This is a genomic window from Pseudomonas sp. PF05, assembly GCF_056521845.1.
Genome location: NZ_JBWLPW010000001.1, coordinates 633,584 through 691,254, shown reverse-complemented (window position 1 = coordinate 691,254; position 57,671 = coordinate 633,584). Strand labels below are relative to the sequence as shown.

The following is a 57,671-nucleotide window of genomic DNA, read 5'->3' as shown; positions in this document are numbered from 1 at the left end:
TAGAAATCATATCAACCTGAACTCCAAATCCTTTTTCAATCATCAATTCAACAATTGACTCTCCGTCAACGAGAATAATGGGGACCGCCCCACGCTTAATAGATGCAGACACAGCGCCTGATGAAAATGATGCTGTGGTGAAAAATAATCCTTGCTCAAAGTCTCCTTGAGCGGCCCCACGAAACCTATCTATTTCTGGACGTTGTATGTTGCCCTTAGTCCAACGCTTACACTGGAATGCAACATTTAAATTCGCCAATCCGACTTTCAACTTCCCGTGACCATCAATACCGCCATCACTGGATACTTTTGTGACGGCGGTATCATGAAACCCGTAGATATCCATTAACCTTTTCGCAAACAATTCAAACCCTGATGGCGACATCGACTTTAGATCATTCAGAATCTTCTTCTTAAATTCAACGATATATTTTTCATGCAAAAGCTGTAGCTCGCGCAGGCTCGCAGCGTGAGAGTCTGTATTGTTTTCGATCTTTGTTTGTTTCGGAAGCTGCTCCCTTGGTAAGCCAGGTAATCGTTCGGCCACTGGAATGTAACGATTCCCGTCAACGAGCACAAAATATTTGGTGGCAGAAGAACTAGGAAATACTATCCCTTCGCAGTGACGTCGAATTTGGCTACGAACAACATGACGGGGATTGTCGGCATGAAATGTATATAGGTCGGCGTGAACTATTGCATAATAAGCCTCATCAGCAGTCATAGGTGAGCCTTTCTTCATCATCACAAGACGAATAGCCTCTGTTATAGTCACTTATAACCCTCCAAAACTTCTCGCCATGTCCCTACACAAGATCCGCAGCCCATAGGGAAATCAACTAATTAGTCATCAAAAGACGCGCCAACCAAAAGCGATCGATAAATGTATGATAAATAACTGTAGCCTAAGTCCTCGCTCCTGAATGCGATATCTTTATTTTCTAGTTTGAAGTGAAACACTGGATAGCTTGACTCAAAAGCAACTTCTTCTAATTCGACCCAAAAACTTTCTGAAACAGCAATAATGTTTCCAACAAAATTAGAAGCAATTACGTCCTTGCTTCGAGCGGGGACAATGGCTTTATTGCGCCCCCCTGAGCCATCTGAAAACTCTACGGAATAAAACTTGGCTTTGGGAGGCTGTATGGCCTTATAAATAAGGCCGGATGTTTTAGAGACCGCATCTAACTCAGAGAAAAAACTATCTTTTATTCCAGACCTACTCAAAATTTTGATGTATTCACTTTCATCTATCACATCCCCGTACTCAGCCACTCCCGCCTTTACCGCTTTATTATACGCATCTCTCAACGCTCGCATTAGTGCAATAAGACCAACTGTTTTGTTTAAAGCGGAAGATTTATTCTCAACCCGCCAGCTTTCCGGCCATACTTTGGATGCTGCGGAGAAATAATTATACACATTGGCCGCTATAACCGAGTCATCTCCGTCTGCAAAATTTTTGCGGAAAGGTAGCCGGACAAAATCTGCATCTTCCATATCCGGAAGCTTCTTATCTTTCATTCCAAAGAATTTCTTCTTCCGCCCTAGCAAAATATCACGATCTAAACTAGGCTTCTTGGAAATTAGCTTTACCAAATTCTCGACAAATGCCGCCTGAGTAATTAGCTCGGTACTAACCCCAGGTGTTTTTAGCCCAAGTCTTTTTATACGCTGATAAAAAGGAGAACCCTTCTGCCCATTAAGCAAAGATGCTATCTGATGCGCTGACTTGGTAGGACTTCTTGCGAGAGCTAATGATTCAAGATCATATACTAAGCTACGATTTACTTTCGTCTGATTTTGGTTAACCATAGTAAAAACTTGAGCTTGCGTATGAAGATCAGCCTCTACAAAAATAGTAACTAACAGTTCGAAATCTTTCCTTTCACCGCTCGGCGAGCTATAACAAAAATCTGTTCCTTCGAACCCAGCTAGACGATGTTGTCCATCTAGAATTTTTGCTACGTTCCCCTTCTGATCATCATGATACTTGATGGATAATACATTCCCCTCTAAAGTCACATATTTTTCGCCAATAGCCACAATGATGGAGTTTGGAAAAGTCGCATCCACAGCAGTAATGTATTCTCCGATTTGTTTAACTCGAAAAGGACTTAATTCTCGCTGAATCCCAAGATAGGTATCCAAGCCTTCACCATCTTGCTCGTCCTCCAAACGTCTCACATCTGAGTACGATATGTCGTAGAGGTCCCGTGCTTTGAATACACTGCAATAAAAATCGCCTATTGGCTGAGAAACACGAATGCAACTCCCTTTGATCACATTCATTTCCCAGACTCCTTATTGATTAGATCGTTAAATCCGGCAAACAACTTCTGTTCTTGATCGCTTTGCACCTTACTAGGATCAATAAATGCTCTATAGCTAGGCCATATACTTGAGTACCACAGGAGGAGAGTTGCGATAACAATTGTATAGCCAAAGAAGGCTACACCATCTTCATGTACACTCATTTTGATCGGAATCAAAGTCTCTAACCGAACTGATACAAAAAGAAAAGCACCTGCTATTAGCGCATATAAAAATAGTAAGAACCGAATATCTTGCAGCATAGCTGGGCCGCTCTCTTTATATCGAATCAATATGTAAGGAGTCAAAAAAGCTGACGTATAAATAAACACCTCGCCGCTGCTGAAGTTTTTGGAAAGTGCGGATCCGAATTCAATCTCTGTCCACGTTGATGAAAGAGAGGAGCCGCACAATATTGGAAACAAAGAAAACAGAAGCGTAAAAAACAATTCTCTCGAAACCTTTGCAAACTGAACTAATATCTCCACAACCCCATCCTCAAATGAACAATCACGGCGTACAGGCTACAAGCTTGCAATCCTGCCAATACACACTTATAAAAATTTAAATTGCCTCGCCAGCACTTGGCTAGGCCTCTGCATGTACAGGCTTTGCACCTTAATAATCCGCATATTATCACTGTGCGCACAACTTTCTTAACCCGCCCGCATAAACAACAGGCACATTCCACGCATACTGCATCAACCTGGAAAACATGTTCTCTTCCGAGCCCTTTTTCGTGCTCCAGCTTCTAAGAAAATCTCGGTGCCCAAAAAATAGAAGATGAAGCTTCGCTCTTGAGCACGCAACATTTAACCGTTTACGGTCAAGGATAAAGTTAAGATTCCCCTGAGTACGTACGCTGGAATAACAAACGATGTCCGCCTCACTTCCCTGAAACGCATCCACTGTATCAACAGCTATCGATAATTGACCAAGCTTCCCTTCCACCCATCCAATCTTGCGCAAGCTCGCACGCACACATTCTTTCTGCGCTCCATACGGCGTAATGACAGCCACCGAAATAGGCTTCGTTGTACGCTCTGCAAGATTAGCCAAAAAATGAGTTATCTCCTTAGCCTCTTCCCGATTTTCCTTGCTTTGCGAACCTTTCGGCTGAGATTGACGCCCTTTCACGTCGACCCAGTAAATCGATTTTTCGAGCACGTATCGCTCCTCGAAATACGCGTCATCTCGGCCATTGTGAAGCACACGTTTACCTTCACGCATGTAGAAGAGTTCTGCCACCAAATCCCCGATCGCCGGCGCCATTCGATACTGCAAACTCAAAGTCTCGCGGCACTGTGGCGGAAGGCGCTCAAACATCAATTCAAAAAAGCTGGTATCCAAGAAATTTTCACGTAGGAACCCAAGTTCTTCTGCGGCTTCATCCTCTCGGAGCAACGGAGCGATGCTTGGTGGAAGCTGGTAGTGATCGCCTACAAGAATCACCTTGTTTGATCGCAAGATTGGAATGAGGATTTCCGGGATGGTGGCCCTGCCAGCCTCATCAATGATTGCTACGTCGAACTGGAGTTGATCTATACCTCCCTTGTTCGTAGCCAAGCCTACACAGGTGGCACCGACCAGGTTGCGGTCGGCCAAGAGCGTAATAAAAAATTCGTCCTGGCTGGCGCGCGACTGTGAGGCTTGCTTGATCGAGGAAAGCCACATGTGGCACAACGCGGCTTCATTATCCGGTAGGCTGACGGCGCCGGCGATTGCGAGATCTTCGAGATCTGTAAGGTATTCACTGAATTGGCTGTCGAACCCTAGCGGTTTGATGACGCTACTCATCTTCTCAGGATTACCTATCCGAATAGTGCGAATCGCGTGGTCGAAGCCATCGGCATGCTCGGCTAGAAACTTCTCCAGGGCGTTGTCCACCGCAGAGTTTTGTTGCGACACCACTAGAATTCGGAGATCAGAGCGCTGACGGTAAAGCTGATACAAAATCTCAACAATAGCCGTTGTCTTACCAGCGCCAGGTGGTCCCTGAATTAACGCGACATTTCGCTCACTCAGCGCTAACTCCACCACTCGTTTCTGACTCTCATCCAGAGGCCCGGACCACGTTATGTCCCTACTCCGCTCTACCGGTTCGGCGAGATAGTGCTCTGGCGCAAGCAGGATGCTCTTGAGCGCCGGGTTAACCAGTTGATCGTTGAAAAAGTCTTCTAACGCTTGCGCCTGACGCTTGAGTGCAGCACTGGGTACAGTGACAACCAAACGCAGCATTGCATTTGGCTCTTCTGGCAACGAGAAAGCGCTCTCGATGCTAATACTGCTCTTAGTGCAAATGTACAAAGGACGCCGGCGGCGATCGCGGGAGACAACAGGCACAAACTCACAACGGTCCGCATCCCATAGCAAGAGTCGGACACAGTGGTCAGGATTAAGGAAGTTTTTATCTGACAGCACCTCGCGAAGCTTCTCGACTAGGCCTTCGAAAGCCTCGTGATCTGACGGCGGGAGACTGTCTCGTTGGAGTACAAGCACATCGTCTTCTTGAACAAGGAGCATGCTTGCTGAAAAATCCAGTACAGAAACTTCTTCCTGGCTGCGTTGATACGCGATGACCTGCTCCCAGCGCTGATAGAAACGACTGTGAGCCAAGCGCTCAGGTGAGTCTTTCATATCCATTGCAGTTTGAGAGCAGAAGCGAAGGAACTCTTCTACACCGCTTCGCCATCCAACCTGCGACATCGCCGCCAGCTTCTGATTAAGAAGCGTGAACCGAAATGGGGTATCGAGACCAATCTGCAGAGTCCCCGCCTGAGCAACCTGATGGACTTCGAGCAAGCTAAAACTGGTCGTCGGCGCGCACTCCACCCTCACTGAGGCTTTGCCCAGAGAAATCACTCCCGTCGCACCAGAGTAGCCGAGCAGTGTCCAAGGCTCGTCCTCTTCGAAAAACTGTTGGTCGGTCACACCCTCTAGATACTTCTCATCTACGGTCAAATAAAGCTGCTGATAGGACTGAACTCCACGAGCGCGATAGTTAAACTCGCTGACCTCTATATTGGTGCGTCCTTGCTCAAATGGATTACGTAGCAAACACAGATCGTACTGCGTCGGATGCACCAAGATCTTTTGGCCAGAGAGCAGTCGTACGCCAGGATGCTTAAGCTGGCTGACAGGAAGCGTGGCGCGCATCAGTCCATCAAACAACGTCCCAATCATCGATTGCTTCTGCTTTCGTTCAACAATGAAGGGTACGGGTTCACCGGTAATGATGTGGTTATAGTAGAGCGCGCCTCGGGCGACACAGCCATAGAAGGATCCATTGTCCCACTTGGTTGCAGACTTGATCAGTATGGGTATCTCATCGTTGAACGGCAGTGCTAACGCCTTTTGAGACACGTCGTCAGTACCGAACGAGATTCGATGCCCGAAGCGTGGGAGTGGCCTGCTAATTTCTTCCATCGCCACCAATACGAGCTTTCCTGGGTAAAGCCATTCCAGAGGAAGAAGCTTGTCTGCCGGGTCAAGCGCTAGCAGCAGCGCGTAATGTTCACCCACAAGCAAGGTGTCGACTTCATTCTCAGCGAATGTCAGATAGCGCTCGTACTCTTTCATGCGTACTACAGCATCTTCGACACGTGCGTACTCTCGACGAAGTGCTGACTTACGGTAGGGGCTGGAGGTCTTATCAGAAATTTCCCGGGCAACCATCTGCTCGAGCTTATTCAGCTCCTCTGGAATTCCAACTATCGCCTCGCGGTTTTCCCGGATAACTCTACGTAAAAGTTGAACGTGCTCAAGAACCATCTCCCGGTATTCTTCCCACGCCCTTTGCTCTTGACGTGCCTGAGCGGCAGCTGCCCGGCGTCGAATCTCGTCCGTACGGGCGTGCTCCTGCGCATGTTTTCGCTCTTCTTCCTCAGTCATGCTGTTAGCTAGCCAACTGAAGACTTTAGCAACCGCAAAAATCGCAACGCCAATACCGACAACGAGTGGAGCTGCCATAAACTTATTCCTGTCCGCCACCTAGCAACATGGCAGCGTTCTCTGCCGTGATTTTTCCAGACTCGAGCTGCTTGAGTACCCGGTCCTCTCTATCAGCCTTAGTCTCGAGCGTGGTCATTGCTACGTCGTACTGCTGATCGGCCTCTCGGCTCTGGTTTGAAAGCTCTTGCATTCTTGCCCAATGATCGCGCTTGTGTTGATCATCTTCGAGCTCGGCTTCTTTCAGCTGCTGCTCCCCAAGTAGAATTTGTCTCTGCCCTTCAATCACGGTCCGTTTGGTGACTTCTTCTTCTTTCTTGTAATCAACAAACGACTTGAATGCATCAATCGATGTGTTGGCCATCTGCATCGCTTGATTCACATTGAATCCACCTCCACCTTTTTTAGGAGCGGATTTGCCCGGAGTGGGCTTGGGGGGCGTAGGTTTGCGAGGTGCTTTCATGCGTTCTCTCCGATTGGGGTGAGCAGTAGTGCCAACGTCGCGTCAATGCACTGATCAAGGCATACCTGTAGGCCGATCAACTGCTGGAAATTACCTAGGTCCTGTCGTTCCTTTTGAAGCAGCACATGCACTCGTTTCAAGGTATCGAGTTGCTGGCGAACTTTCTTGAGGGTCAACAATTTTTGTTGATTGGAATGCTTCAACACCTGAGCAATTTGTTCCTTACGCCCAGAACGTTCGCGCTGCAGCTGTTGGAGTTGTTTTTCCCCAATACGCAGGTCTTGTGCGAGCGTTGCCTCGAGTGTTTTGTTGAATTCCCTCAGCTGTGCTGTGACCTCACGAGCCGCGCAGAAACGCAGGTAGCTGGCTGTCGCTTCGAGGACGGCGATTGCAGCGTCAACCCACACGGCAGTGGGATTCAGCTTCCCCAGTCCTCTTGCGCCTTGCGTGAGCAAAATGGTTCCGTAACGGCGAACCTGGGCGTCATCCACCATTTGCTCAGCCATATTGGCGAACACATCAACGACCTTCATTGATCATCCTCAATTGGATACACGCCATCTAAGTCCAGGCTTTCTTGAATCATTGCCCAGTTGAAGCCTAGATGCTGCCAACGTTCCTCTAGGGCATGGTGACGATTGAAAACCGATGAGACGTTTTCCTCAGCCAGCGCCAACTCTTGGAAGAGATGCTCAATGACTTGATCTTTGGTCGCTCGCTCGACGACTGGCCACACCCAGGAAGCTTTAGGATCATCAGTAAGCTCAAGCTCTCCTACTGACTCATCATCGTGTTCAACAAACGTGGTGAACCTGCAATGGTTAGCGGGGAGCAAACTGCTCAGATGTCCGGGCGCGCCTTCGGGCATATTGAATCGAGTCGAAAGGCAAAGGACTGGGCTAGCAAACGTGAAATCGTTGGGTCTCGCATGACGCAAAGAGTCAGTTTTGAGCTTTACTTCAATAGCACGGACGTCGTGTGATATTTCCGCTGCAACCCATACGGACAGAGCCCAATCTGACCTGACAAATTTCTGGTCTCGAAAACATTCGTTGAAACTCTCGAAAGCCACTGGCAGATACTGCTCTGGAACATCCCAGATTCGGTTTTTCTGCCGTTCACAATCCTCCCCCCAGTCACTACTCGGCCATAAACGTGGCTTACCTTCCCCACGATGCCATGGCCGAATCACAAACTCAGTTTCGTCATTAAGCTCTGACGTCTGCAGCGTGTGTACTCCGCAAAACGAGTGGCGTCTGTAGTCTCCGTCGAGCCAGAGGTATTTTGTTTGCGCATGCAGCAACCGCTTAGCCTTGAGAAGAGGCTTGGCGCGAGCGGTCAGATTGAAATTCTCCACCAACCCAAGCCCTTCAAGTCGGCGAATAATAGGATGCAGTTGCTGGGGATTGAGGGCTGTCCGTTCTAAAACCCACTCGATACCCCTGTCAGGCATCACATCGAGCGCTTCTAAAATCAAATGCGAAAAACCACCCAACTGGTCAAGTAGGCGGTGCTTGAGTGTTAGCTCATAAAGCCGAACTGGGACATGCACACGTAGACTGCCTTCAATGGCGCACGTGTATTGGCTATGGATCGTCAACCGTCGTACCTGACTATGCTCATGAGAACAATGACATTTTGACATCATGGTAACGCCGGTTGGCGTTCTTTGCAGCCCCAACAGCGATCAAATTTGCGCTATCAGCCAGATTAGCTGCAGATCACTACAGTTCTCGAATACGATCGAGTCGAGGGAGGCACCTCGCTGGATCGGGCGAAGTCGAGAAGCCATCTCCGCGTTCAGCCCGCCACGAAGAACCGCGTTGATCAGTAGGTGATCCCGCTTCTGCTATCTTGAAAGACTTCTTTCTCATGATATTTAAGGTAAGGCACAAGCTCCTTCGGGACAAAACGAAGCGGTATAGGCAGTCCTAAAGCCTCCCTGTGTTTTCCATCAAGACGTTTCGAAATGTGCATTTGGCCCAAGCTATCGAATGTAATTAGCCCTTTATCAAACAAAGCGTCTAAATTCGCAGACAATAGAAGGCCGTTGTGGCGGTCAAGGCGTTGTTTAGCAGTAGAGTCGATCCAAGGCTTCACATGTGAAGCACGAAGAATTTCCCTGCATGCCAACCCCGTTACCGAGCAAGCGCCGCCCCAAATCTGCATCAGGTCCTCACGAAACTTACCCTGTCCGCGTCGGGCATTAACTCGAGTAAGCACCTCTGTGATGGGCTCACTTCCCTCGGTGATGTCCTCGGCAGGCAATGGCTCGGAAGGAGCACATTGAATAGCGTCAATCAGGCGATCCCATTTTTCATGTCGCTGGGCTGCAGGTATGGCGTCCAGAATTCGTCCTACCGTCGGAAGATCCAGATCGGTGTAGGTACTGTACATTCCAAGCAATCTCTCCTTTCCCGTGATTATCCTTGGGTCCAGAGTAATTGGCTTTTCAAACCACCAGAAATAATCCTCTGGGCAGATCCAGTTTGGAATCCAGTGCAGGTCCTTCTCCCAAGCCTTCAGGAATTTCTTTTGGTTACCAGCGAACCGCTTTCGGACATTTTCAACATTCCAGGCGTCCTCCCAAAAGTCGCCCAGCGATAACTCGCGAACAATTTCTTCGCGCTGAGCAAGATGGTGGTCATCGAACAGACCGACTGCATTCCCTGCGATGCCCACTAGCTGTTGAATGCTGTCATGCGACGTAGTCAAAAACACGAATGTCTGCCCCGCGTTTTGGTCAATTGGTGCCGCGCCCACCCCCTCTGTATGAAACACTCGAAAACGATTCTTTCCACGCGAAAGGACCATTTTTGAAGAGTTATTCCACTCCTCATGGCCGTATCCGTTTGCTGCAGGGAAGCCACTTGTTCCAAGGACCCCGGAGGGCGCAAGGTACTGGTTTGTGTTCCAAAAGATAGGTTTCTGAATGAACAGCGCCATCTTCTTGCTCGTCCTTGTTCAATTGGTATCAATGGATCGTTTAGGTTTATCTTAAGGCGTTTTGCAGCACATCCTCAGGCGTACCGGGAACACACCTCACGAACTTCAGCATTAAGGACGAAAATGTCTACGTAATCTCACGCATCCCTGACTGCTGTGTCGTCGTCCTTAAGTCCTAGCAGACCGTTTCCGCGAGCGTGTTTCATTTTGGATTGAACTCGTACACGACGCTTCCCTTCCCAACCGCCCGAAACGTTCCAGCACCTTTACTCGAGAAAGGATTGGCAAGGAGTGTAGGAGTCATCCGAGCGGGGTCTCCAACATTGGCGAGATATAGGATTCGGTACTTATGCTCGCTATCGCCACGATAGCGTTGTGCCGCAAAGATTTCGGTAGGACCCAGCTCGAATCTCAATGGATTTCCAGAACTCGCCTTAACCTCGTAGTAGTAAGTACGGCTCTTGGTCGCGACAATGAAGTCATAGCCCAAACTGTCCGAACCGCCGCTCGTGTTTAATACTGCATCGCGATAGCGGGATACCCATATGCTTTCGTCAACTGACTCTAGCTTGTGTCGGCGGCGAAGCCATTCGCGGGCCCATAGCTCTCCCATTAAACCTACCGCGAGCTTCTGCTCATCAGACATGCTCGTCTCGGAAAGCTTGGGCATACTTCCATTCCCACCACCGCCGGAAGTCCCGCTTGTCTTATAAAAGTCTATCGTTTGTAGCGTAGCCTCTTTCGATGAAACATGATTTAACGCGGGTGCTTGGGCTGCCGCCGCAACAACTGCAGCGGCGATGTCGATGTACCCCGCCGTGATCGCGGACATGGATACACCGTCAAACTCTACCTGCATGCGCCGACGTTGCTGTTCCAACCGAATATTCTTTGCCCGCTCCTCATTGCTAACCATGCTCTCCGCGGATAACCCCCAATACGTCAAATCCTTGCTTGCGGCTTTTCCAACAGGCCAGATACCAGCTTGGGACAACCACTGCACGATTTCACCATCATCCAATAAACGGAAGTCCAGCCAGCCACAATCACGCGCATGGGCGGTGCAGGTATCACGCGCCGCTTCTGGGGTACTCCATGTCTGGCGTACCAAGAGGGTTCCAGTGATTCCGCCAGCGCGAACCCAGGCCGACAGTATCGGTGCGTAATGAGTCAAAAAATTACGAAGTTTTGCGCCGTTGGACGCTCGACATTCAGTCAGAGTTAGGTCCATTGACGAATCCGAAGCGCTAGCAGGCATCGCTCCATCAATCCAGCTATCGATTTGGGTATCCATCACTGCTGCGGGTAATTCGTCATACGTTGTGAACCAAGTTGGCTGTGGAGCGATAGCAAGTACCCCTTCCCTAGCGGCAATGTATGCATCCAACCTCAGCTTCTTGTCGAATAAACCAAAGCTACGCTCTCGCAAGCGTTCGATTATGTTTGTCTGCTGTAGGCGCAAATGGCGCATCCAGGCCTCTCGATGCATATGCTCATTGCTGGCGAGCTCGTATTGGTCGCCAAGAACAGCAATGGCCTCATTGAGTTGGGCGATCGGAAGTAAGAACTCCACCTTGAGGTCGGACAAATCGGCCAGATGAATCATCCGAGCCTCAAGGTTCGCAAGCGGTATGCCAACCTCGAATGCCAACGCTTCAAATACCGCACGCAGATCTTCATCCTGAGGTTCGCTCTGTGTCGAAAGCTCTTGGAGGCGTGCCGTGGTTTGCGGTGACGCTTTACAGGCTGAAAGCGGTATCGCGAGATGGAGCATTCCAATCAAATCACCACTTACGAGAAGCCGTGTTTGCCGGATTGCTTCCGGTTCCACCCCCAGAGCAGATGCCAAAATCGTATCATCGGGAGTTTCTTCGCCCCCATTCCGCATTGTGGAAGCAAGGCGCAACAAAGCAGCATCAAGACCATTTGCCAAATCTCGCGCCCCCAGAGCAACAGCCAACTGGGCTGATGCTCCTGCAACATGCTCTAGTGTCAAAGGTTCCTGCTCTGCTTGGATTATCAGTACGGGACCAGCCGCACGATTGAGAACAAGTGAACCACGCAGTGACAAAGGCATGGGTACCCATTTGTTGCCGTGGGCGATTTGAATTTTTTGCCCGCTAACCACCTCCAACGACAATGCCGCACGTCGAATTAGCCCAAGTGTTCTTTGGGTTGACTGCATGAATACACTGCTTTTGTGTTCTGCAACACACACAAGGAACTCGACAAACCATGACCCTATGACATCGCTCAGAAGACGACTTGGCGTACGGTCATCAAATGTGATGCCGTCGACGTAGACCTCAGCTGGCTCGTCAGAGATGAGTCGAAACCTTTGCGGAACACGGTTGTTCACCCAACCCCACACAGCTGCGGTGTCTCCCGGCACGAAGTCGAAAATAGGTTCTCCGACCTCCTCCAACAACTGCTTCTTTACCCCATCACGCTCATCATCGAAGTATGGCTCGATATCTTCTTCGATCGTCCTGGTGAGCACTCGAATTTCATTACCTATACGTACTGGCACAGAAGTGCCAGCCTCAGGTGTACCTTTCTTACGTGCGTGGATCCATAGGCGTCTAAACCACTCCTGAAACCGCCGCACGTCCCGAATATCGGAGATTCCCCCAGAAGCTGATTCGATGAGTGCGAGCAACGCACGCCCAGCATGCAACTCATTATTGAACAATCCAAACTTCGCTTCGCGTTGAAGCCATTCGAGCGATTGGGAGTCAATCGCTACCGCCACTTGGTGGGCCACGAACTCTACGAAGCGCGGGGGGCGCTCCTCTTCGCTGTTGAAATACCATGCATCTGAGGGTTTAACGAACCGTAACTTACCTCCCGGGTGAATCACCGGTAACCACTGAGCACCGGTTAGAAAGGCGATTAGGGGAGTTGATAGCCGGTGTACCTCTCCATTGCCGATCTCCGTCCGTACGGCGCGGAATGTACGGTGTTCGTCACTAAACGATCGCATAGCCAGCGCAACCTGTACTGCAAAGTCTCTCCTGACATCTGGCGGAAAGGACTCGCATTCACCCTGACCGGGAATACGCCAAGGCCGCATTTCTGCCCGGTAGTTGCGTGTAAAATACATTTGGGAACAGTCTTGCGTAATTTGCGCTTTCCAGTGGGAGCGCAACGTTTCGGTGATTCCTGGCAAATCGCGTGTGACGATTAATGGCAAAAGTGCGGGAAAGCCAATAGGATTGGCGGTGATGCTTTCACCGCCAATGGGGCGCAGGCAATCAACCACGCCACTGGCATTGAGAAAGCGAACCCATTCGGATTGGGTTCCATAACGAATTGGCCACGCAACGAATTCCGGCACCAAGCGAGCCAAAGAAACCTTCATATCGTCAGAGTCATCGGCAGTGATCCGTAGCAACGCTTGCAACTTGCTGCCATTCGGAACCTCCCAACCGGCGCCAAACATAGCTGTCTTTGCATCAACCCAGTCGTTGGCGGTCGGTACAAAGAAATCAGCCGAGCGCGTCTCCTTGTCGGAAAGCGACCGACCACTGCTCCATAATCTAAAGGCCCATTCGAGGGCCTGTTCTCGTGTACGGTCAGGAACGGATGAGCGAGTCACTCCGGCAAGGGTGCGAAGTACGTCTCGGGTGTCGTACTCGCGGGCCAGCTTACCGGCAATGAGGAAGGAACGGCTAGGTCGATGGCCGCCATCGTCCTTCAACCAGGGTATATCTCGGCTCAACAAGGCGAATCCCTTACGCAGCGTTGCGGGAAGTTGATCCAAAGGTAAAGCTCGCTTGCTAGCTTCATCGTCGACGTCTGCGTCGACAGACAGTACTGGCGCGAAATAGACATCCGCCGCCCGCCGGCTGCGGCCGGAGTTAGTGTTCGCAGGTAACTCACTGCTGATTAAGTCGCCACTGACGCTCAGCAGAAACTTTTTGCCGGAAAGATACGAAGCATGGTCCGCCATCACGGTAGACACTTCATCATAAAAATCAGCCCACCGCTCCGGGGCGGCGATCTGCTCATGCATTTTTACGGCGATTGCCTCAATCCAGCCCGAGATCACTTTGGCGGGAGGTTTAAAGTCAGACTGTCTAAGTCGTATATACAATCGATCCAATGCTGCTCTCTGCGACAGCGTGAGCGAATCGACTAATACCTTTCCGCCCCCAATCTCGCAAATTGCCTTAGTGGATAAACAGGCATTGCCGGGAGCTATCCATGAATACGTTTCCTTGGGCGATGCCCAAGAAATCGTTTCATCATTTCCACGTACAGGGAGAAACTCCCGATTCAAGATGCCTTGGCCGTCGTCGCCCATGCCGAGCTTCAACGCGGGTTGATACGCCTCGTCCCAACATAGAAGGCTGACGACCGCACTCGGCGCCTGCGCCCACCCACTCTTGACCATAAAGTCGATCAGTTGGCAGCTTAACCAGGCGGCCGTGCGCATAAAGAATTCGTTGAGGCCAATCGATACGTCGACAGTTCTTCGGTCCATCTTCGTGTAGAAGTTGGCATTGATGTAGCCGCAGAACGGTGCTTTGCCTTCCGCACCAAGCGGTAGGAAGCAATACAGCCTTCCCATCTCCAAGGGGGCACCTAGCGGGACCGCGATGCTGATCCTCGCGATACCGTCCCAATCCCTCCAACTTTCCGGTATCTCTTCCCTCTCAAGGCTTGCGTGCAACGCCTGCCTGAACAGCTGGTCATCGATGTCCCAATGAGCCGCGACAAACCTCGCATTGCCGAGGCAGAGCTTGGCCACAGTGATTGGCGAGTCCACCTTCAAGCCCTTGGGTATTACAGGCCAGGTCTCCTCTACCGACCGTTCCAGCACGAAAGGCTCGTTCATTCCAGAATCGATAGAAATACGTCCAACCCGATCCAAAAATAACTGAAGCGGTGTGGACAAGCTCATCAGTACGTCAATTTGCGCCCTTACGGATTGCAGCGCTTCTAGCGATTTCAAAGGTAAGCGGACAACGGTGGCAAAGCCTGCCTCGGCAAATCGTGTGACCTTGTCATCGGGCTCAGTGAGTACTGGTATATGCCAACAAGGTAGGTTGCTGGCCATCTCTTGAGAGGCATCGGCCGAGTGCACGTCCTTGTGTGCACGCAGATCATCAATGGTCGCAAACCGGAAGCACAATCCGTCGAAGGTGGCTCCTCCCCCTTCGCCACGAACCGAATAGATTTCGGGCCAACTGCACACCTGAAGCACACTTCGAAATCCCAGTCCCTTATTTCCGATACCGGCATTGACGGGTTTGCTACTCAGCGCAATGTTGGTGATAGCTTGCAAGTTTTTACCAGTAAAACCAGCACCACGATTAGCAACATACAGACAACCATGGCCCTCGGTAATGTCTAGAACTACGGTAATTTCACCATCTGTACGCGTTGGATCGTGAGCATCATGAGCATTCTGGATAAGTTCTACGAGAAAACGGTTGCCGTAGTCATCGGAGACGAACTGCGACATATTCCGTACGCTCTGATAGAGGCTGGGATCGTTGCGAGCAGCGAGGTAATTCGAGATACGTTGATTCATCAGCTTCGCGATTGATTCCGCAGGGCCGAGTTCTTGGTCTACTAACGGCATTTCAATACTTCCCGACATTCAACGTATACCTCCTTGTTATGGCACCGCTCACAGGTTTGTTGGGCCCAGCGTCTGTACCAGTCGTTCGCCAGTTTAGTAGCCCTAGCAGATTTTTAGGTCTTTATTTCAGCCAGTACAGAATCCTCAATTAACGTGATGTTTGGACCTGTACGCAAAGGGCAGCATATGAGATTCAGCAATCGGAATCTGGCGGCGTCAGTTGGCCTATTCCGAACATCTTGAATTGAGAGTTTGATATGTCGGCCCCCAAACAAGTTGTGGCGACATCACCATCTGGGCCGAGGGAAATGGCATTACCTAGCTGTCGTTCTGGATCTCTACCCACGCCGAATTGTGGGTAGGGCACTATCAAACAGCCGGGTGCGGATCTAGTCATCAAGGCGTTGGACATGGCTTGCGAGCAACGTTCTAGGCCTTAAGGGCTGCTGTTTGACTCAAATCAGGGCTGGCAATACGGCAGGCTGCCGCGCGCTCAGACTGAGAAAACTTAACATTATCTCCGGAATTAGTTGACCACTACACCCCATTTTTTTTGAGGTCCATTAGCCACCTTTGGCGTGATGCCATTCTGCTTTTTCCGGGCAACTCTCCACTCCCTCTCATTTGGGGGCTGACCCGAAAAAACAGGCAGCCCGACCCTTGTGTCGGTTTTTTATTGTGCGCTATCAACGCCCTATACGAGATCAACACAATTTCTAGGTCAGGTTTATACGTGTCGAGTCTGCATTATCCACCTCAACTATCCGCTCGACCGGATAGTGCTTTCCTGTAGCAAATATGAAGCGTGATTAGCTCAAAACGCAATGTTCAAGCGCTCGAAAAAGGCGGAAATTCCATTGAGAGCCAGTCGTTTTGTAGGGGTAAAAACGACAAAAAATAAAAAAAGGGTCGCGAGATAAAATCTCGCAACCCTTTGAATTATATGGTCGGGACGGAGTGATTCGAACACTCGACCCCTAGCACCCCATACGTGGGATAGCTGAATTCCATGTTTATCCGCCAGCCGTACCTGCCGAACGCATAAAAAACCCGGCACGAGGCCGGGTGATTACCTGCCCCTCCGAAACGCAGCCCCCAAATGAGAGGGATGGAGAGCTGGCAAGAGAGTGCGGGAACGGGATACTGCCAAATGGTGCCTTCCTGCGCAATAGATTCCTCTAGCCGACCAGCTCCGAAACATCAGGCGACTTGTGTAGTCCCGCTAGATAGCCCCAAAGAAGCTGCGACATCCGTTATCACCGCACGAAACAGCTCCTCACCTTGGGCCCAGGGCACTGCAAACGATTCGTGCTGTCACGTCGAAATTCTCCAAAGTGAGCACATCGATTGGCGAACGCCCCTTCAGTCGCTCATGAGGCTCACAGACCGTCCGATAAAGCCTCCACCCATCGACATCCGGAAACCGCGCTAACGCAGCAAGTACCAACTTGTGCCGCAGTGGATCAAGCTGCCAATCTGGAATGCGCTGACCACGATTCCCCAGGCTCAGGGACAGCAGACGGCGAGCCTTGATATCACGGTTGATCTGATCTCGGGATTTGCCGGCCAATTTAGCGAAAACCAGTAACGGCAAATTACTAGCGGCCTCATAAATGGCAAGCATCTCGGCACGTTCTCGCTGGATGTCAGACACGTGAGATTGATGCGGCTTTTCAGTCGGGACCGGGTGAGGTACGACAGGCGACTGGTGCAACATAATAAGAGCTGGTTCGTCACTAACCGAAGCCTTGGGCACCGAGACGGTTGCCTTTGGAAAGGCTTCGTTATACTGAATGGGATTCGTGTTCACGTTTTCCAGCGACGGCAGCGAAGCGGCCCCCTCCAATCGGATGGTGAGCGGAGAGCTTGCCGCTTTCAGCTGGCCCTGCCCCCATAGATCCAGACGATTCGCCCAGTCCTGCATCATTGTCCGGCGCTGCTCGACATACTCCGCGTGATTGTAGGCCGCACTCACCTTGTCCGGATCAGCATGAGAAAGCTGAGCATCCACCCAAACCTTCGGATACCCGATCTCATTCAGCGCCGTCGAGATCGTCGCCCTCATGCCATGACCGGTGAGTTGATCGGCATACCCCATCCGACGTAACGCGCCATTCAGCGTATTCTCACTGATACGCTTGCTCAGGTCGCTTCGATGCGCAAACAAGTAGCGTTGCGCAGGGACCACCTGGTCCAGCAAGTGACGCACGATCTCCAGCGCCTGAACCGACAGCGGGACAATGTAGGGCGGTACATTTTGAATTTGCTTACCCGGCTTTCGCATCGCCAACTGGAGCTGTTTCACCACCTCCGCCGGTATGACCCACAAGCGCTTCTCCAGATCGAACTGGTCTGGTGTCGCCAGCCGCAATTCGCCCGTGCGGACACCGGTCAGCAACAACAACCGAAGGCCAAGCCGAGTTTGGTTGGCGCCACCGTAATTTCGAAGAGCAGCCATCAATGCCGGGAGCTCATCCATTCGGAGAAACGGATTGTGCGCTACAGGAGGTTTGGGAAGTGCGACCACATCAAGGTCTGAAGCCGGATTGTGTTCCAGCCCCTCGATCTTCACCAGCGCATAGCGGAACAATTGGTTGAACCAGGTCCGGCATTTTTCGGCGGTCGTTAAGGCTTTGCGCTGCTCGATCCTGCTCAGTAAATCCAGCAGATCGTGACGATTGATGTCGTAGATAGACCTCCCACCCAGTACGGGTAAGACGTCTTTGTTGAAGATTCGCAAGATCTGCGAGAGCGTGCTCTGGCGCCCTTCCTTCAGGCTTAGCCTGCGGAACTCCACCCACTGATTGAACACAGCATCGAAGGTGTGTTCCTTCGCAGCATGAACAGCAAGTCGCTGTTGTTTACGATGCTCGTAGGGGTTGATGCCTTGGGCAACTAAGGCGCGCGCCTCGTCACGTCGAGTGCGTGCTTCTTTGAGGGGGATTTGAGGGTAACAACCCAAGGACATGCGCTTCTGCTTGCCCGCCCAGTAATAACGGAAGAGCCAGACTTTTCCGCCTCTGGCCGTCACATTGAGCGTGAGACCATCACTGTCGCCGAGGGTGTAGTCATTACCGGTGATTCGGGCATGCCGAACTGTCATTTCTGAGAGTGCCATCGCGAGCTCCTGAACAGAGTCAGGGCCAGATGCTCATCTCGCTACACAATCTGCTCCAGCATTAAACCGATTCGGTGCTCGTCAGAATCCTGGACTCAATTCTGGACTTAAACGCACCGGATAGTGCTGGATTTCAGTGGTTCCCGCTGGAACGAAAAAAGGGCCTAAAGGCCCTGATTTCAATCACTTACAGAATTCAGTGGAACTCTGTAGCGCAATATTTGGAGCGGGAAACGAGACTCGAACTCGCGACCCCGACCTTGGCAAGGTCGTGCTCTACCAACTGAGCTATTCCCGCGTCTTGGTGTGGCGCATTCTATAGATTCAGATTACGCCGTCAACCCTTTGATTCAAAAAAGTTTTATTTCGGGTCTACATCTGTCCGCAGATGCGGCCAGGCGGCGCGCAGGTATTGGACCATCGACCACAGCGTCAGGCCGGCGGAAACCAACAGCAGTGCGTAACCCAACAGCACCCAGAAGCTGAAATCCGAAGGGTTCGCCAGCAGGATCACCAGCGCCAGCATCTGCGCGGCGGTTTTCCATTTGCCGAGGTTCGACACGGCGACTTGGGCGCGGGCGCCCAGCTCGGCCATCCATTCACGGAGCGCCGAGACGACGATTTCGCGGCCGATGATCACCGCCGCCGGCAAGGTCAGCCAGAGGTTGCCGTGTTCCTGTACCAGCAGCACCAAGGCCACCGCGACCATCAGCTTGTCGGCCACCGGATCGAGGAAGGCACCGAACGGCGTGCTCTGCTCCAGGCGTCGGGCCAGGTAACCGTCCAGCCAGTCCGTCGCGGCGGCGAAGGCGAAGACCGAGGCGGAGGCCATGTAGCTCCAGTGGTACGGCAAATAGAACAACAAAATAAAGATCGGGATGAGCAGGACGCGTAGGACGGTAATCAGATTTGGGATATTCATCGGCACAACTGGCTGCGAGGTTGACGGGCATTCTACTCGCTGTGCAGGTTTGCATAAATCGACTCAGCGAGCTTTTTACTGATACCGGGTGCTTTGGCTATCTCCTCGATGCTGGCACGAGACAGTTCCTGCAATCCACCAAAATGTTTCAACAAGTCGCGACGGCGCGTCGGGCCGACGCCTGCCACACCTTCCAGTGTAGACGTCCGGCGCGTCTTGCCACGGCGGGCACGGTGCCCGGTGATGGCAAAGCGGTGGGCTTCGTCGCGAATCTGCTGGATCAGGTGCAACGCCGGCGAATCGCCCTTGAGGGTGAACTCATGGGCGGCGTCATTCAGGTACAAGGTCTCGAAACCGGCCTTGCGCGTCGCGCCCTTGGCCACCCCCAACAGTATCAGGTCGGGCACCATCAGCTCATTGAGCACATCGCGAGCCATGGACAATTGGCCCTTGCCGCCGTCCACCAGGAGGATGTCCGGCAACTTGCCCTCCCCATCCTTCAGCTTGCCGAAGCGCCGCATCAGCGCCTGATGCATGGCCGCATAGTCATCGCCCGGGGTGACGCCTTCAATGTTGTAACGGCGATAATCGGACTTGATCGGGCCTTCCGGACCGAACACCACGCAGGACGCCACGGTCGCCTCGCCACTGGAGTGGCTGATGTCATAGCACTCCAGCCGCTGCGGTGGCTCGTCCAGGTTGAGGACATCGGCCAGGGCATCGAACCGCGCCGCCACGTGTTGACGGTTGGCCAGGCGCGCACCCAGGGCCTGTTCGGCGTTGGTCACGGCCAGTTGCTGCCAACGGGCACGGGTGCCGCGAACGCGGTGACTGATGGTCAGTTCACGACCGCGAAGCTTATCGATGGCTTCGATCAGGGCCGGGAAATCCTCGTGGACCACGTTGACGATCAACTCGGCAGGCAAGTCGCGTTCCGGGCTGCTGATGTAGTACTGGCCCAGAAACGCCGCCATGACCTCAGCCACGTCCTCCTCGATACCCACTTGGGGAAAGAAGTTCTTGCTGCCCAGCACGCGACCGCCCCGCACGCTGATCAAATGCACGCACGCGCCGCCCGGGTTGATGAACGCGGCGATCACATCGACATCACCGCTGCCACCTTCCATGCTTTGCTGGTCCTGAACGCGGCGCAGCAGGCCGATCTGGTCGCGCAGCTCTGCGGCTCGTTCGAACTCGAGGTTGACCGCCGCGTCTTCCATGGCTGCCGACAGTTCATCGGTCAGCGCATTGCTGCGCCCCTCCAGGAACATCACCGAGTGACGCACGTCTTCGGCGTAGACCTGCGGCTCGACAAACCCTACGCAAGGCGCCTTGCAGCGCTTGATCTGGTATTGCAGGCAGGGCCGGGTGCGATTCTTGTAGTAGCTGTCTTCACACTGGCGAACGAAGAAGGTCTTCTGCAGCAGGCTGAGGCTTTCACGAATCGCCCCGGCGCTAGGGTAAGGACCGAAATACCGACCCTTGGCCTTTTTGGCGCCCCGATGAATGCTCAGGCGCGGAAAGGCCCCGTCGGACAGAAACACGTAGGGGTAGGATTTGTCGTCGCGCAGCAGGATGTTGTACGGCGGGCGCCATTCCTTGATCAGCGTCTGCTCAAGCAGCAGCGCCTCGGTTTCATTGGCGGTGATCGTCGTTTCGATTTGCGCGATGCGCCCCACCAGGGCGGAAGTCTTCGGGGCGAGGCCGGTCTTGCGAAAGTAACTGGCCAGGCGTTTCTTGAGGTTCTTGGCCTTGCCGACATAAAGCAGGCGTGCGTCGCCGTCGAACATGCGGTACACGCCGGGGCGACCGCTGCAGGTGGAGAGGAACGCACTTGGATCAAACAATTCAGTCATTTTCAGGCGCTGGCATCGACCATGCCGTGGCGCACCGCCAACAGTGTCAATTCGACGTCACTGCTGATCGAAAGCTTCTCGAAGATACGATAGCGGTAGGTGTTGACGGTTTTTGGCGACAGGCACAGCTTGTCGGAGATGATCTGCACCTTCTGGCAACCGACAATCATCAGGGCAATCTGGATTTCCCGCTCCGACAGCGCATCGAAGGGCGAGTCGTTGGTCGGTTGGAATGACTTGATCGCCAATTGCTGGGCGATTTGCGGGCTGATGTAGCGTTGCCCGGCAAAAACCAGACGAATGGCCTGGACCATCTCGTTCAAGCCAGCGCCCTTGGTGAGATAGCCCGCCGCGCCCGCCTGCAACAACCGGGTGGGGAACGGATCCTCTTCGCAGACGGTCACCGCGACCACCTTGATGTCCGGGTGACTGCGCAGCAGTTTGCGCGTGGCCTCAAGGCCGCCGATGCCAGGCATCTTGACGTCCATCAACACCACGTCGGGTTTCAATTCACGCGCCTTGATCAGGGATTCTTCCCCGGATTCAGCCTGGCCAACTACCTGCAGGCCATCGATGTCAGCCAGCATTCGTGTAATGCCCGTACGGACGAGATCATGGTCATCGACCACTAACACCCTAATCAAGCAGACACCTCACGATTTGGTCTTATTTGGGTTGCACAACACCTTAGCAAAAAGCATCCGGCAGACCTAGCGCAAAGGGACAGATAAAAGTTACAACACATCTTTATTGGCACAACACCCGAGGCGTCAAGCACCGGCGTCTCGCTGCATCCTCAGGAAACACTCATCCTCGCCCACGACACGCAGGCCCATCCGTTCGTACAATGCCCTGGCCGGATTATCCTTGAACACCGTCAGGCGCAAAGCCGGGCGACGCTCCAGCCCCACCAGGTCCCAAACCTGTCCGATCGCCCAGGTACCGGCGCCCTGCCCCCGGAACGCCTCGTCGATCTGCAGTTCCCGGATATACAACGCCCTGGCATCACGACTGAGACTGACGAAGCCCAGCGCCTGGCCTTCACGACTGATTATCCAGTTCTGGCGAATGATCCAGGCCAGATCGAATGCTTCGTCCTGCCAGAGCAAATCATGCTTGAGGTAATAGGCAAGCATATTGTCGCAGGTCAGCTGTCGGGCGAAGTCGATGTCCCCGGCCGTTGCGGCACGCCACTCGAAGCTCATGAACACCTCATCCAAGCACTTGCACCGGTACGACCTTCCCTGCCCAGCCGTTGGCGTCGCGGCGGGCGACCACCAACAGCTCGCCCGTGCCCGGCGCTGCCGCAAGCAACGAACCGTTCGGGCCCCAGATGGCGCTGCGGCCAGCCGATTCCCAACCGCCGGTGACGCCGCCATGATTGGCGACCAGCACGGTCATGGCGTGCTGCCGGGCATAGCCTTGCAGCAACGTCGTATCGGGCACGTAGCCGCCCTCGGTGATCAACACCCCCGCCGCATATAGCGTAGCGCCCTGCCCGGCTGCCGCGGCAGCATGGCTGGCGTGGGAAAAATCGGCACACACCGCCAGGGCGACGCGATCCTGCCCCATCGTCAGCATCGAGCCACCATGGCCCGGGGCGAAGGCGACTTCTTCCCCTGGGTGCAGGTGCTGCTTGCTGTACACCCCGAGGGAGCCATCGGCACCGAGGACCAACGCGCCGATCAACACCGGGGCATCCGCCGACAGGCGAATCGGCATGCCCACCACCGCTGTCAGGCCGAGCTCGCGGGCCAAGTCGCGCAGCGGTTGCAATAAGGCATCCTCCGGCAGGACGGCCAGGTCCGCCGCCAGGCCACGTTCATAGCCGGTGAGCGACAGTTCAGGAAACACCAGCAACTGCACACCCTGTTCAGCGGCCGCCTGCATGAAATGCTGATGACGCACGAGGTTGGCACGGACGTCCCCCGCGATGGAGATCGACTGGGCGGCGGCGAAGGCTGGAGCGGTCATGGGTCATCCCTGGGAGGCGCTGCAAACCTCAAGTGTGTCATAAAGCCCAGCGGACTCAAGCCAGGGCGAACAATTGCATGCCCTCGATAGCATTTTCCGATTGAACCGGCGCACCGTCCTCAAGTAAGCTCAGGGCCATTCATCGGAGACAGACCATGTTCAACGCCCTCTCACCGCGTCAAACCGCCAGCGCCCAGCGCTCGGTTGCGGCTGCCCGGGCGAACAGTGTTCAAACTCCGGTCAGCTTTTATTTTGGGTATTGGTTTAGCCACTGGCGCGCCTGATACCCAACCGGCGCCCACTTTAAACGGGTCGCCTTCCAGAGTTTTCCAAACCCCCGGTCGGCCTCCCGACCGGGGGTTTTGTTTTTTCAGGCCCCACACATTTGCAGCACCAGACAACTTGAGGATTGAGCCATGAACTACGCCACTTATTACCGTTACGACAGTTTTTCCGCCTGGCGATTTACCAGCCACCGCTCGGGACAGCCTGCCGCCTCCGATCGGTCACCTACCGGTGGCAAGCCTCAATTGCGGGCCAATCCGGCCAATTGTCGAACACCCCACTAGGACCGGCGCGCGGGAATGAACCCGCTGCCCGTCCAGGAAGCCAGATCATGAATTCGTCCGTCTCCGCTTTGCCGTTGTCCACGCTCAACCCTGCCAACGAAGCCCTGACCCTGCGTCTGCCGAGCTCGTTGCAACTCAAGCACCAATTGCCGCTCAGTACCGAGCTGAGTCACCAAGTGAGTGCCCATCGCCAGGCCATCCGCGCGATCCTCGACGGCGAGGACTCCCGCCTGCTGGTCATCGTCGGCCCCTGCTCGATCCACGACCTGAAATCCGCCCTCGAATACGCCGCCAACCTGGCTCGCGTGGCCCATGAAGTGCGCGACAGCATGCTGCTGGTCATGCGCGCCTACGTGGAAAAGCCCCGCACGACCGTAGGCTGGAAAGGACTGGCCTACGATCCTGGCCTGGATGGCAGCGATGACATGGCCGCCGGCCTGACCTTGTCCCGGGAACTGATGCGCGAAATGTTGCAACTGGGCTTGCCCGTCGCCACCGAACTGCTGCAACCCATGGCTGCCAGTTACTTCGATGACCTGCTCAGTTGGGTCGCCATCGGTGCGCGCACCACCGAGTCGCAGATCCACCGGGAAATGGCCAGCGGCCTGGGCATGCCGGTGGGGTTCAAGAACGGCACCGACGGCGGGGTCGGCATTGCCTGCGATGCCATGCGCTCTGCCGCCCACCCCCACCGGCATTTCGGTGTGGACAGCCAGGGGCATCCGGCGATCGTCCAGACGCCGGGCAACCCCGATACCCACCTGGTGTTGCGTGGCGGCCATCGCGGGCCGAACTACGACCAGCAGAACGTCACGCAGATACACCACGACCTGACCCGCCTGAAGATACCGGCCCGGATCATGGTGGACTGCAGCCACGCCAACAGCGGCAAGGACCCGTTGCGTCAGCCGCAGGTGTTCAATGACGTGCTGGAGCAGCGCCTGCAAGGCAACCGCTCCCTGATTGGCATGATGCTGGAGAGTCACCTGTTCGAAGGCTGCCAGCCGCTGGGCCCATCGATGCGCTACGGCGTATCGGTCACCGACGGTTGCCTGGGCTGGGAATCCACTGAGCAGTTGTTGCGCCAGGCCCATCACAAGCTGCAATTGCCAGCCTGAGTCCCGAATACGCCCTCTTCTGGGGTAAATACTGTGACTTGTCTGGATCATTGTGGTGAGCACTTGCTCCCGTTGGACTGCGCCGTAGGAGCTGTCGAGTGAAACGAGGCTGCGATCTTTCCATTACCAATTGAGTCTGGAGCGAAAGATCAAAAGATCGCAGCCTCGTTTCGCTCGACAGCTCCTACAGAGCCCGGCGGGAGCACGCTCCCGCTTCGCTCAGGCTGACGCACTGGAACGAACCTGGACCGTCACCCACTCCGAATGCTGGCTGACGTCATCCAGGCGCTCGACCTGATAGAACACGGCCACCGACCTGTCGCCTTGACCCTGCCAAAACGCCACAGGAACCACAAATGCGAGCGGTTGGCCTGCCGTGGCCTCGGTGATTTCGCGGTCAAGCACATAAGCGGAATTGCCATTGCACTGCAACCAGACCAGCTCGCCCACCTCAAGCCCGGGATCATCGATGACGATCGTCACTCCCTCTTGCAAATCGTCGACATCAAGCCACCCATCATTCATCTCCTGGATCCTGGGCGCCTTCAACGCAGGACGCAGCAGAGGACCGACGTGCAATGACAAGGGCTCGGCACGGCGCACCGAATGCCCACGCCTGACGACATAGACCAGGGCCAGGTTGTGTCCCACATGGGGAGCGATCAACGAATGATCGATCCAGAGCGACACCTCACGACCGACAGCATGGGTTTCTATCTCCAGCACGTCGCGCCAAAGCGCGTTGGAGCCTTTACTGGCCGTCAGGATCAACCGATCGCCGACCGCCATCCTGGCGTAGGGCCGAATCGTCACCCAGGTTCCGTCAGGCACTCGACTCGGGTCAAGACTGCCACCGACCGCATCGTTGGCAATGGCAGGTAGCAGTTGCGGTGATACATCACCGATGTCCAATTGCAGGTGCTCCGAAACCAGGGTGGCCGGCAACTGTTTGCCCGTCACCTGGTACGAGAGCTCCAGCGAGCCACCGTCCAACTCGGCAATATGCGGTTCGCGCACGACGAATACGAGGTCTCGTCCTACTTGCCGCTGCGTGACAAACCCGGCCACTTCATATCGGTAAGGCTCACCCTCGTTGTTGAGCCCATGCCAACACAGCAGCACCTCATCCCCGCACGTCATCATCGGATAAGGTTTGACGGTAACGACGGCCTTGCGCCAAGCGGGATTGATCACCCCGTCCCTGGCCGCGGCCAGGACCGGTGGCGGCAGCCTTGTGCTTGATGTTGAACGGGGTCGTTGAGAAGAAGGGTAAGTGATCATGTACAGGCTCCAGTCCTTGGATGAAGGCACCGTTTGCATAACGGTGCTCAATGGAGCCATTAAAACCCGCTCGCCCCAAACCCACAGCCAGACAAGTCGACAACGGCAGTAGTCCCTTGCGTTCAAAGCCGTAGCTGCAAACAACTCGGGTTATAGGAGACCTCCTACACCTATAGGCACCGTCGGGTTATTTCCCATTCTTCCCACTTTTTTTATTCCGGTTTCGCTGGTTCAGCGTGGTTTCTTCCTACATCGCCGATCACGGAGCTGGATTAGAGTGAAGTCGCAAATTCAACGTGAACCTCTTCGAAAAAGGTACGAACATGCAACGGAATGCAACCACTCAGTTTCCCATCCTGTTGGTCCATGGGTTGTTCGGGTTTGACAAGATCGGCGGCTTCGAGCTGTTCCATGGCGTCAAACAAGCCCTCCGTGCAGGCGGTGCCCGGGTGTTTATCCCCTATTTGTCGGCCACCCATTGCAACGAGGCCAGAGGCGAACAACTGCTGGCACAAATCGATCGGGTCCTGGCCGGCACCGGTGCAGCCCGGGTCAACCTGATCGGCCACAGCCAGGGTGCGCTGGCCGCGCGCTATGCCGCCGCGCTGGCACCCGACAAAGTAGCCTCGGTCACGTCGGTCAGCGGCCCCAACCATGGTTCCGAACTGGCGGATTTTCTGCGCAAGGCCCTTACCCCCGGACGGTTGCCAGGGCATGTGGCAAGAGGCGTCGCCACATTGTTCGCCGACTTCATCTCGCTGCTTGACGGACAGGCGCAGCTGTCACCCAAAGCCCTCGCCGCGCTGGCGACGTTGACCACTGAGGGCGTGGGCGCCTTCAACGACAAATACCCCCAGGGCTTGCCGAAGAACTGGGGCGGGAACGGCCCGGACCGGGTCAATGGCGTGCGTTACTACTCATGGAGCGGTACGTTGCGAGAGACGACGGGGGCAGCATCGCAGCCTTTGCAGGTTTTCTGCCGCGCCTTTTCCAGATACTTCATCACCGAAGCCGAGCAGAACGACGGCCTGGTCGGGCGCTTCAGTTCGCACCTGGGCAAAGTCATTCGTTCCGACTATCCCATGGACCACATGGAGGCCATCACTCCAGGAGGCGGCACGTTACGCAAGGGTACAGACCCGACAGAGCCTAACCCCAAGGAGCTTAACCCCACAGACCTTTACCTGCGCCACGCCGAGCGCCTGCGCAAAGCCGGCCTTTGATCGCCGGGCCCAAGGTTTTGACGCAATTTTGACAACAACACGTTAACGAATCCGGTAGGCTCAACACCTTTAAATACAGCGAAAGGAATTTTCCCCCATGGCTAAAGCCACTGCCCGCCACATCCTGGTTTCCAGCGAAGAGAAGTGCAACGAACTCAAGGCCCAGATCGAAGCCGGCGCCGACTTCGCCGAAGTGGCCAAGACCAACTCCTCCTGCCCATCCAGCCGTCAGGGCGGCGACCTGGGTTCGTTCGGCCCGGGCCAGATGGTCAAGGAATTCGATACCGTGGTATTCAGCGCACCGATCAATGTGGTCCAGGGCCCGGTCAAGACCCAGTTCGGCTTCCACCTGCTGGAAGTCACCAGCCGTCAGGACTGATCCCAGTTTATCGGCATAACGGCCCGCCCTTCGGTGGGCCGTTGTGTTTGGGTCTCGCGAGGGACTGGCGATCCACGCGCCGCTCGCGTACAAATCGTGTCATCGATCACCCGGCTTTAAGGCTGACAATGCGACTGGCGTTCCCCTCCCTGCTATTGACTGCCGTGGTCCTGCTGACAGGCGCCGCCGGCGTCGATGCGGCACCGCAACACGCCCTGACCGTTTATGGCGAACCGGCCAAATATGCCGAAGGCTTCGGTCACTTCGCCTACACCAATCCCCAGGCCCCCAAAGGCGGGACCATGCGCCGCTCGGCCATCGAGATCGGCCATTTCGACCACATCCTGCCCTACATCGACAAAGGCATCGGCGTCAGCCAGATCGATGGCCTGCTGTATTCACCACTGGCCCAGCGCTCGCTGGATGAACCCTATACCGTCTATGGCCTGGTAGCGCAGAAGATGGAGCGGGCCGACGATGGCCTGTCCCTGCGTTTCTACCTGAACCCCAAGGCGCGCTTCGCCGATGGCAAACCCATTACCGCCCAGGACGTGCGCTACAGCTTCGAGCTGTTGATGACCCAGGGCAGCCTGCGCTATCGCACCCAGTTCGCGGCGGTCAAGGACGTCGTGGTCGAGGACGAGCGCACCGTGCGCTTCAATTTCAAGAACAACGAAAGCCGCACCCTGCCCCTGGACATCGCCACCCTGCCGGTCTTTCCCGAACATTGGTGGAAGAGCCGCGACTTCGCCAACGGCGGCGGCTACGAAGCCCCGCTGGGCAGTGGCCCCTACCGGGTGGGCAAGGTCGACTCCGGGCGCAGCATTACCTTCGAGCGCAATGCCGATTGGTGGGGCAAGGACCTGCCGGTCAGTCGTGGCCTCTACAATTTCGACCATTTCAGCATCGAGTATTTTGGCGATACCGATGTGGCCCGCCAGGTGCTGCGCGGCGGCGCCTACGACTACAATCGCGAGTTCTCCGCCACCGGCTATGCCATCGGCTACGACAGCCCGGCCCTGCGCGACGGTCGCCTGCAAAAGGCCCACCTGGCCACCGAGGCGCCCCAGACCGCCCAGGGTTTCGTGTTCAACCTGCAAAAACCGCAGTTCCAGGACCGTCGTGTACGCCAGGCCCTGGCGATGCTCTGGGATTTCGAATGGAGCAATCGCCAGATGATGCGCAACGTCTATGTGCGTCAGCAGAGTTACTTTTCCAACACCGACCTCGCCGCTCGCGAACTGCCCGATGCCGGCGAACGGGCGATCCTCGAACCCTTGCGCGGGCAGATTCCCGACGAAGTCTTCACCCAGGTCTTCCAGGCGCCGAAAACCGACGGCAGTGGCGTGATCCGCGACAAGCAACTGCAAGCCCTGGCGTTGCTGGAACAGGCCGGCTGGAAACCCGACGGCGACCGCCTGGTGAATGCCGAGGGCGAGCCGCTGAGCTTCACCTTCCTGAACAGCCAGAACGGTATGGACCGCCTGTTGCTACCCTACAAGCGCACCCTGGCGCAGATCGGCATCGACATGAGCATCCGGCGCATCGACGCGTCCCAATACGTCAATCGCCTGATGAGCCGTGACTACGACATGATCATCACCGGCTACCCGGTCAGCACCTCGCCGGGCCTGGAACTCTACAACTACTTCGGCTCGGCGGCGGCCAACGACCCGGGGGCCAACAACTACATGGCCTTGAAGAACCCGGCGGTGGACACGCTGATCGACGGGCTGGTCAAGGCCACGACCAAAGCCGACATGCTCCGCCACGCCCGTGCACTGGACCGGGTGCTGCAATGGAATTACTACTGGATCCCCAATTATTACCCGCCAGGCAGCTCGACCGTGTGGTGGAACCGCTTCGGTATCCCGAAGGTGCAGGCCAGTAATGACGAAGCCATCGAAAGCTGGTGGGAAGTGAGCACCACACCCTTGACCAACGAGCAGATGCGTGCTGAACGTATCAGGCGCGGCACACCCGGAGGGCCGCATTGATGTGGGCTTATATCGTGCGGCGCCTGCTGCTGATCATCCCCACGCTGGTGATTATCCTGCTGGTGAACTTCGTCATCGTGCAGGCCGCACCCGGCGGGCCGGTGGAACAAGCCATCGCCCACCTGCAAGGCATCGGCGGCGCCAGCGTCGGCGGTTCGGGCAACGCCATGACCGGCAGCTCCCGCGCCAGTCGCGGCCTGGATCCGCAACTGATCAAGGACATCGAGAAACAATACGGCTTCGACAAACCGGCCCACGAACGGCTGTGGCTGATGCTCAGCAGCTACGCTCGCCTGGACTTCGGCAAGAGCTTCTTTCGCGGCGCGACGGTCACCGACCTGATCCTGGAAAAAATGCCGGTGACCATTTCCCTTGGGCTCTGGGCGACACTGATCACTTACCTGGTGTCGATCCCCCTGGGCATTCGCAAGGCTGTGCGTCACGGCTCGGCATTCGATGTGTGGAGCAGCACGGCGATCATCATTGGCTATGCGATGCCGGCGTTCCTGTTCGCGATGTTCCTGATCGTGGTGTTCGCCGGCGGCACCTCGCTGAACTGGTTTCCGGTACGCGGACTGGTGTCGGATAACTTCGAGTCGCTGTCGACGCTGGGCAAGATCGCCGACTACTTCTGGCACCTGGTACTGCCGGTCACGTCGCTGGTGGTCGGCGGCTTCGCCACCCTGACGATCCTGACCAAGAACTCGTTCCTCAATGAAATCACCCGCCAGTATGTGGTCACCGCGCGGGCCAAGGGCATGAGCGAACGCCGGGTGCTGTATGGCCACGTGTTCCGCAATGCGATGCTGCTGGTGGTTTCAGGCATTCCCCAGGCGTTCATCAGCGTGTTCTTCGCTGGCTCTTTGCTGATCGAGGTGATTTTTTCCCTCGACGGCCTCGGACGCATGAGCTACGAGGCCGCGGTGTCCCGGGATTACCCGGTGGTGTTCGGCTCACTGTTCATCTTCACGCTGTTCGGCCTGCTGATCAAACTCATCGGCGACCTCTGCTACACCCTGGTGGACCCGCGCATCGACTTCGCCGCGAGGAACGCCTGATGTTCAAGTTTTCCCCCTTGGGCCGCCGGCGCTTCGAACGCTTCAAGAAAAACCGTCGGGGCTGGTGGTCGCTGTGGCTGTTCATCGGCCTGTTCATCCTGACCCTGGGTGGCGAGCTGATCGCCAATGACAAACCCCTGGTGCTCAGCTACCAGGGCTCGCTGTATTTCCCGGTGTTCAAGCGCCATACCGAGCAGGAATTTGGCGGGCAACTGCCGTTCCAGGCCGACTACCGCAGCAGCTACGTGCAGAACCTGATCCACAAGGACGGCGGCTGGCTGTGGTTTCCACCGATCCCGTTCAGCGCCGACACCCCCAACTACGATCTCAACCAACCGGCCCCGAGCCCGCCCTCATCGGTGAACTGGCTGGGCACCGACGACCAGTCCCGGGACGTGCTGGCCCGGGTGATCTTCGGCGCACGGGTGTCGATCCTGTTCGCCCTGGCCCTGACCGCCATCAGCGCGCTCATCGGCATCGCCGCCGGTGCATTGCAGGGCTACTACGGCGGCTGGGTGGATCTGCTCGGGCAACGCCTGTTGGAGGTCTGGTCCGGGCTGCCGGTGCTCTACCTGTTGATCATCCTGTCGGGCTTCGTGGAGCCGAATTTCTGGTGGCTGCTGGGAATCATGGCGCTGTTTTCCTGGCTGGCCCTGGTGGACGTGGTCCGCGCCGAGTTTCTGCGCGGGCGCAACCTTGAGTACGTGAAAGCCGCCCGGGCCCTGGGCTTGTCGGACCGCAAGGTGATCGTGCGGCATATCCTGCCCAACGCAATGAACGCCACCCTGAGCTACCTGCCCTTCATCCTCACCGGCGCCATCTCCACCCTCACCGCCCTGGATTTCCTCGGCTTCGGCATGCCGGCCGGCAGCGCTTCCCTGGGCGAATTGATTGCCCAGGGCAAGCAAAACCTGCAAGCGCCGTGGCTGGGGTTGACGGCGTTTTTCACCCTGGCGCTGATTCTCTCTCTACTGGTGTTTATCGGCGAAGCGTTGCGAGACGCGTTCGACCCACGATCGTGAAACGACCATGAAGCGGAACCTTGAGATGAGCGACAACCTGATCGAAATCCGCGACCTGAGCGTGGCCTTCAACGACAACGCCGTGGTGCGCAACTTGTGCCTGGACATCCGCCCCGGCGAATGCCTGGCCCTGGTCGGCGAGTCCGGTTCCGGCAAGTCGGTGACCGCACACTCGATCCTGCAATTGCTGCCCGAAACACAAGCCCGCACCACCGGCAGCATTCGCTATCGCGGCCAGGAACTGGTGGGCGCCGATACCACGGCCCTGCGGGAGCTGCGCGGCAACCGGATCGCGATGATCTTCCAAGAGCCGATGACTTCGCTGAACCCGCTGCACAGCGTCGAGAAGCAGATCGGTGAAACCCTGATGCTGCATAAGGGCCTGGGGGGCAAAGCGGCGCGCCAGCGCATTCTGGAACTGCTGACCCTGGTGGGCATCCAGAAACCCGCCGAACGGCTCAAGGCCTATCCGCATCAACTGTCCGGCGGTCAGCGGCAGCGGGTCATCATCGCCATGGCGCTGGCCTGCGAGCCGGAACTGTTGATTGCCGACGAACCGACCACCGCATTGGACGTGACCGTGCAGCGCAAGATTCTGCTGCTGCTCAAGTCGCTGCAGCAACGGCTTGGCATGTCCATGTTATTGATCAGCCACGACCTGAACCTGGTGCGCAGCATCGCGCAACGGGTGTGCGTGATGAAAGAGGGTGAAATCGTTGAACAGGCGCCCTGCGAAACCCTCTTCAGCGCGCCGAAACACCCCTACAGCTGCGAGCTGATGCACGCCGAGCCGGAAGGCGAAGCCCTGCCCCGGGACGAGCGCGAAGAGGTGCTGCAGGTACAGGACCTGCACGTCAGTTTCCCCCTGGGCGGCGGTCTGTTCCGGCGCAAGGAATACTTGCGCGCCGTGGATGGCATCAGCCTGTCCATCCAGCGTGGCAAGACCCTGGGCATCGTCGGTGAATCCGGCTCCGGCAAGTCGACGCTCGGCCAGGCGATCCTGCGGCTGATCGAATCCGAAGGCGGCATTCGCTTCCAGGGCCAGGCCCTCGATCAGCTGTCACAAAAAGCATTGCGGCCGTGGCGCAAGCAGATGCAGGTGGTGTTCCAGGATCCGTTCGGCAGCCTCAGCCCGCGCATGTCGGTGCAGCAGATCATCAGCGAAGGCCTTGAGGTCCACCAGCCCTCCAGCCCCGAACAGTGTGAAGCCCGGGTGATCCAGGCCCTCGAGGAAGTCGGCCTCGACCCGCTGACCCGCGATCGCTACCCCCACGAATTTTCTGGAGGCCAGCGCCAACGCATCGCCATTGCCCGGGCCCTGGTGCTCAAGCCAGCATTGATTTTGCTGGACGAACCCACCTCGGCCCTGGACCGCACAGTACAGAAACAAGTCGTCGCCCTGCTCCGCCAGCTCCAGGAGAAGTACGACTTGACCTACCTGTTCATCAGCCACGACCTGGCGGTGGTCCGCGCCCTGGCCCACGACATGATCGTGATCAAGGACGGCAAAGTGGTCGAGCAAGGCGCCAGCCATGACGTGTTCGACTCGCCTCAACACCCTTATACCAAGGAGTTGTTGGCGGCGGCGCATACGGGGTGGGTCTGACGCGATCAGGCCTCGCCCCGCTGATCCAAGGTGTGCGCAAATTCGCCAATCACCGTGACAACCAGTTGGGCACCGCGATGGATGTCCAAGATGACCGTGCCCGCCTGATTTGCCAACGTCACGCCTTGCTCCGCCTTGAGCGTACTGGACTGCATGCTGGTCACCGCCTGTTTGGCCAACTCGCGATTCTTGCCGACCACATCAGAAATGGCCACGGTGGCCTGGCTGGTGCGCCGGGCAAGGTTGCGCACCTCATCGGCGACCACCGCGAATCCACGTCCTTGCTCCCCGGCTCGGGCCGCTTCGATGGCGGCATTGAGTGCCAGCAGGTTGGTCTGTTCCGCAATCCCCCGGATGGCATCGACGATGCTGCCGATCTCCTCGGACTGGGCGCTCAACGCACCGATTCCCAAGGCAACCTGCTGTAATTCATCAGCAATGCTTTGCACCACTGTCACGGTTTGCTGGACGACCGAGGTGCCCAACTGCGTATGTTCATCTGTTTGGCGAGACGTTTCGAACGCCAGCCGCGCCGCTTTTGATTCAGTTTGACGCTGCTCGACCTCTCGAGTGCTGTCCGTGGCGAACTTAACGACTCCGTACAAACGCCCATTGGCATCGTAGAGCGGGTTGTAAGTCGCTTGCAGCCAGACCGTCGCGCCTCGCTTGTCGACACGCTGGAAAAGCCCATTCATGTATCGGCCCTGGTTCAGCCCAGCCCAAAAGCCACGATAGGCTTCGCTCTGCACTTCTTTGGGCGTGCAGAATATACGGTGGTGTTGGCCGAGCACTTCTTCGAGTCGATACCCCATGACCTTGAGGAAATTTTCATTGGCCCGCACCACGGTACCGCCCAGGTCAAATTCAATGACCGCCATGGAACGGTCTATCGCCTGCTTGAAACTGGATTCGGTCTGCGCGCGAAGCACGCGCTCATGATTGTCGCGCACAACCTGGACAATACGCTGCACCCCTGAACCTTTATCGTGTACGGGCACATAGTTTGCCTCTACCCAGATCCCGCCGCCTGCGCGCCGCAGGTGCAAAAACTGAGCTTCGGCGCTTTCGCCTCGCCCCAACTGCTGCCACAACGCCACGTTTTCCGGACTGCGCGCGTAGGAAGGTTCGCAAAACATCGAGTGGTGCTTGCCCACCACCTCTTCGAGAGAATAGCCAGTCATCTTCAGGAAAAGCGGGCTGGCGTCGAGCACATTCCCTGTCGCCGTGAACTCCACCATGGCCATGGCGCCACGGAGGGCCACCCGCTGCGCTTCAAGAATCGCCTGCCTGGCTTGGATTTCGTGCAAAGCGTCCTGATGCTTGCGAGTACGAATGAACATGGGTACGACTCCCAGAGACGTTAAGTGCAATACCACTGCCTGCCTGAAGGCGGGCCTTGGCTTAGCATCATTAAGCCACTACCTTTAAATAATTGTACAGATTTTTAATTATGTACAACTTAATTAGGCTTTCACTCATTCTCGCAAGCGGCACCCGTTCAGCTCCAGCCCATTTTCCATCGTGTGCTGTCACGCAACACCTGCCAATCGAGCCATTCGATGCGTGCACTTCGAACAGCCTGCAATTCCACCTGAATCGGCGAACCATGCTCATCGCAAAGCAGCTGAAGAACCAGAAAGTGCTTTTCTCGATTGACTGGATTGCAAGCCGTCCACTTGGAAAGCCTCAGCTTTCGAGGATTGAATTTATTCATGACGTGCTGACAACCTTTATGTACAGACTGAACGAACTGTACAACTTTATTCCTCCTCCAACCATGACGAATCGGAAGGGACTTCTGATCAGCCTGCATGCCCCGGCATAATGCCGCCGAACGACGGACCTCCCGGGAAATGACCGATGAACCCCACCGAAAGCCTCAAGGATTACAAGCGCGTCCGTACGCTGGCGATCCGTTCGTTGTTCGAGATCATCGAGCAGTCCAGCGAAGGTACGGTGATTGTCGACCGTGACGCGAATATCGTCTGGATGAACGAACGCTACGCCCGCCGCTTCGGCCTGAACTCGGCGAAGGAGGCGATTGGCCGGGCGTGCGAAAGCGTGATCCCCAGCAGCCTGTTGCGTGAAGTGGTGCGCACCGGGCGCCCGATCCTGCTGGACATGCAGGACACGCCCAAGGAGCCCCTGATAGTGATGCGCCTGCCGATCCACGACAGCGCGGGCGCGGTGATCGGTGCCATCGGCTTTGCCTTGTTCGATGAATTGCGCAGTTTGTCACCGATGCTCAAGCGCTACTTGAGCATGCAGGAAGAACTGGCCTCCACCCGCTCGCTGCTGCGGGCGCGGCAAACCAAGTACAACTTCGCCCATTTCATTGGCACCAGCAACGCCGGCCTTGAGGTCAAGCGCCGTGCCCGGCGCAGCGCCAGCGCCGATTCGCCGGTGCTGCTGCTCGGCGAAACCGGCACCGGCAAGGAACTGCTGGCCCAGGCCATCCACAGCGCTTCGCCACGCGCGCACAAGGCGTTCGTCAGCATCAACAGCGCGGCGATTCCTGAATCGCTGCTGGAAGCCGAGTTCTTCGGCACTGCGCCAGGGGCGTTTACCGGGGCCGACCGCAAGGGTCGCGCCGGCAAACTGCAAATTGCCCAGGGCGGCACGCTGTTCCTCGACGAGATCGGCGACATGCCGCTGCCGCTGCAAAGCAAACTGCTGCGCGTGCTCCAGGAAAAAGAATATGAACCGGTGGGCTCCAACGAGGTGCTGCAAAGCGACGTTCGGGTGATCGCCGCCACCTCCATGGACCTGGAAGCGGCAATCAAGCGCGGAGAGTTCCGCGCCGACTTGTATTACCGCCTCAACGTGCTGCCGATCCAGGTCCCGCCGTTGCGCGAGCGCCTGGATGACTTGCCGGCCCTGAGCGAAGCGATCCTTGAGGAACTGCGTAGCCAGCACGAACTGAACCACGCCGCCCTCGACCTGCTGCGGCAACACGCCTGGCCGGGCAACATCCGCGAACTGCGCAACGTGCTGGAACGGGCCGCGCTGCTCAGCGATGACCTGGTGCTCACGGCGGCGGACATCCGCGCCGCCATCGGCACATTCATACCGGTAACTCACTCGGCAAGCCCGAGCCTGGAGCCGCTGCCGCAAGAAACCTTCACCCAGGCCCGGGCACGATTCGACCGGCAGTTGATCGAAACCACCCTCGTGCAATGCGGGGGCAAAGTGGTTGAAGCGGCCGAGCGGTTGGGGTTGGGCAGGTCGACGCTGTACAAGAAGATGGTGGCGTTGGGGATTGCAGAGTCTCAATAAAGAGATTCAAGTCTCTATATTTAGACAGCTTCTTTTGGAGCGCTTTCGCACTCATCGCAAGCAAGCTCGCTCCCGTAGGGGGGCTGGCTTCTTCTGAAGTACGCGGTCAACTGTGGGAGCGAGCTTGCTCGCGATAAGGCCGGTACACCCCACAGAAGTCTCAAACCAGAGACAAATCTCTCATATCCGCCCTACACCCCCCAAACAATTTCCTTATATTTCAGCCAGTTACACACCTGGCACAAAACTCGCTAAAGCCCCTCCACAGTTTCACCACAACAATAACAATCCAGGAGACACACCATGAGTGTGATCATTGCCTTGGCAGCCCTCACGCTGCTGATGGTGGCCGCCTACCGTGGCTACAGCGTTATCCTCTTTGCCCCCATCGCCGCCCTCGGCGCCGTCCTGCTCACCGACCCATCCGCCGTCGCCCCTGCGTTCACCGGGGTGTTCATGGAAAAAATGGTCGGGTTCATCAAACTGTATTTCCCGGTGTTCCTGCTCGGCGCAGTGTTCGGCAAGTTGATCGAGTTGTCGGGGTTTTCCCGCTCCATCGTCGCCGCGGCGATTCGCCTGTTGGGTACGCGCCAGGCCATGCTGGTGATCGTGCTGGTTTGTGCCTTGCTGACCTACGGCGGCGTGTCGCTGTTCGTCGTGGTGTTCGCGGTGTACCCGTTCGCCGCCGAAATGTTCCGCCAGAGCAATATCCCCAAACGGCTGATCCCGGCCACCATCGCCCTCGGCGCGTTCTCGTTCACCATGGACGCCCTGCCCGGCACGCCACAGATCCAGAACATCATCCCCAGCACGTTCTTCAATACCACCGCCTGGGCTGCACCGTGGCTGGGCCTGATCGGCGGGCTCTTCGTGTTCAGCCTCGGCATGCTGTTCCTGCAACGCCAGCGCAACAAAGCCCAACGTGTGGGCGAAGGCTATGGCACCGAGCTGCGCAACGAGCCGGAAACCGCCGAAGACATCAAGCTGCCAAACCCCTGGATCGCCGTTTCGCCGCTGCTGGCGGTGGGAATCATGAACCTGTTGTTCACCCAGTGGATCCCCCAGTGGTATGGCAAGACCCACAACCTGGCGCTGCCGGGCATGGCGACGCCAGTGACCAGCGACATCGCCAAACTGACCGCGATCTGGGCAGTGCAGGCAGCGTTGCTGGTGGGCATCATCATGGTGCTGTTGTTCGGTTTCCGGGTCATTCGCAGCAAACTGGCCGAAGGCAGCAAGAGCGCCGTGGGCGGTGCACTGCTGGCGGCGATGAACACCGCTTCGGAATACGGCTTCGGCGCGGTCATCGCCTCCTTGCCGGGCTTCCTGGTACTGGCCGACTGGCTCAAGAGCATTCCCAACCCACTGGTCAACGAAGCGGTGACCGTCACGCTGCTCGCGGGCATCACCGGCTCCGCCTCGGGGGGTATGAGCATCGCTTTGGCGGCGATGTCCGAAACCTTTATCAACGCTGCCCACGCAGCCAACATCCCCCTGGAAGTGCTACACAGGGTAGCCGCCATGGCCAGCGGCGGCATGGACACCCTGCCCCACAACGGCGCGGTAATTACCCTGCTGGCCGTCACCGGGCTGACCCACCGTGAAGCCTACAAAGACATTTTCTGCATTACGCTGATCAAGACCCTCGCGGTCTTCGCGGTGATCGGTGTGTTCTACGCCACTGGCATTGTGTGAGGTTCCCATGACAACCACTCTTTCGGGCAAGACGGCCCTGGTCACCGGCTCTACCAGTGGCATCGGCCTGGGTATCGCCCTGAGCCTGGCCAGGGCCGGGGCCAACCTGATCCTCAACGGCTTTGGCGATGCCTCGGCAGTGATCGCCGAGGTGAAACAGTTCGGCGGCAAGGTTGGTCATCATCCGGCCGACGTCAGCGACGCGGCGCAGATCGCCGACATGCTCGCCTACGCCGAGCGCGAGTTCGGCGGCGTGGACATCCTGGTGAACAACGCCGGGATCCAGCACGTGGCCGCCGTGGAGGATTTTCCGGTGGAGCGCTGGGACTCGATCATTGCCATCAACCTGTCATCGGTGTTCCACGCCACCCGCCTGAGCCTGCCGGGCATGCGTGCCAAGGGTTGGGGGCGGATCATCAACGTCGCCTCGGTGCATGGCCAGGTCGGCTCGGTCGGCAAGGCGGCGTATGTCGCAGCCAAGCATGGGGTGATCGGCCTGACCAAGGTGGTCGGTCTGGAAACCGCCACCAGCAACGTGACCTGCAACGCCATCTGCCCGGGCTGGGTGCTGACGCCGCTGGTGCAAAAACAGATCGATGATCGCATTGCCGCCGGCGTCGATCCGCAACAGGCGCAGCATGACCTGCTGGCCGAGAAACAGCCGTCCCTGGAATTCGTCACCCCGCCGCAACTGGGAGAACTGGTGCTGTTCCTGTGCAGCGAAGCCGGCAGCCAGGTGCGCGGCGCGGCGTGGAATATCGATGGTGGATGGTTAGCCCAGTAAATCCCTTGCGATCCCTTGTGGCGAGGGGACTTATCTGTGGGAGCAAGGCTTGCCCGCGATGAACGAAACCGCGGTTTAGCTTTTGAACCGCGGTGCGGCCATCGCGGGCAAGCCTTGCTCCCACAGAGTGGAGATAAATCCCCTCACCACAAGAATGGGTCGCTCTATAGTTTGTGTGTACACAAAAAAACAAGAGGCACCCCATGTCCGACATCCTCTGGCAACCCAACCCCGAACGCATCGCCCAGTCGCGCATGAACGCCTTTCGCCAGTTCGTCAACGCGCGACATCAACTGCAACTGAACGACTACCCGGCCCTGCACGCCTGGAGCGTCGATCAGCGCGAGGCCTTCTGGCAGGCCATTGTCGATTTCTTCGAGATTCGCTTTCACCACGCGCCGGACGCGGTATTGGTGGAGGGTGCGCAAATGCCCAGCGCCCAGTGGTTCCCTGGCGCCACGCTGAACTTCGCCGAACACCTGCTGCGCCGCCGTGATGACGCCGTCGCCGTGGTGGCGCTCGACGAAAACGGCGGCCAGGAACAACTGACCTGGACCGAACTCGCCGCCCATGTCGCTGGCCTGCAAAAAAGCCTGCAAGCCGCTGGCGTCACCCGGGGCGATCGAGTGGCCGCTTGCATGCCCAACACCTGGCAGACCCTGGTCGGCATGCTCGCCACCACCAGCCTGGGCGCTATCTGGTCGTGCTCATCACCGGACTTCGGCACCCAGGGGGTCATCGACCGGTTTGGCCAGATCGAACCCAAGGTGCTGATCACCTGCGCGGGTTATCGCTATGCCGGGAAAATCATCGACCAGCGACCCAAGGTCAACGAAATCCTTGAACGATTGCCGTCATTGCAGCAATTGATCGTACTGCCTTATGCCCAGCCTGACGCCCGCGTCGAGGACTTCAAGACCTCGGCCGCTGTCGCGCTGTGGAACGACTTTTATCGAAGCGGTGGCGAACCGGCTTTCGTCAGCGTGCCCTTCGACCACCCGCTGTACATCCTGTATTCCAGCGGCACCACCGGCGTGCCGAAGTGCATCGTCCATGGCACCGGCGGCGTGCTGCTGCAACACGTCAAGGAACATGGCCTGCACGTCGACCTCGGGCCCGAGGATCGGCTGTTCTACTACACCACTTGCGGCTGGATGATGTGGAACTGGCTGGTGTCGGCCCTCGCCGTGGGCAGCACGGTGGTGCTCTACGATGGTTCGCCGTTCCACCCCGGCCCCGAGCGCTTGCTGGACCTGATCGACCAGCAGCGCATCAGCGTATTCGGCACCAGCCCCAAGTTCCTCGCCACCCTGGAAAGCGAAGGCCTCAAGCCCCGGCAGACGCACCGCTTGGACAGCCTGAAAACCCTGCTCTCCACCGGCTCGGCGCTGGCGCCCCATAGCTACGATTACGTGTACCGCGACATCAAGTCCGATGTCTGCCTGGCCTCGATGTCCGGCGGCACTGACATTGTGTCCTGCTTCGTCAACGGCAACCCACTGTCACCGGTACGCCGGGGCGAGATGCAGGGCAAGAGCCTGGGCATGGCTGTGCAAGTCTGGAACGAGGCCGGCAATCCGGTCATCGGTGAAAAAGGTGAGTTGGTGTGCACCCGGCATTTCCCGGCAATGCCCATTGGTTTGTGGAACGACCCTCGGCAGGAAAAACTTCGCGCCTCCTACTTCAGCCAGTTTCCCGGCGTGTGGGCCCAAGGTGACTACGCCGAAGAACTGCCCCACGGCGGTTTCTTGATCCATGGGCGCTCCGATGCCGTGCTCAACCCCGGCGGCGTGCGCATCGGCACGGCGGAAATCTATCGGCAGGTGGAAAAGGTCGAGCAGGTGCTGGACTGCGTCGCCATCGGCCAGCAATGGCAGGGCGATGTCCGGGTGGTCCTGTTTGTGCGCCTGCGCGATGGCGTGACACTGGATGAAGCCCTGGTGCAACGGATCCGCCAGGTCATCCGGGCCAACACCACACCGCGTCATGTGCCGGCGAAGATCCTCGCGGTCAGTGATATTCCACGAACCATCAGCGGCAAGGTGGTGGAGCTGGCGGTGCGCAATGTGGTGCATGGCGAGGTGGTGAAGAACACCGATGCCCTGGCCAACCCCGGGGCTTTGGAGCAGTTTCGGGATCGGCCGGAGCTGGCTACCTGAACTGGACAGGCCTCAGACCTGTGGAGAGCAAAAACACTTGTGGGAGCAAAACCTGTGGGAGCAAAGCTTGCTCGCGATACAGGCAACGCGGTTTTTCAGACCTACCGCGTCATCGTTCATCGCGAGCAAGCTTTGCTCCCACAGGCTCATCACGGGCTTTGCTTCCACAGGCTCATCACAGGCTTTGCTTCCACAAGTGTTGTTCCCACAGAAGTACTCAATCCATAAGCCCCCACTCACCCGCCGCCGGGTCGGCCGGTGGCGCCGCCGCACCCGACTCGGTATGCAACTTCAACCGCAATCGCAAGTTGTTCGCCGAGTCAGCGTTTTTCAGGGCTTCCTCCTCATCGATGGCGCCTTCAACCACCAGGTTGAACAGTGCGTGATCAAAGGTTTGCATTCCCAGTTCCTCTGACTTTTCCATGATGCCCTTGAGCTCGCCGAACTCGTTGCGCCGGATCAGGTCGGCCACCGTGGGCGAACCCAGCATCACCTCCACCGCCGCCCGGCGCTGGCCGGTGCGGGTGCGCACCAGGCGCTGGGAGACGAACGCCTTGAGGTTGTTGCCCAGGTCGTTCAACAACTGCGGCCGGCGCTCTTCCGGGAAGAAGTTGATCACCCGGTCCAGTGCCTGGTTGGCGTTGTGGGCATGCAGCGTGGAAATCACCAAGTGCCCGGTATCGGCGAAAGCCAGGGCGTGCTCCATGGTTTCCCGGTCGCGGATTTCGCCGATCAGCACCACGTCCGGCGCCTGGCGCAGGGTGTTTTTCAGGGCCGCGTGAAAACTGCGGGTGTCGACACCGACTTCCCGTTGATTGATGATGGATTTCTTGTGCCGATGGATATACTCCACCGGGTCTTCGATGGTGATGATGTGACCGCTGCTGTTGCGATTGCGGTAATCGATCAGCGCCGCCAGGGAGGTCGACTTGCCCGAGCCTGTCGCGCCGACGAACAGCATCAGCCCTTGTTTCTGCATGATGGTGTCCAACAGCACTCGAGGCAGTTTCAGGTCTTCGAAGCGCGGGATGTCCAGCTTGACGTTGCGGATCACCATGGACACGTCATTGCGCTGCTTGAAGATATTGACCCGGAACCGCCCGACGCCGGCCAGGGAGATCGCCAGGTTCATTTCCAACTCCCGATCGAACTCAAGGCGCTGTTCGGCGTCCATCAAAGACTCGGCGAGCCGGGCAATGTCGCCGACCTTGAATGCCTCGTTCCCCAAGGGTTTGAGCACACCCTCGAAACGCGCGCACGGCGGCGCACCCGTGGACATGTAAAGATCGGAACCATTCTGGCTCGCCAGGATTCGCAACAAGGGATCAATTTCCATGGACTGAAATTTCCGCGAGACATCAATTGAAACAAGCTGACCCGAGCATGAAACTCTTCAGATCAACCCGCGCTTACCTTCTTCAGAGGATAGTAGACGCCGCGGTACCGACACGACTTGCAGGGGGTCTGTCATGAGCGCGATGCCCTCCGGCAGCGACATACAGAGCCTGATCGCCCGGCTGGACTGGACCCGCAGCCCGCTGGGCACCACCCAAAACTGGCCGCAAAGCCTGCGCACCGCCGTGGACATCGTGCTCCACTCCCCGATGCCAATGGCCTTGCTGTGGGGCCACGAACTGACCCACATCTACAACGACGCCTTTGCCCGATTGGTCGGCGACAAGCATCCGCAGGCGTTCGGCCAGCCGACCCACGCAGCATGGCCCGAACTCAAAGCCTTCAGCGAACCGATTTATCACCGCGTGTTGCAAGGCCGCACGTACAGCAGCCGCGATCAGCAATGGCGCCTACCCTTCGCCGGCCGCTTCTGCGACTTGTGGCTGGACCTGACCTACAGCCCCGTGCACGACGAAAGCGGCACCGTCGCCGGTATCCTGGTCACCGCCATTGAAACCAGCGAACGGCGAAAATTGGCCCAGGAGTTCGAACGACGCTCCGAGGCCAGTCTCAAGGCCCAGCTCGAAAGCGAGGAACGCTTGCAACTGGCCTTGGCCGCCACCGATGCGTTAGGCACCTGGGACTGGGATATCAGCGAAGATCGCTTCATCGCCGACGAACACTTCGCCCTGCTGCACGGAGTCGATCCGAGCCTGTCACGCCAGTTGCCCATCAGCGCCTACCTCGAAGGCGTGCACCCCGAGGACCGGGCCATGGTCGCTCGCAGCATCAAGCACTGCATCACCCACGGCACCGAATACGCCGAGGAATATCGTTTGCTGCGGCCCGACGGTGAATTGCGCTGGGTATTCGTACGCGGTCGTTGCTACAAGGATCGCCACGGCCGGCCCAAGCGTTTTCTTGGTGCGGCGCTGGACCTGACCGAGCGCAAGCGCACCGAGCAGGCCCTGCGCCAGAGCCAGACCGAGCTGCAGTTGATCATCAACGCCATGCCGATCCTCATCAGCTACGTGGACCGCCAAGAGCGTTTCCGGCTGAACAACAGTGCCTACCTGGACTGGTACGGCCTGACCCCTCAGGAACTCTACGGCAAGACGGTCCGCGAAGTACTCGGCGAAGAGGCCTATGCCGCCCGCGCCCAGCAGATCGCCGACGCCCTGGCCGGCAAACCGTGCACCTTCGCCGTGCAAATGGGCCATCGCGACGGGCGCCCGCGCCATTCGCTGGTCAACTACCTGCCTCGCCACGGGGCGGACGGTGCAGTAAACGGTTTCTACATCTTTGTGATCGACGAAACCGAAAGCCGCAAAACCGAGGAGGCCCTGCGCAACCTCAACGAAACACTCGAAGAACGGGTCATCGCCCGTACCCAGCAACTGGCCGAAGCCAATCACCGGCTGCAAAGCGAGATGTTCGAACGCGAGCGCGCCGAAGAAGCCCTGCGCCATGCGCAGAAAATGGAAGCCGTGGGCCAGCTCACCGGCGGCATTGCCCATGACTTCAACAACATGCTCACCGGTATCCTCGGCAGCCTCGACCTGATGCAACGCTATATCGCCGCTGGCCGCACCGACGAGATCGGGCGCTTCACCGAAGCGGCGGTGTCCTCGGCCAACCGCGCCGCGGCGCTGACTCATCGATTGCTGGCCTTTTCCCGGCGCCAGTCCCTGGACCGCAAACCACTGGACGCCAATGACCTGGTGCGCTCGCTCGAAGACCTGCTGAGCCGCACCACGGGCGATCACATCGTGCTGCGACTGCAACTGGCCAATGAGCTGTGGCCGGTCAGCACCGATGCCAGCCAGTTGGAAAACGCCCTGCTCAACCTGGTGATCAACGCCCGCGATGCGATGCCCGAGGGCGGCGAATTGATCGTCGAAACCGCCAACGTCTATCTCGACGGTGCGGACATCAACACCCTGGAGCCGGTCAAGGCCGGCGACTACGTGATGATCGCCGTCAGCGACAACGGCAGCGGCATGACCCCCGCCGTGCTGGCCAAGGCCTTCGATCCGTTCTTCACCACCAAGCCCATCGGCCAGGGCACCGGCCTGGGCCTGTCGATGATCTACGGGTTTGCCCAGCAGTCGGGTGGGCACCTCAACCTGGACAGTGTGCCCGGCCAGGGCACGCGGGTGCAGTTGTACCTGCCGCGCTTGCACGTTTCGCCGACCCAACCACCCGAGACGCCAGAGACAGTCGTCGTACCGCCGGCCATCGCCGGGGAAACCGTGCTGCTGGTGGAGGATGAACCTGCTGTGCGCATGCTGGTGCTCGATCTGTTGCAGGCCTTGGGCTACACCGCTCTCGAAGCCCGGGACGCCGTGACCGCGCTTCCCGTGCTGGAATCGGACCAGCGCATCGACCTGCTGGTGACCGATGTCGGGCTGCCGGGCATGAATGGTCGGCAGCTCGCAGAGATCGCCCGCCAGCACCGGCCGGGGCTCAAAGTGCTGTTCATGACCGGTTACGCGCAAAAAGCCGCCGAACGCCAGGGGTTCCTCGACCAGGGCATGGACATGGTCGCCAAGCCCTTCACCCTCGATCTATTGGCCAACAAGATTCGGACGATGATCAACCATGGCAACTGACTTGAGGCATAATCGCCGCCCCGTCGCACCGTTCAGGTCACCGCAGCAATGAAAGCCCAAGCCCGCCATATCCTGGTGAAAACCGCCGAAGAAGCCGAACAGCTCAAGCAACGCATCGCCAAGGGCGAAGCCTTCGATGTGCTGGCCAAGAAATACTCCACCTGCCCTTCGGGCAAACGCGGCGGCGATTTGGGTGAAGTAAGGCCGGGGCAGATGGTCGGGGTGATCGATGCGGTGATTTTCAAGAAGCCCCTGCGGGTAGTGCATGGGCCGATCAAGAGCAAGTTCGGGTATCACCTGGTGCAGGTGTTCTACCGGGATTGATCGATCACGTTGTCAGCGAAGCCTGTCTGTGGGAGCAAAGCTTTGCTCCCACAGGTACATCCCCCGCCCAGTCAGTCCCGGGGCATCAACGCCCCCGGCACCTGGATCACCCGGCTCGCCAACAGGTGCCCGGCCTCGGCCGCCTCCACCGGGCTGCCGCCCAGCAGACGACTCGCCAGGTACGCGGCGCTGAAGGAGTCCCCCGCCGCCGTGGTGTCCACGACGCGCTCGACCCGCAGGGCAGGTACTTCATAAGACTGGCCGTCACACCGAATCAGGCAGGCCTCGGCACCGCGCTTGAGCACCACCTCGGGCGTGCCGAGCTGCGCATAGGCGGCGAACACCGCCTCGCTGTCGGCATGACCGAACAATGCCTGCTCGTCCTCTACGGTCAGCAGCGCCAGTTCCACATAGGGCAAGACGCTGCGATACGCCGCCCGCGCCGCTTCGTTCGAGGCCCAGAGCCTGGGCCGGAAATTATTGTCGAACACCACCAGCGCCCCGCGCCTGCGCGCTTGGACCAGAGTTTCGATGAGCTTGCCACGCCCCTGCTCGCCGAGCACCGCCAGGGTGACGCCACTGAAATACAGCACATCGTAATCCAGCAACGCAGCCAGGATCGGGCCAGCGGCCGGGGTGGTAAAACAATCGCGCACCGCTGCCTCGTTGCGCCAGTACAGGAATCGCCGCTCACCCGCCGCATCGGTCTGGATGCAATACAGACCCGGCAGGCGTCCAGGCAAGCGCTGGACCCGCTGCAACCCGATGTTCTCGGCAGCCCAGCTCGCGCACATGGCATCGCTGAAACTGTCGTCGCCCAGGGCGGTGACGTAATCCACCGCGCCCCGGTCGCCCAGGGCGCGGGCCAGGTACACCGCCGTGTTCAGAGTGTCGCCGCCGAAGCTTTGCAGGAGGCTGCCGTCGGCGCGTTGTTGCAATTCGATCATGCATTCGCCGATCAGGGCGATGCGGGGTTTGGGGTTGCTCATGGATGATCCTGATAATTCAGCGGTGTTTTACAGATCGTCTTCGCGAGCAAGCCCGCTCCCACAGGGGATCTTTGGTGAACACAAATTCTGTGTCCGCAGCGGCCCAACTGTGGGAGCAAGGCTTGCCCGCGATAGCCGCGACTCGGTCTAAAGGCTAGAAACACGTCTCCATGCTCTCGACCACCCGCAACTGCTCATCCACCAGGCACCCCACCCGCCACTTGTCGAACGTCAGGCACGGGTGTGAAGTACCGAACGAGATGATGTCCCCGACCCGCAACTCAACCCCCGCCGCTACCGTCATGAACGCATGCTGGTCCATCACCGCCGTCACCTTGCAGCCACTCACATCGTCACCCGCCAGCAAGTCCGATCCGGGCTGGTAGCGCTTGAGCGGCACCGGCAAGCCGGCGTCGTAGGCCACGTCGCGCTTACCCAGGGCAATTACCGCGAAGCCCGGCTCCGGCAGCGATTGCACATGGGCCCAGACCTCCAGCGCCGGGCGCAGGCCTTCGTGCAGGTCGCTGCGCCGCTCCAGCACGCAGCACTGCGCTTCTTTGTAGATGCCATGGTCATGGGCCACGTAGCTGCCGGGGCGCAGCACGCTGAGAAAACGCCCGTGGGCATTCTGGGCTTCGAAGGATTCGGCGATCAGGTCGTACCAGGCCGAACCCGAGGCGGTGATGATCGGTTTGTCGATGGCAAAGGCGCCATTGTCCTGCAACTGCACCGCCAACCGCACCAGGGACGCCGCGAACGCACGAATGCCACTGATGGCGTGGTCACCGTGGATCACCCCTTCGTAGCCTTCGATGCCGATCAAGGCCAGCGCCGGTTGCGCCTGGATAGCCTCGGCCAGGGCCAACACCTCGGCTTCGGTCCGGCAGCCACACCGGCCGCCGACCACGCCGTACTCGATCATCACATTGAGCCGTACGCCGCGAGTGGCAAAGAACGCGCCCAGGTCAGCGACGTTGTCCGGATGATCGACCAGGCAGTGGAATTCGAACGCCGGGTCGGCGAGCAAATCGGCAATCAGCGCCATGTTCGGCGTGCCCACCAATTGGTTGGCCATTAGCACCCGGCGCACGCCATGGGCGTAAGCAGCACGGGTCTGCACGGCGGTGGCGAGCGTCAGGCCCCAGGCGCCGGCCTCCAGCTGCCGGCGAAACAGCGCGGGGGTCATGCTGGTCTTGCCGTGGGGCGCCAGCTCGGCACCGCTGCTGGTGACGAAATCTTGCATCCAGCGGATGTTGTGCTCCAGCGCCGCGCGATGCAGCACCAGCGCCGGCAGGCTGACGTCCCGTAGCAGGTGGGCGCCGACGGTGGCGGCGCCCTTCTCGACGCCGGCATTAAGGATGGCGGAAGGCATGTTCGAACTCCTCGCACACGGCCACTCGTGCCGGTGCTGTCTATTCATTGATCCGACGGGCCAGGTTGTTGGCGCTTTCGATCAGCACCCGGCGGTAGTCGGCGTAATTGTTCTTGGCGTCGGCCCGTGGGGCGACGATGCACAGGGTGGCGATGGCCACGCCGCCGGGGTCTTTGACCGGCGCGGCGAAACAGTGGGTGAAGGTGTCGGCGACACTGTCGAAGGAGAAAAAACCATCGAGGCCGGCCTGGCGGATTTCCTTGAGGAATTGCTCCAGGGGCAGGCGCTCGCCGTCCGGCAAAATGAAGTCGTCGGGGTCGATCAGGTCGACGATCTGCTGGTCACTCAGATGCGCCAGCAACAGGCGCCCGGACGCCGTCCAGGGGATCGGCGCGTTTTCACCGATGTCCGATGAAATGCGAAAATGCCGCTCGCCTTCCTTCATCAGCGCGACGGTGTATTTGCGCCCATTGAGCAGGCACATCTGCGCCGTTTCCCGGGTCTGGCGCACGATCTCCTGCAAGGCTTGGTCAGCCTCGCGGCTCAAATCGAAATGCCGCAGGTGCGCCTGCCCGAGAAAATACAACTGGCGGCCCAGGTAGACATGGCCGTCCTTGCCCACCGGCTCGAGGATGCGCCGCTCCAGCAGCGACGCCACCAGTTCATAGACCGTGGACTTGGGGCTGCCGATGCCGCTGGCAATATCGTTCGGGCGCAGCGGCTGGCCGATTTCCTTGAGAAAATCGAGGATATCGAACGCCCGATCCAATCCCCGGGCCCGGCGTTTGATGGTGTCTTCGGTCATTTATTGCATTCCCGTTCATTGGTCGTAGGAGCTGTCGAATCTTACTCCGACCCTGTAGGAGCTGCCGAAGGCTGCGATCTTTTTCACTTAAGACTCAACTGTCTGGGGAAAGATCGCAGCCTCGCTTCGCTCGGCAGCTCCTACAGGGTTCAGGCCTTTTTCTTGTAGGCGATGCAATCGATCTCGACCTTGCAATCAACCATCATGCTCGCCTGCACGCAGGCCCGGGCCGGGGCGTGTTCCGGGCTGAAGTACTCGCCAAAGACCTTGTTGAAACTCCAGAAGTCCCGTGGGTCTTCCAGCCATACGCCGCAGCGCACCACGTCTTCCAGGCCGTATCCGGCCTCTTCGAGAATGGCGACCAGGTTCTTCATGGTCTGGTGGGTCTGCTCGACGATCCCGCCGACAATGATCTCGCCGTTCACCGCCGGCACCTGGCCGGACACGTGCAGCCAGCCATCGGCCTCCACGGCGCGGGCAAATGGCCGAGGCTGACCTCCACCTGCGGTGCTGCCGGTGCCGTAGCGCGTAATGCTCATGGGTTATCTCCTTATTGAATGAAAAGTTAAAAACGCGTGTTCTTGAGAAATTCCGCCAGGCGCGGTGATTGCGGTCGCTCGAACAACTCTTTGGGTGGCCCTTGCTCCTCGATGCGGCCCTGGTTCATGAACACGATCTTGTCGGAGACCTCGAAGGCAAAGCGCATTTCGTGGGTCACCAGCAGCATGGTCATGCCGTCTTCGGCCAGGCCCTTGATCACGTTCAGCACCTCGCCGACCAGTTCCGGGTCCAGGGCCGAAGTGACTTCGTCGAACAGCATCAGGCTGGGGTTCATGGCAATCGCCCGGGCAATCGCCACGCGCTGCTGCTGGCCGCCAGACAACTGGCCGGGAAAGTGATCGCGCCGCTCCAACAGGCCCACCCGCTCCAGCCATTTCTCGGCCAGGGCCACGGCTTCGTCCTTGGGCAGCTTTTTCACCTTCAGCAGGCCCAGGGTGACGTTCTGCAACGCCGTCAAATGCGGGAACAGGTTGAATTGCTGGAAGGCCATGCCGGTCATGGCTCGGTGCCGGGCAATGACTTTCTCGGCGTGGCGCACACGCTTGCCGTCGATCTCGTCGTAGCCGATGGACTCGCCGTCGAGCACGATCTGCCCGCCCTGGAATTCTTCCAGCATGTTGACGCAGCGCAGCAGCGTGGTCTTGCCCGAACCGCTGGAGCCGATCAGCGTGACCACGTTGCCGCGCTGCATGCTCAGGTCCACGCCCTTGAGTACTTCCAGCGGGCCGTATTGTTTGCGCAGGCCGCGAATGTCCAGCAGCGGCTGGGTGTTGGAGAGGTTCATGTTGGGGTTCGTGTTGGAGAGATTCGAAACGTCAGTCATGGCAACGCCACCCGCTTTTCAATGTGCCGCCCGAGTAATTCGATGGCGTAATTGATGATGAAAAAGAGAAACCCGGCGAACAGGTAAAACTCCAGGGTCATGAAGGTCCGGGCGATGATCTGCTGGGTGCTGAGCAGCAGTTCGGCGACGCCGATCACCGACAGCAAGGTCGAGGCCTTGACGATCTCGGTGGAGGAATTGACCCAGGTCGGCAGGATCTGCCGCAAGGCCTGGGGCAACAGCACGTAGCCCAGCGACTGGTAGAACGTCAGGCCGATGGCCTGGCTCGCTTCCATCTGCCCGCGAGGCAACGCCTGCAAGGCCCCACGCACGATCTCGGCCACGTGAGAGCCACAAAACAGCGTCAAGCCCAGCACGCCGGCCTGAAACGCACCGATCTGCCAGCCCAGCGCCGGGGCCATGTAGAAGCAGGCCAGCACCAGCACGAACACCGGCGTGCCGCGAATCAGGTCGACGTAGAAACGAAACGGCGCACGCATCCAGGTCCGACCGTAAGTCAGCACCAGCCCGACGACCAGGCCGATCAACGTGCCCAACAAAATCGCCAACACCGAGCACTGCACACTGGTCAGAAAGCCACTCCACAGGGTGTCCCGGGCAACCCATAACTCATGCAACCAACTGGGGGATTCGTACATGGGAAACTCCTAACGGCGGATCGCCAGGCGCTGCTCGAAATACCGCAGCACCATGGCAATGAGGTAACAGGCCGCGACATACAGGGCCGTGGTCACCATCCAGGTTTCGATCACCCGGTAGCTCTCCACGTTGATCTTGCGGGCGTAATAGGTCAGTTCCGGCACGGCAATCGCCGCCGCCAGGGAGGTGTCCTTGAACAGCGAAATGAAGTTGTTCGACAAGGCCGGCAACACGTTGCGCAGCATCACCGGCACCGTGACGTAGGCCTTCACCTGCCACTCGCCCAGGCCGATGGCCAATCCCGCTTCCCGCTGGCCCTTGTGAATGCTCATCAGCCCGCCGCGAAACACTTCGGTCAGGTAGGCCCCGGCGTACAGCGAGAGGGTGATGACGAACGACGGCAGCTTGTCCAGGCGGATGCCCAGGCTCGGCAAGGCGAAGTAGATCAACAGGATCAACACCAGGATCGGCGTATTGCGGATCACCGTGACATACACCGACGCCAGCACCCGCAGGAGCCGATGTTTGCTCAGCAGCGCGAACGCCATCGCCAGGCCGATCACGCAACCGATGGCGATCGACACCAACGCCAGGGAAAGTCCCAGGCCCAGCCCCGCCAGCAAGGTGTCGAAATCGCGCCAGACGGCGGCAAAGTTCAACTGATAATTCATGGTCGGCAGTACCTTAGCCGGAGCGCCAGCAAGTGGCGCCCCGGGCTCACAGGGTCATTTGAATTCAACGGGGAAACCGATCGCTGGCGACGGCAGCTCGACGCCAAACCACTGCTTGAAGGACGCCGCATAGGTGGGGAATTCCACGCCGGTCATGGCTTCATGCAAGGTGGTGTTGACGAAGTTCAGCCAGTCCTGGTCGCCACGCTTGACCGCACAGGCGTAGGTTTGCGGGCTCCAGGCATAGGCCGGGCTGCGGTAGCGGCCGGGGTTCTGCACCATCAGGTACTTGACCGAGGACTGGTCGGTGGCGGCGGCATCGGCGCGGCCGGAGTTCACTGCCTGGTACATCAGGTCGACGCTGTCGTATTGATCGACCTTGGCCTTGGGCAGCGCCTGGTGCACCAATTCCTCGGCGTAGACATTCTGCAGCACCGCCACGGTGACGCCGTCGCCGGCAGCCTTGAGGTCTTCGATTTCCTTGTACTTGCTGTTGGCCGGCAGCAGCAGGCCCACGCCTTCGCGGTAGTACGGCAGGGTGAACGCCACTTGCTGGGCGCGGCTGGCGGTGACGGTGATGAACTGGCAGCTCATGTCGACCTTGTCGGTCAGCAGGTTGGGTATGCGCGCATCGGAAGACTGCACCACGAACTCGACTTTTTCCGGGTCGTTGAACAGCCCCTTGGCGACCATCCGCGCAATGTCGATATCAAAGCCCTGCAACTTGCCATCCGCTCCCTGGAAGTGCCACGGCGCATTGGTACTGCCCGTGCCCACGATCAATTTCCCCCGCTGCAGCACGCTGTCCAGCTTGCTGTCGGCCGCCTGAGCGACCCCCATGGCAGCCGTCGTGGCCGCGAAGAGAAAAACACACGCTTTTAACAAGGAAGGTCGGCGTTGCATGGCAAGCACTCCAAGGTCAGTTTATTCCGCTATACCGGAACATGGTATGTAACAACGGAATAGACAGCAGAAAGTGTGCCACAGGCATGCAGCGCGCGGGTGAGGAAAATGGAAAGTTAAGGAAATCAGGGGGATGGGAAAAACAGGCGTCCGCACAGTGGCATCTGCGTGCGAACGCTATTGCTACCGTTGGCCACGACGCACGGGTAACAAGGCCCCAAACCGGGTACTCGGCGCACCCGGCGCACCGAAACGGAGCCACCCTGGAATTTGTAAATGGATACCCTGTGTGGGAGCTTGCTCGCGATGGCGGCATATCAGTCAATATTGATGGCGACTGACCTGACGCTATCGCGAGCAAGCTCGCTCCCACAATGGTTCGGCGGTGTGCCTGGCTATTTGCGCTTGTAGCTCTTGCTGCCGCCGGGCGTGAGGCAATAGACCCCGCCCCGGGGACCGACGCAGTAATTGCCACTGCCGCACTGGCAACCCTCGGATGATTTGAGCAACGACTGCGGCCTGGCCTCGTTCCGAAGCCCCAGCACAGCGGAACAGGACTTCTTCGAAGCACTGATGGAGCCGTCATTGCACAGGAAGGTATCGCCGTCACACCCGGCAATCCCGCCCTTGCGCCCGGAACACGGTTGATTGGCGGCAAGGGCCGAAGTACACAGCGCCAACAACAGGGTCGCGATACAGGCGCGAAGCAAGGCAGACGTTCCGTGACAGCGATTCATGGCAGCTTTCCCGGCCGACAGATGGCCCTATGCTAGCACTGGATACCCGCTGCACCTAACGCCCGCAAAACCTCACCCTGGACAACATCCGCAAATCCCCCTCGCGGTAATAGTCATCACTCCAGCTGTCATCCACCGCCAGTGGCTTGACCTGCTTGAGGGCGAGTTTTTTCGCGAAGTAGCGAAAGCGGTAATGCTCATAGAAACGCAGCAGTTCCAGCCCGTAGCGGTCGGCCAGGTCGGTGTCGCCCTGGATGATCAGGTAGTTCTCGTCGTTGCCATTGCTGGCCGCGGCGCTCAGGTTGTGGCTGCCGCTGAGGATGGTCGGTGTGTCGCTGGTGAAGTCGGTGACGATGGCTTTGGTGTGCACCAGCAGGTTGCCCTTCTGGCCTTTCATGTTTTCCTTGAGCCAGCCTTCCAGGCCGGTGTTGAGCAAGGCGGTGGCGGCGAATTCGGCAGTACGGTCGGCGTGAAAGCCGGTGATGCGGCTCTTGGTGTTTTGCAGGCCATAGCGCAACACGTCGTCATTGGGCTGGCCAAGCACGGCGTCGAGAATGCGCTCGGGCAAGACGAATGCGGTGACGAACAACAGGTCCTTTCGCGCGCCCTTGATGATGTCGACGAAGCGGTCCAGGTCGCCCTCGCCGGTGCGTGGCGAGAATCCGGTAAACAGCGCCTTCTTCGGTGCCATGGGGTTGTTCCGGGTCAGCCACTGGCGAATGGTATCGACGTTCTGCGGTGCGGCCCAGATCTGCTCGAACACTTGGCGGTAGCTGTCGCTCACCTGTGGGTCATCCAGCACATGAACGACGTTGGCTTGGCGGTAGACGCCGTTGGCGGTGAAGTTGGTGCTGCCGCACAGCACAGCCTCGGGTTGTAGCGCACCGCCGCCATCAACCTTGCTCAGCACGATGAACTTGTCGTGGAAAATGTTGTGGGTGACCCGCCCGCGTTTGTTGGCGGCCGGCAGTGCTTGGAGGTTGGCTTCGTTGCGTTGGGTGGTGTCGTCTCCTGGTTCGGCGTGGTACAGCACTCGAACCTGTGCCCCGCGAGCATGAGCGGCGTTGACCGCCTCGACGATCACCGGCAGTTCGTATTCATAGATGGCGACATCCAGGGCCCAACTGGCATCCAGCGCCCGGTCGATGAAGCCGGTCAAGCGTCCCAACAAGCCATTTTCCAGCCAACGACGCGGGGCGTCGGGCCAGGCTTCGATGGACAGTTTTTTGTTGGCGCTGATCAAGGCATCCACTTCAGGAAACTTGCGCTGGAACGCCTGGCTGGCGGCCACCGCCCGATTGAAGATGACCTGCTGGTTGGCCGGCTGCCCGTCGTCGCTGGTGACGGTGACCTCCAGGAAGTCGCCCAACTGCGGTGCATCGGGGCTGCCATAGGCCAGGTGCACACGGTAGCGAATCGTCACGCCGGGGTTGACTGCGTAGTCGGCCCAGCGAAATTTCTGCAAGGGTGCCTTGTCGCTGGGGGTGGCGTGGAACTGAGGAAAGGTGTGGGCCTTGTCGGGGAAGGTCAGACTGTTGAACAGGAACAGCCAGGGCCTGTCACTGTGCTGCTTCTCGATGGCAAAGCCCAGCAGACCCTTGCGCTGGGATTCAGCCAGGTCCATGGCGAGCAGCACGCCGTTGGTGCCGGCATAGGCCTTGACCCGAAAATCGTCCTGGGCGTTGGTGACGAGTACGCGCATGGTTCACTCCTGTGAGGGGGCTGCCTGAGCATAGTGCAGTGATGCGGGTTAGATGGTCAGATCAGGGACCGACGCGATGAGGCCTTCACAGTCAAAGAACATTTCAAGTGATTTGATCAATATGCCGATACTCCGCCCCCAACCGCCCCGCCAACTGCCGGGCCCGCCCCAGGCGGATCGGACCTCTTTCAATGTCGATCAGCAGGCACGGACAATCGAGAAACGGCGGTGAAAGCCCCTCCTTGACTCGTCCATCGGTCATCACCAAGACCCGCTGCTGCTCCGCCGGGTAACGCTTGCGCCGGGCCACCAGCCAGCGCCCGGCCTCCTCCAGCGCCGCCAGCAACGGTGTACCGCCACCGGCGCCCAGGCCGTCGAGCCAGTCGCGCAAGCCGGCCGAGGCCTTGAGCCCTTGCACCTGCCAATTCGGGACAGTGCCGCTGGCCCTCAACAGTGCCAGGCGGGCGCGTTGGCGGTAGGCGTCGTCGAACAGCTGCGCCAGCAAGCCCTTGCCGTCACTCAAGGCGCGATGACGACGGGTCGAGGCCGACGCATCGACGATGACCAGCCACAGCTCATGGGGCGAGCGATGGCGCCCATGAAAGCGCAGGTCCTCACGCAGACGTGGTCGGCCATTGAGCAATGTCCCCGGCCAGTTCACCGCACCGCTGGCCGCCGCTTTGCTGCGGCCCTGGCGGCCCTGGTCGAGTCGTCCGGCACGAGGTCTGGCATTCGCCCCCGCTGGCGAACGGGGGCGAATGCCTAAGGCTTTTTTGGCCAGCTCGGCACGTCACGCCGGGCACCGGTCGGCAATGCCCGGGCCGGCAGGTCGCCCCACTGGCCCTGGCCTTCGTTGGGCTGGGTCGCTCCATTGGCGGGCGTTTGCGGCGCCTGGGACGGTGCCGGTGTCGAATGCCCATGCCGCCGGTGCCGCAAGGCAAACTCGGCGACCGCATCGATGTCTTCATCGGCAATCGCAGCAGCCCCGCGCCAAGCCGCATGGGCCCGGGCCGCCCGCAGCCAGACCAGGTCGGCGCGCAAGCCATCGACCCCGGCGGCAAAGCAGCGCTCGGTGATCTGCGCCAGCGCCGCATCGTCCAGGGCGATCCCGGCCAAGCGGTCGCGTGCCTGTTGGCAACGTTCGCGCAACTGCTGCTGGGCCGTCTCCCACGCTGCGCAGAACACCAGCGGATCGCTGTCGAAATCCAGCCGCCGCCGGATGATCTGAGCGCGTTCAGCCGGTGCAGTGTGACCGTCGAGGGCGACGTTGAGGCCGAAACGGTCGAGCAACTGCGGGCGCAGCTCACCCTCTTCCGGGTTCATGGTGCCGATCAGCACAAAGCGCGCCGGATGCCGATGGGAAATGCCGTCGCGCTCGATCAGGTTGGTGCCGCTGGCAGCCACATCGAGCAGCAAGTCCACCAAATGATCGGGCAGCAGGTTCACTTCATCGACGTACAACACGCCACCGTCGGCCTTGGCCAGCACGCCGGGAGAAAACTGCGCGCGCCCTTGCCCCAGGGCCGCGTCCAGGTCCAGGGTGCCCACCAGCCGCTCTTCGGTAGCACCGAGGGGCAAGGTGACGAACTGACCGCTGGCCAGCAGGTCCGCCAAGCCCCGGGCCAGGGTGGACTTGGCCATGCCCCGCGGCCCTTCGATCAGCACACCGCCGATTTTCGGATCGATCGCGGCCAGGCACAGGGCCAGTTTCAGGTCATCGGCGCCGACCACGGCGCAGAGCGGGAAATGGGGGGTGTGGGTCATGTTGGATATCTCATGGATGTTCGGTGGTAGGAGCTGCCGAAGGCTGCGATCTTTTGATCTTGATCTTGATCTTGATCTTTCGCTTGAGATTTAAGGGGTATGGGTAAAGATCGCAGCCTCGTTGCACTCGACAGCTCCTACGGAAGGTAGGGGCAACCCAGCGGGAATAATCCCCTCGCCACAGGTCAACCCATCACAGACATTGTGTCCCGCCTGCTGAGTAGGCACGTCAGCCATCTTCTTCTATGTCCAACAACAAATTCTCCAGCGCCTCGCGGTACTCGCCCGGTTCCTGCCACATCCCCCGCTGCTGCGCTTCGAGCATGCGCTCGGTCATGTCCCGCAGGGCGTCGGGGTTGTGCTGGCGGACGAAATCCCGGGTGTCCGGGTCGAGCAGGTAGGCATCGGCCAGCAAGGCGTACTGGTGATCGTCGATCAATCGGGTGGTGGCGTCGAAGGCAAACAGGTTGTCCACCGTCGCCGCCAGTTCGAACGCACCTTTATAGCCGTGACGCTTGACCCCGTCGATCCACTTCGGATTCGCCGCGCGGGAACGGATGACGCGGTTGAGCTCTTCTTTCAGGGTGCGGATCTTGGGCAAGTCCGGCTGGCTGTGATCGCCATGGTAACTGGCCGCCGCATCACCACTGAGGGTCTCGACCGCCGCCAGCATGCCACCCTGGAACTGGTAGTAATCGTTGGAGTCGAGCAGGTCGTGCTCGCGGTTGTCCTGGTTCTGCAGCACCGCCTGCACCTGGCTCAAGCGCCGGGAGAACTGTTCCCGGGCGGCAGTGCCTTCATCGCTGGCGCCGTAGGCATAACCGCCCCAGTTCAGGTACACCTCGGCCAGATCTTCGCGGCTCTGCCACAAGCGACCGTCAATCGCGCCCTGCACGCCTGCGCCATAGGCCCCGGGCTTGGCGCCGAAGATTCGCCAGCCGGCTTGGCGCGCCGCGGCGTCTGGTTCCAGGCCCGACGCCAGCAAGGCTTCGCGCTCACTGCGCACCTTGGCTGCCAAGGGGTTCATGTCGTCCGGCTCATCGAGGGCGGCGACGG

General features: G+C 58.4%; 44 protein-coding genes, 1 tRNA gene and 3 pseudogenes (2 of these 48 running past the window's edge). 14 read left to right on the top strand and 34 right to left on the bottom strand.

The genetic code is table 11. The features are described from left to right. From AC09SL_RS03025 to AC09SL_RS02985, 9 genes are all read right to left on the bottom strand, one after another. Nucleotides 1–775, bottom strand: partial view of a restriction endonuclease gene (locus AC09SL_RS03025; protein ID WP_081264379.1) — the 5' portion only. 86 nt of this gene lie to the left of the window's left edge; the window shows 775 of its 861 coding nt (coding positions 1–775); the start codon lies at nt 773–775; its stop codon lies beyond the left edge, outside the window. 68 nt (nt 776–843) lie between these two features. Then, on the bottom strand, nt 844–2,292 hold the full coding sequence (locus tag AC09SL_RS03020) for a DGQHR domain-containing protein (RefSeq protein ID WP_058545059.1): 1,449 nt from the start codon (nt 2,290–2,292) through the stop codon (nt 844–846). Beyond that, complete coding sequence (locus tag AC09SL_RS03015; RefSeq protein ID WP_155742051.1) at nt 2,289–2,801, bottom strand: hypothetical protein; 513 nt, start codon at nt 2,799–2,801, stop codon at nt 2,289–2,291. Before AC09SL_RS03015 ends, AC09SL_RS03020 begins: the two co-directional genes overlap by 4 nt. A gap of 148 nt (nt 2,802–2,949) precedes the next feature. Beyond that, entirely contained in the window at nt 2,950–6,282 is a 3,333-nt protein-coding gene (locus AC09SL_RS03010) for a DEAD/DEAH box helicase (protein WP_058545057.1), read from the bottom strand. A 4-nt stretch (nt 6,283–6,286) separates the two neighbouring features. After that, nucleotides 6,287–6,724: a hypothetical protein gene (locus tag AC09SL_RS03005; protein ID WP_155742050.1), complete on the bottom strand. Its 438-nt coding sequence runs from the start codon at nt 6,722–6,724 to the stop codon at nt 6,287–6,289. Next, a complete protein-coding gene (locus AC09SL_RS03000) occupies nt 6,721–7,257 on the bottom strand; it encodes a hypothetical protein (protein ID WP_058545055.1) in 537 nt (178 codons plus the stop codon). The genes AC09SL_RS03005 and AC09SL_RS03000 overlap by 4 nt, the downstream gene beginning before the upstream one ends. Continuing rightward, nucleotides 7,254–8,324, bottom strand: a complete 1,071-nt coding sequence (locus tag AC09SL_RS02995) for a hypothetical protein (RefSeq protein ID WP_155742049.1) — start codon at nt 8,322–8,324, stop codon at nt 7,254–7,256. The genes AC09SL_RS03000 and AC09SL_RS02995 overlap by 4 nt, the downstream gene beginning before the upstream one ends. A gap of 227 nt (nt 8,325–8,551) precedes the next feature. Further along, complete coding sequence (locus AC09SL_RS02990) at nt 8,552–9,670, bottom strand: HNH endonuclease (protein WP_058545053.1); 1,119 nt, start codon at nt 9,668–9,670, stop codon at nt 8,552–8,554. A 202-nt stretch (nt 9,671–9,872) separates the two neighbouring features. Further along, on the bottom strand, nt 9,873–15,278 hold the full coding sequence (locus tag AC09SL_RS02985) for an ATP-binding protein (protein ID WP_058545052.1): 5,406 nt from the start codon (nt 15,276–15,278) through the stop codon (nt 9,873–9,875). A gap of 250 nt (nt 15,279–15,528) precedes the next feature. On the opposite strand from AC09SL_RS02985, the pseudogene AC09SL_RS02980 reads away from it, so the two are divergent. Beyond that, nucleotides 15,529–15,697: pseudogene (locus AC09SL_RS02980) on the top strand (DDE-type integrase/transposase/recombinase); the annotation flags it as partial. Nucleotides 15,698–16,536: 839 nt separating this feature from the next. Here the strand turns inward: AC09SL_RS02980 and AC09SL_RS02975 are convergent. From AC09SL_RS02975 to AC09SL_RS02945, 7 genes are all read right to left on the bottom strand, one after another. Continuing rightward, nucleotides 16,537–18,378 (bottom strand): tyrosine-type recombinase/integrase, encoded by a 1,842-nt coding sequence (locus AC09SL_RS02975; protein WP_058545051.1) that lies wholly within the window; start codon nt 18,376–18,378, stop codon nt 16,537–16,539. A 222-nt stretch (nt 18,379–18,600) separates the two neighbouring features. Next, nucleotides 18,601–18,676 (bottom strand) — tRNA-Gly (locus tag AC09SL_RS02970). Nucleotides 18,677–18,739: 63 nt separating this feature from the next. Further along, nucleotides 18,740–19,300, bottom strand: coding sequence for a CDP-diacylglycerol--glycerol-3-phosphate 3-phosphatidyltransferase (gene pgsA / locus AC09SL_RS02965; RefSeq protein ID WP_058545050.1), 561 nt, complete (start codon nt 19,298–19,300; stop codon nt 18,740–18,742). Between the two features lie 32 nt (nt 19,301–19,332). Further along, on the bottom strand, nt 19,333–21,156 hold the full coding sequence (uvrC, locus tag AC09SL_RS02960) for an excinuclease ABC subunit UvrC (protein WP_058545049.1): 1,824 nt from the start codon (nt 21,154–21,156) through the stop codon (nt 19,333–19,335). A 2-nt stretch (nt 21,157–21,158) separates the two neighbouring features. Beyond that, nucleotides 21,159–21,800 (bottom strand): response regulator transcription factor GacA, encoded by a 642-nt coding sequence (gene gacA, locus AC09SL_RS02955; RefSeq protein ID WP_003200277.1) that lies wholly within the window; start codon nt 21,798–21,800, stop codon nt 21,159–21,161. A 126-nt stretch (nt 21,801–21,926) separates the two neighbouring features. Next, a complete protein-coding gene (locus AC09SL_RS02950; RefSeq protein ID WP_064106785.1) occupies nt 21,927–22,361 on the bottom strand; it encodes a GNAT family N-acetyltransferase in 435 nt (144 codons plus the stop codon). A 7-nt stretch (nt 22,362–22,368) separates the two neighbouring features. Next, nucleotides 22,369–23,130, bottom strand: coding sequence for a carbon-nitrogen hydrolase family protein (locus AC09SL_RS02945; RefSeq protein WP_058545047.1), 762 nt, complete (start codon nt 23,128–23,130; stop codon nt 22,369–22,371). 616 nt (nt 23,131–23,746) lie between these two features. Between AC09SL_RS02945 and AC09SL_RS02940 the strand changes: the two genes are divergently transcribed. Then, nucleotides 23,747–24,817, top strand: coding sequence for a 3-deoxy-7-phosphoheptulonate synthase (locus AC09SL_RS02940; RefSeq protein ID WP_058545046.1), 1,071 nt, complete (start codon nt 23,747–23,749; stop codon nt 24,815–24,817). Nucleotides 24,818–25,036: 219 nt separating this feature from the next. Here AC09SL_RS02940 and AC09SL_RS02935 read toward each other — a convergent pair whose 3' ends face one another. Beyond that, complete coding sequence (locus AC09SL_RS02935; RefSeq protein WP_064106836.1) at nt 25,037–26,098, bottom strand: hypothetical protein; 1,062 nt, start codon at nt 26,096–26,098, stop codon at nt 25,037–25,039. Nucleotides 26,099–26,421: 323 nt separating this feature from the next. On the opposite strand from AC09SL_RS02935, the gene AC09SL_RS02930 reads away from it, so the two are divergent. The 6 genes from AC09SL_RS02930 to AC09SL_RS02905 all read left to right on the top strand — a co-directional run bounded on the left by AC09SL_RS02930 (nt 26,422) and on the right by AC09SL_RS02905 (nt 33,383). Continuing rightward, a complete protein-coding gene (locus tag AC09SL_RS02930; RefSeq protein ID WP_058545222.1) occupies nt 26,422–27,321 on the top strand; it encodes an esterase/lipase family protein in 900 nt (299 codons plus the stop codon). 97 nt (nt 27,322–27,418) lie between these two features. Then, nucleotides 27,419–27,700, top strand: a complete 282-nt coding sequence (locus tag AC09SL_RS02925; RefSeq protein ID WP_058545044.1) for a peptidylprolyl isomerase — start codon at nt 27,419–27,421, stop codon at nt 27,698–27,700. Nucleotides 27,701–27,828: 128 nt separating this feature from the next. Continuing rightward, nucleotides 27,829–29,697 carry an extracellular solute-binding protein gene (locus tag AC09SL_RS02920; RefSeq protein WP_058545043.1) on the top strand — a complete coding sequence of 623 codons (1,869 nt, stop codon included), beginning with the start codon at nt 27,829–27,831 and terminating at the stop codon, nt 29,695–29,697. Then, nucleotides 29,697–30,755 carry a microcin C ABC transporter permease YejB gene (locus AC09SL_RS02915; protein WP_058545042.1) on the top strand — a complete coding sequence of 353 codons (1,059 nt, stop codon included), beginning with the start codon at nt 29,697–29,699 and terminating at the stop codon, nt 30,753–30,755. The genes AC09SL_RS02920 and AC09SL_RS02915 overlap by 1 nt, the downstream gene beginning before the upstream one ends. Further along, nucleotides 30,755–31,777: an ABC transporter permease gene (locus AC09SL_RS02910; protein WP_058545041.1), complete on the top strand. Its 1,023-nt coding sequence runs from the start codon at nt 30,755–30,757 to the stop codon at nt 31,775–31,777. Before AC09SL_RS02915 ends, AC09SL_RS02910 begins: the two co-directional genes overlap by 1 nt. A gap of 25 nt (nt 31,778–31,802) precedes the next feature. Beyond that, nucleotides 31,803–33,383, top strand: coding sequence for an ABC transporter ATP-binding protein (locus AC09SL_RS02905; RefSeq protein ID WP_064106784.1), 1,581 nt, complete (start codon nt 31,803–31,805; stop codon nt 33,381–33,383). 5 nt (nt 33,384–33,388) lie between these two features. Here the strand turns inward: AC09SL_RS02905 and AC09SL_RS02900 are convergent. The 3 genes and pseudogenes from AC09SL_RS02900 to AC09SL_RS02890 form a co-directional block, all read right to left on the bottom strand. Then, nucleotides 33,389–33,838 (bottom strand): annotated as a pseudogene (locus AC09SL_RS02900) (methyl-accepting chemotaxis protein); the annotation flags it as partial. 105 nt (nt 33,839–33,943) lie between these two features. Beyond that, a pseudogene (locus AC09SL_RS02895) lies at nt 33,944–34,723 on the bottom strand (PAS domain-containing protein); the annotation flags it as partial. Between the two features lie 158 nt (nt 34,724–34,881). Then, entirely contained in the window at nt 34,882–35,097 is a 216-nt protein-coding gene (locus AC09SL_RS02890) for a TIGR02450 family Trp-rich protein (protein ID WP_081264378.1), read from the bottom strand. A 146-nt stretch (nt 35,098–35,243) separates the two neighbouring features. On the opposite strand from AC09SL_RS02890, the gene AC09SL_RS02885 reads away from it, so the two are divergent. The 4 genes from AC09SL_RS02885 to AC09SL_RS02870 all read left to right on the top strand — a co-directional run bounded on the left by AC09SL_RS02885 (nt 35,244) and on the right by AC09SL_RS02870 (nt 41,297). Beyond that, entirely contained in the window at nt 35,244–36,659 is a 1,416-nt protein-coding gene (locus AC09SL_RS02885; protein ID WP_058543930.1) for a sigma-54 interaction domain-containing protein, read from the top strand. Nucleotides 36,660–36,962: 303 nt separating this feature from the next. Next, nucleotides 36,963–38,354 (top strand): GntP family permease, encoded by a 1,392-nt coding sequence (locus tag AC09SL_RS02880; RefSeq protein WP_058543929.1) that lies wholly within the window; start codon nt 36,963–36,965, stop codon nt 38,352–38,354. Between the two features lie 7 nt (nt 38,355–38,361). Continuing rightward, entirely contained in the window at nt 38,362–39,138 is a 777-nt protein-coding gene (hbdH, locus tag AC09SL_RS02875) for a 3-hydroxybutyrate dehydrogenase (protein WP_058543928.1), read from the top strand. 203 nt (nt 39,139–39,341) lie between these two features. Further along, a complete protein-coding gene (locus AC09SL_RS02870) occupies nt 39,342–41,297 on the top strand; it encodes an acetoacetate--CoA ligase (RefSeq protein WP_058543927.1) in 1,956 nt (651 codons plus the stop codon). A 217-nt stretch (nt 41,298–41,514) separates the two neighbouring features. Here the strand turns inward: AC09SL_RS02870 and AC09SL_RS02865 are convergent, their stop codons facing one another. Continuing rightward, the gene (locus tag AC09SL_RS02865; protein WP_058543926.1) at nt 41,515–42,633 is read right to left on the bottom strand and encodes a PilT/PilU family type 4a pilus ATPase; all 1,119 of its coding nucleotides are present in this window, start codon (nt 42,631–42,633) and stop codon (nt 41,515–41,517) included. A 133-nt stretch (nt 42,634–42,766) separates the two neighbouring features. On the opposite strand from AC09SL_RS02865, the gene AC09SL_RS02860 reads away from it, so the two are divergent. After that, on the top strand, nt 42,767–45,304 hold the full coding sequence (locus AC09SL_RS02860; RefSeq protein ID WP_058543925.1) for a PAS domain-containing hybrid sensor histidine kinase/response regulator: 2,538 nt from the start codon (nt 42,767–42,769) through the stop codon (nt 45,302–45,304). Between the two features lie 48 nt (nt 45,305–45,352). Next, complete coding sequence (locus AC09SL_RS02855; protein ID WP_003182808.1) at nt 45,353–45,628, top strand: peptidylprolyl isomerase; 276 nt, start codon at nt 45,353–45,355, stop codon at nt 45,626–45,628. Between the two features lie 71 nt (nt 45,629–45,699). Here AC09SL_RS02855 and AC09SL_RS02850 read toward each other — a convergent pair whose 3' ends face one another. From AC09SL_RS02850 to cobN, 13 genes are all read right to left on the bottom strand, one after another. After that, complete coding sequence (locus AC09SL_RS02850; RefSeq protein ID WP_058543924.1) at nt 45,700–46,617, bottom strand: sugar kinase; 918 nt, start codon at nt 46,615–46,617, stop codon at nt 45,700–45,702. A 154-nt stretch (nt 46,618–46,771) separates the two neighbouring features. Continuing rightward, nucleotides 46,772–47,989: an amino acid deaminase gene (locus tag AC09SL_RS02845; RefSeq protein WP_058543923.1), complete on the bottom strand. Its 1,218-nt coding sequence runs from the start codon at nt 47,987–47,989 to the stop codon at nt 46,772–46,774. Nucleotides 47,990–48,029: 40 nt separating this feature from the next. Next, nucleotides 48,030–48,794, bottom strand: coding sequence for an IclR family transcriptional regulator (locus AC09SL_RS02840; RefSeq protein ID WP_058543922.1), 765 nt, complete (start codon nt 48,792–48,794; stop codon nt 48,030–48,032). A gap of 149 nt (nt 48,795–48,943) precedes the next feature. Further along, nucleotides 48,944–49,333 carry a RidA family protein gene (locus AC09SL_RS02835; RefSeq protein ID WP_058543921.1) on the bottom strand — a complete coding sequence of 130 codons (390 nt, stop codon included), beginning with the start codon at nt 49,331–49,333 and terminating at the stop codon, nt 48,944–48,946. A 26-nt stretch (nt 49,334–49,359) separates the two neighbouring features. Continuing rightward, nucleotides 49,360–50,178 (bottom strand): amino acid ABC transporter ATP-binding protein, encoded by an 819-nt coding sequence (locus AC09SL_RS02830; protein WP_064106783.1) that lies wholly within the window; start codon nt 50,176–50,178, stop codon nt 49,360–49,362. Then, nucleotides 50,175–50,837, bottom strand: a complete 663-nt coding sequence (locus AC09SL_RS02825; RefSeq protein ID WP_058543920.1) for an amino acid ABC transporter permease — start codon at nt 50,835–50,837, stop codon at nt 50,175–50,177. The genes AC09SL_RS02830 and AC09SL_RS02825 overlap by 4 nt, the downstream gene beginning before the upstream one ends. Nucleotides 50,838–50,846: 9 nt before the next feature. After that, nucleotides 50,847–51,509, bottom strand: coding sequence for an amino acid ABC transporter permease (locus AC09SL_RS02820; RefSeq protein WP_058543919.1), 663 nt, complete (start codon nt 51,507–51,509; stop codon nt 50,847–50,849). Nucleotides 51,510–51,563: 54 nt separating this feature from the next. Beyond that, a complete protein-coding gene (locus AC09SL_RS02815; protein ID WP_058543918.1) occupies nt 51,564–52,412 on the bottom strand; it encodes a transporter substrate-binding domain-containing protein in 849 nt (282 codons plus the stop codon). Nucleotides 52,413–52,807: 395 nt separating this feature from the next. Next, complete coding sequence (locus AC09SL_RS02810) at nt 52,808–53,149, bottom strand: YdcA family protein (protein WP_058543917.1); 342 nt, start codon at nt 53,147–53,149, stop codon at nt 52,808–52,810. 55 nt (nt 53,150–53,204) lie between these two features. Continuing rightward, nucleotides 53,205–54,851, bottom strand: coding sequence for a phospholipase D-like domain-containing protein (locus AC09SL_RS02805; RefSeq protein WP_058543916.1), 1,647 nt, complete (start codon nt 54,849–54,851; stop codon nt 53,205–53,207). Nucleotides 54,852–54,954: 103 nt separating this feature from the next. After that, a complete protein-coding gene (locus tag AC09SL_RS02800) occupies nt 54,955–55,512 on the bottom strand; it encodes a vWA domain-containing protein (RefSeq protein WP_081264377.1) in 558 nt (185 codons plus the stop codon). 101 nt (nt 55,513–55,613) lie between these two features. Next, nucleotides 55,614–56,615, bottom strand: coding sequence for a magnesium chelatase ATPase subunit I (locus tag AC09SL_RS02795; RefSeq protein WP_058543914.1), 1,002 nt, complete (start codon nt 56,613–56,615; stop codon nt 55,614–55,616). Nucleotides 56,616–56,844: 229 nt separating this feature from the next. Then, nucleotides 56,845–57,671, bottom strand: partial view of a cobaltochelatase subunit CobN gene (gene cobN / locus AC09SL_RS02790; RefSeq protein WP_064106782.1) — the final stretch only. It continues 2,947 nt past the right edge of the window; 827 of the gene's 3,774 nt are visible here — the last part of the coding sequence; its start codon lies off the right edge, out of view; its stop codon occupies nt 56,845–56,847.

What these genes read in the sequence shown, in the direction of transcription:
- AC09SL_RS02850 (WP_058543924.1), bottom strand. Translation starts at nt 46,617, where the DNA reads ATGAGCAACCCCAAACCCCGCATCGCCCTGATCGGCGAATGCATGATC.
- AC09SL_RS02810 (WP_058543917.1), bottom strand. Translation starts at nt 53,149, where the DNA reads ATGAATCGCTGTCACGGAACGTCTGCCTTGCTTCGCGCCTGTATCGCG.
- AC09SL_RS02930 (WP_058545222.1), top strand. Translation starts at nt 26,422, where the DNA reads ATGCAACGGAATGCAACCACTCAGTTTCCCATCCTGTTGGTCCATGGG.
- pgsA (WP_058545050.1), bottom strand. Translation starts at nt 19,300, where the DNA reads ATGAATATCCCAAATCTGATTACCGTCCTACGCGTCCTGCTCATCCCG.
- AC09SL_RS02825 (WP_058543920.1), bottom strand. Translation starts at nt 50,837, where the DNA reads ATGTACGAATCCCCCAGTTGGTTGCATGAGTTATGGGTTGCCCGGGAC.
- AC09SL_RS02865 (WP_058543926.1), bottom strand. Translation starts at nt 42,633, where the DNA reads ATGGAAATTGATCCCTTGTTGCGAATCCTGGCGAGCCAGAATGGTTCC.
- AC09SL_RS02885 (WP_058543930.1), top strand. Translation starts at nt 35,244, where the DNA reads ATGAACCCCACCGAAAGCCTCAAGGATTACAAGCGCGTCCGTACGCTG.
- AC09SL_RS02835 (WP_058543921.1), bottom strand. Translation starts at nt 49,333, where the DNA reads ATGAGCATTACGCGCTACGGCACCGGCAGCACCGCAGGTGGAGGTCAG.
- AC09SL_RS02990 (WP_058545053.1), bottom strand. Translation starts at nt 9,670, where the DNA reads ATGGCGCTGTTCATTCAGAAACCTATCTTTTGGAACACAAACCAGTAC.
- AC09SL_RS03020 (WP_058545059.1), bottom strand. Translation starts at nt 2,292, where the DNA reads ATGAATGTGATCAAAGGGAGTTGCATTCGTGTTTCTCAGCCAATAGGC.
- AC09SL_RS03005 (WP_155742050.1), bottom strand. Translation starts at nt 6,724, where the DNA reads ATGAAAGCACCTCGCAAACCTACGCCCCCCAAGCCCACTCCGGGCAAA.
- AC09SL_RS02870 (WP_058543927.1), top strand. Translation starts at nt 39,342, where the DNA reads ATGTCCGACATCCTCTGGCAACCCAACCCCGAACGCATCGCCCAGTCG.
- hbdH (WP_058543928.1), top strand. Translation starts at nt 38,362, where the DNA reads ATGACAACCACTCTTTCGGGCAAGACGGCCCTGGTCACCGGCTCTACC.
- AC09SL_RS02940 (WP_058545046.1), top strand. Translation starts at nt 23,747, where the DNA reads ATGAATTCGTCCGTCTCCGCTTTGCCGTTGTCCACGCTCAACCCTGCC.
- AC09SL_RS02855 (WP_003182808.1), top strand. Translation starts at nt 45,353, where the DNA reads ATGAAAGCCCAAGCCCGCCATATCCTGGTGAAAACCGCCGAAGAAGCC.
- AC09SL_RS02950 (WP_064106785.1), bottom strand. Translation starts at nt 22,361, where the DNA reads ATGAGCTTCGAGTGGCGTGCCGCAACGGCCGGGGACATCGACTTCGCC.
- AC09SL_RS02975 (WP_058545051.1), bottom strand. Translation starts at nt 18,378, where the DNA reads ATGGCACTCTCAGAAATGACAGTTCGGCATGCCCGAATCACCGGTAAT.
- AC09SL_RS02935 (WP_064106836.1), bottom strand. Translation starts at nt 26,098, where the DNA reads ATGATCACTTACCCTTCTTCTCAACGACCCCGTTCAACATCAAGCACA.
- AC09SL_RS02915 (WP_058545042.1), top strand. Translation starts at nt 29,697, where the DNA reads ATGTGGGCTTATATCGTGCGGCGCCTGCTGCTGATCATCCCCACGCTG.
- AC09SL_RS02910 (WP_058545041.1), top strand. Translation starts at nt 30,755, where the DNA reads ATGTTCAAGTTTTCCCCCTTGGGCCGCCGGCGCTTCGAACGCTTCAAG.
- AC09SL_RS02945 (WP_058545047.1), bottom strand. Translation starts at nt 23,130, where the DNA reads ATGACCGCTCCAGCCTTCGCCGCCGCCCAGTCGATCTCCATCGCGGGG.
- AC09SL_RS02920 (WP_058545043.1), top strand. Translation starts at nt 27,829, where the DNA reads ATGCGACTGGCGTTCCCCTCCCTGCTATTGACTGCCGTGGTCCTGCTG.
- AC09SL_RS03000 (WP_058545055.1), bottom strand. Translation starts at nt 7,257, where the DNA reads ATGAAGGTCGTTGATGTGTTCGCCAATATGGCTGAGCAAATGGTGGAT.
- AC09SL_RS02815 (WP_058543918.1), bottom strand. Translation starts at nt 52,412, where the DNA reads ATGCAACGCCGACCTTCCTTGTTAAAAGCGTGTGTTTTTCTCTTCGCG.
- AC09SL_RS02795 (WP_058543914.1), bottom strand. Translation starts at nt 56,615, where the DNA reads ATGACCCACACCCCCCATTTCCCGCTCTGCGCCGTGGTCGGCGCCGAT.
- AC09SL_RS02845 (WP_058543923.1), bottom strand. Translation starts at nt 47,989, where the DNA reads ATGCCTTCCGCCATCCTTAATGCCGGCGTCGAGAAGGGCGCCGCCACC.
- AC09SL_RS02985 (WP_058545052.1), bottom strand. Translation starts at nt 15,278, where the DNA reads ATGTCGGGAAGTATTGAAATGCCGTTAGTAGACCAAGAACTCGGCCCT.
- AC09SL_RS02905 (WP_064106784.1), top strand. Translation starts at nt 31,803, where the DNA reads ATGAGCGACAACCTGATCGAAATCCGCGACCTGAGCGTGGCCTTCAAC.
- AC09SL_RS02805 (WP_058543916.1), bottom strand. Translation starts at nt 54,851, where the DNA reads ATGCGCGTACTCGTCACCAACGCCCAGGACGATTTTCGGGTCAAGGCC.
- AC09SL_RS02880 (WP_058543929.1), top strand. Translation starts at nt 36,963, where the DNA reads ATGAGTGTGATCATTGCCTTGGCAGCCCTCACGCTGCTGATGGTGGCC.
- AC09SL_RS03010 (WP_058545057.1), bottom strand. Translation starts at nt 6,282, where the DNA reads ATGGCAGCTCCACTCGTTGTCGGTATTGGCGTTGCGATTTTTGCGGTT.
- AC09SL_RS02840 (WP_058543922.1), bottom strand. Translation starts at nt 48,794, where the DNA reads ATGACCGAAGACACCATCAAACGCCGGGCCCGGGGATTGGATCGGGCG.
- AC09SL_RS02830 (WP_064106783.1), bottom strand. Translation starts at nt 50,178, where the DNA reads ATGACTGACGTTTCGAATCTCTCCAACACGAACCCCAACATGAACCTC.
- AC09SL_RS02925 (WP_058545044.1), top strand. Translation starts at nt 27,419, where the DNA reads ATGGCTAAAGCCACTGCCCGCCACATCCTGGTTTCCAGCGAAGAGAAG.
- AC09SL_RS02820 (WP_058543919.1), bottom strand. Translation starts at nt 51,509, where the DNA reads ATGAATTATCAGTTGAACTTTGCCGCCGTCTGGCGCGATTTCGACACC.
- uvrC (WP_058545049.1), bottom strand. Translation starts at nt 21,156, where the DNA reads ATGACTGAATTGTTTGATCCAAGTGCGTTCCTCTCCACCTGCAGCGGT.
- AC09SL_RS02890 (WP_081264378.1), bottom strand. Translation starts at nt 35,097, where the DNA reads ATGAATAAATTCAATCCTCGAAAGCTGAGGCTTTCCAAGTGGACGGCT.
- AC09SL_RS02860 (WP_058543925.1), top strand. Translation starts at nt 42,767, where the DNA reads ATGAGCGCGATGCCCTCCGGCAGCGACATACAGAGCCTGATCGCCCGG.